Annotated in this window: 56 protein-coding genes and 1 other RNA gene (2 of these 57 running past the window's edge); 33 read left to right on the top strand and 24 right to left on the bottom strand. The window is 68.4% G+C overall.

Annotated features, from left to right (window positions below):
• The 3 genes in view from H0B43_RS30895 to H0B43_RS30885 are tightly spaced (at most 29 nt apart) and all read left to right on the top strand, a layout consistent with a single transcriptional unit that may run on beyond the window.
• A protein-coding gene (locus H0B43_RS30895) for a cytochrome c (RefSeq protein ID WP_185724463.1) crosses the window boundary here: on the top strand, window positions 1–61 show its final stretch. Its footprint begins 788 nt before the window's first position; only the last 61 of its 849 coding nucleotides appear in the window; the start codon falls outside the window, past its left edge; it ends in the stop codon at window positions 59–61.
• The gene (locus H0B43_RS30890) at window positions 58–1,200 is read left to right on the top strand and encodes a ubiquinol-cytochrome c reductase iron-sulfur subunit (protein WP_185724464.1); all 1,143 of its coding nucleotides are present in this window, start codon (window positions 58–60) and stop codon (window positions 1,198–1,200) included. The genes H0B43_RS30895 and H0B43_RS30890 overlap by 4 nt, the downstream gene beginning before the upstream one ends.
• A gap of 29 nt (window positions 1,201–1,229) precedes the next feature.
• Window positions 1,230–2,879 carry a cytochrome bc complex cytochrome b subunit gene (locus tag H0B43_RS30885; protein ID WP_185729741.1) on the top strand — a complete coding sequence of 550 codons (1,650 nt, stop codon included), beginning with the start codon at window positions 1,230–1,232 and terminating at the stop codon, window positions 2,877–2,879.
• A gap of 2 nt (window positions 2,880–2,881) precedes the next feature.
• Here H0B43_RS30885 and H0B43_RS30880 read toward each other — a convergent pair whose 3' ends face one another.
• Complete coding sequence (locus H0B43_RS30880) at window positions 2,882–3,832, bottom strand: DMT family transporter (protein WP_185724465.1); 951 nt, start codon at window positions 3,830–3,832, stop codon at window positions 2,882–2,884.
• A gap of 69 nt (window positions 3,833–3,901) precedes the next feature.
• Here H0B43_RS30880 and H0B43_RS30875 point away from each other — a divergent pair, with 69 nt between their 5' ends.
• Window positions 3,902–4,507, top strand: coding sequence for a TetR/AcrR family transcriptional regulator (locus tag H0B43_RS30875; protein ID WP_185724466.1), 606 nt, complete (start codon window positions 3,902–3,904; stop codon window positions 4,505–4,507).
• A 64-nt stretch (window positions 4,508–4,571) separates the two neighbouring features.
• Here the strand turns inward: H0B43_RS30875 and H0B43_RS30870 are convergent, their stop codons facing one another.
• Together H0B43_RS30870 and H0B43_RS30865 are read right to left on the bottom strand one after the other, a co-directional pair.
• On the bottom strand, window positions 4,572–4,988 hold the full coding sequence (locus H0B43_RS30870; RefSeq protein WP_007297471.1) for a cytochrome c oxidase subunit 4: 417 nt from the start codon (window positions 4,986–4,988) through the stop codon (window positions 4,572–4,574).
• Window positions 4,989–5,029: 41 nt separating this feature from the next.
• Entirely contained in the window at window positions 5,030–6,085 is a 1,056-nt protein-coding gene (locus H0B43_RS30865) for a cytochrome c oxidase subunit II (protein WP_185724467.1), read from the bottom strand.
• 272 nt (window positions 6,086–6,357) lie between these two features.
• Between H0B43_RS30865 and asnB the strand changes: the two genes are divergently transcribed.
• Entirely contained in the window at window positions 6,358–8,313 is a 1,956-nt protein-coding gene (gene asnB, locus H0B43_RS30860; protein WP_185724468.1) for an asparagine synthase (glutamine-hydrolyzing), read from the top strand.
• A 71-nt stretch (window positions 8,314–8,384) separates the two neighbouring features.
• On the opposite strand, the gene H0B43_RS30855 is transcribed toward asnB, so the two are convergent.
• From H0B43_RS30855 to H0B43_RS30845, 3 genes are all read right to left on the bottom strand, one after another.
• Window positions 8,385–9,359 (bottom strand): carbohydrate kinase family protein, encoded by a 975-nt coding sequence (locus H0B43_RS30855; RefSeq protein ID WP_185724469.1) that lies wholly within the window; start codon window positions 9,357–9,359, stop codon window positions 8,385–8,387.
• Between the two features lie 178 nt (window positions 9,360–9,537).
• A complete protein-coding gene (locus tag H0B43_RS30850; protein WP_185724470.1) occupies window positions 9,538–9,888 on the bottom strand; it encodes an iron-sulfur cluster assembly accessory protein in 351 nt (116 codons plus the stop codon).
• 138 nt (window positions 9,889–10,026) lie between these two features.
• Complete coding sequence (locus H0B43_RS30845) at window positions 10,027–11,100, bottom strand: glycerate kinase (protein WP_185950088.1); 1,074 nt, start codon at window positions 11,098–11,100, stop codon at window positions 10,027–10,029.
• Between the two features lie 88 nt (window positions 11,101–11,188).
• Between H0B43_RS30845 and H0B43_RS30840 the strand changes: the two genes are divergently transcribed.
• On the top strand, window positions 11,189–11,845 hold the full coding sequence (locus tag H0B43_RS30840) for a DUF3043 domain-containing protein (protein WP_185724471.1): 657 nt from the start codon (window positions 11,189–11,191) through the stop codon (window positions 11,843–11,845).
• A 3-nt stretch (window positions 11,846–11,848) separates the two neighbouring features.
• On the opposite strand, the gene H0B43_RS30835 is transcribed toward H0B43_RS30840, so the two are convergent.
• Window positions 11,849–12,064: a hypothetical protein gene (locus H0B43_RS30835; RefSeq protein WP_185724472.1), complete on the bottom strand. Its 216-nt coding sequence runs from the start codon at window positions 12,062–12,064 to the stop codon at window positions 11,849–11,851.
• 100 nt (window positions 12,065–12,164) lie between these two features.
• Between H0B43_RS30835 and cobU the strand changes: the two genes are divergently transcribed.
• From cobU to H0B43_RS30820, 3 genes are read left to right on the top strand one after another with little or no spacing between them, the layout of a single operon-like run.
• Entirely contained in the window at window positions 12,165–12,812 is a 648-nt protein-coding gene (gene cobU / locus H0B43_RS30830; protein ID WP_185724473.1) for a bifunctional adenosylcobinamide kinase/adenosylcobinamide-phosphate guanylyltransferase, read from the top strand.
• Entirely contained in the window at window positions 12,809–13,930 is a 1,122-nt protein-coding gene (gene cobT, locus H0B43_RS30825) for a nicotinate-nucleotide--dimethylbenzimidazole phosphoribosyltransferase (RefSeq protein ID WP_185724474.1), read from the top strand. Before cobU ends, cobT begins: the two co-directional genes overlap by 4 nt.
• Window positions 13,931–13,932: 2 nt before the next feature.
• On the top strand, window positions 13,933–14,673 hold the full coding sequence (locus H0B43_RS30820; protein WP_185724475.1) for an adenosylcobinamide-GDP ribazoletransferase: 741 nt from the start codon (window positions 13,933–13,935) through the stop codon (window positions 14,671–14,673).
• Window positions 14,674–14,692: 19 nt separating this feature from the next.
• On the opposite strand, the gene H0B43_RS30815 is transcribed toward H0B43_RS30820, so the two are convergent.
• Together H0B43_RS30815 and gcvT are read right to left on the bottom strand one after the other, a co-directional pair.
• On the bottom strand, window positions 14,693–15,796 hold the full coding sequence (locus H0B43_RS30815; protein ID WP_185724476.1) for a branched-chain amino acid aminotransferase: 1,104 nt from the start codon (window positions 15,794–15,796) through the stop codon (window positions 14,693–14,695).
• Between the two features lie 63 nt (window positions 15,797–15,859).
• Window positions 15,860–16,960 (bottom strand): glycine cleavage system aminomethyltransferase GcvT, encoded by a 1,101-nt coding sequence (gcvT, locus tag H0B43_RS30810; RefSeq protein WP_185724477.1) that lies wholly within the window; start codon window positions 16,958–16,960, stop codon window positions 15,860–15,862.
• A 121-nt stretch (window positions 16,961–17,081) separates the two neighbouring features.
• On the opposite strand from gcvT, the gene H0B43_RS30805 reads away from it, so the two are divergent.
• Window positions 17,082–18,599, top strand: coding sequence for a leucyl aminopeptidase (locus H0B43_RS30805; protein WP_185724478.1), 1,518 nt, complete (start codon window positions 17,082–17,084; stop codon window positions 18,597–18,599).
• A gap of 66 nt (window positions 18,600–18,665) precedes the next feature.
• Here the strand turns inward: H0B43_RS30805 and H0B43_RS30800 are convergent, their stop codons facing one another.
• A complete protein-coding gene (locus tag H0B43_RS30800; RefSeq protein ID WP_185724479.1) occupies window positions 18,666–19,004 on the bottom strand; it encodes an oxidoreductase in 339 nt (112 codons plus the stop codon).
• 330 nt (window positions 19,005–19,334) lie between these two features.
• On the opposite strand from H0B43_RS30800, the gene sucB reads away from it, so the two are divergent.
• The 5 genes from sucB (at window position 19,335) to H0B43_RS30775 (ending at window position 24,783) form a co-directional block, all read left to right on the top strand.
• Window positions 19,335–21,080, top strand: a complete 1,746-nt coding sequence (sucB, locus tag H0B43_RS30795; RefSeq protein ID WP_185724480.1) for a 2-oxoglutarate dehydrogenase, E2 component, dihydrolipoamide succinyltransferase — start codon at window positions 19,335–19,337, stop codon at window positions 21,078–21,080.
• 92 nt (window positions 21,081–21,172) lie between these two features.
• The gene (locus H0B43_RS30790; protein ID WP_185724481.1) at window positions 21,173–22,063 is read left to right on the top strand and encodes a TIGR01777 family oxidoreductase; all 891 of its coding nucleotides are present in this window, start codon (window positions 21,173–21,175) and stop codon (window positions 22,061–22,063) included.
• A 48-nt stretch (window positions 22,064–22,111) separates the two neighbouring features.
• On the top strand, window positions 22,112–22,888 hold the full coding sequence (gene lipB, locus H0B43_RS30785; protein WP_185724482.1) for a lipoyl(octanoyl) transferase LipB: 777 nt from the start codon (window positions 22,112–22,114) through the stop codon (window positions 22,886–22,888).
• Between the two features lie 52 nt (window positions 22,889–22,940).
• On the top strand, window positions 22,941–23,951 hold the full coding sequence (lipA, locus tag H0B43_RS30780; protein WP_185724483.1) for a lipoyl synthase: 1,011 nt from the start codon (window positions 22,941–22,943) through the stop codon (window positions 23,949–23,951).
• 73 nt (window positions 23,952–24,024) lie between these two features.
• Window positions 24,025–24,783, top strand: a complete 759-nt coding sequence (locus H0B43_RS30775; RefSeq protein ID WP_185729742.1) for a DUF4191 domain-containing protein — start codon at window positions 24,025–24,027, stop codon at window positions 24,781–24,783.
• Window positions 24,784–24,848: 65 nt separating this feature from the next.
• Here H0B43_RS30775 and H0B43_RS30770 read toward each other — a convergent pair whose 3' ends face one another.
• Window positions 24,849–25,325: an RDD family protein gene (locus H0B43_RS30770; RefSeq protein WP_185724484.1), complete on the bottom strand. Its 477-nt coding sequence runs from the start codon at window positions 25,323–25,325 to the stop codon at window positions 24,849–24,851.
• A 211-nt stretch (window positions 25,326–25,536) separates the two neighbouring features.
• Between H0B43_RS30770 and glnA (H0B43_RS30765) the strand changes: the two genes are divergently transcribed.
• The 7 genes from glnA (H0B43_RS30765) to H0B43_RS30735 all read left to right on the top strand — a co-directional run bounded on the left by glnA (H0B43_RS30765) (window position 25,537) and on the right by H0B43_RS30735 (window position 33,213).
• Window positions 25,537–26,973 (top strand): type I glutamate--ammonia ligase, encoded by a 1,437-nt coding sequence (gene glnA / locus H0B43_RS30765; protein ID WP_005247755.1) that lies wholly within the window; start codon window positions 25,537–25,539, stop codon window positions 26,971–26,973.
• 267 nt (window positions 26,974–27,240) lie between these two features.
• Window positions 27,241–28,494, top strand: coding sequence for a multidrug effflux MFS transporter (locus H0B43_RS30760; protein ID WP_185724485.1), 1,254 nt, complete (start codon window positions 27,241–27,243; stop codon window positions 28,492–28,494).
• Window positions 28,495–28,500: 6 nt separating this feature from the next.
• Complete coding sequence (locus H0B43_RS30755; protein WP_185724486.1) at window positions 28,501–29,475, top strand: antibiotic biosynthesis monooxygenase; 975 nt, start codon at window positions 28,501–28,503, stop codon at window positions 29,473–29,475.
• 100 nt (window positions 29,476–29,575) lie between these two features.
• A complete protein-coding gene (locus tag H0B43_RS30750; protein WP_185729743.1) occupies window positions 29,576–30,226 on the top strand; it encodes an ABC transporter permease in 651 nt (216 codons plus the stop codon).
• Window positions 30,219–31,460, top strand: coding sequence for an ATP-binding cassette domain-containing protein (locus H0B43_RS30745; RefSeq protein WP_185724487.1), 1,242 nt, complete (start codon window positions 30,219–30,221; stop codon window positions 31,458–31,460). The genes H0B43_RS30750 and H0B43_RS30745 overlap by 8 nt, the downstream gene beginning before the upstream one ends.
• Window positions 31,457–32,230 carry an ABC transporter permease gene (locus tag H0B43_RS30740; protein WP_185724488.1) on the top strand — a complete coding sequence of 258 codons (774 nt, stop codon included), beginning with the start codon at window positions 31,457–31,459 and terminating at the stop codon, window positions 32,228–32,230. Before H0B43_RS30745 ends, H0B43_RS30740 begins: the two co-directional genes overlap by 4 nt.
• Window positions 32,230–33,213 (top strand): glycine betaine ABC transporter substrate-binding protein, encoded by a 984-nt coding sequence (locus H0B43_RS30735; RefSeq protein ID WP_185724489.1) that lies wholly within the window; start codon window positions 32,230–32,232, stop codon window positions 33,211–33,213. The genes H0B43_RS30740 and H0B43_RS30735 overlap by 1 nt, the downstream gene beginning before the upstream one ends.
• 3 nt (window positions 33,214–33,216) lie before the next feature.
• Here H0B43_RS30735 and H0B43_RS30730 read toward each other — a convergent pair whose 3' ends face one another.
• From H0B43_RS30730 to H0B43_RS30715, 4 genes are all read right to left on the bottom strand, one after another.
• Window positions 33,217–34,182, bottom strand: a complete 966-nt coding sequence (locus H0B43_RS30730) for an endonuclease/exonuclease/phosphatase family protein (protein WP_185724490.1) — start codon at window positions 34,180–34,182, stop codon at window positions 33,217–33,219.
• Window positions 34,179–37,193, bottom strand: coding sequence for a bifunctional [glutamine synthetase] adenylyltransferase/[glutamine synthetase]-adenylyl-L-tyrosine phosphorylase (locus H0B43_RS30725; RefSeq protein WP_185724491.1), 3,015 nt, complete (start codon window positions 37,191–37,193; stop codon window positions 34,179–34,181). Before H0B43_RS30725 ends, H0B43_RS30730 begins: the two co-directional genes overlap by 4 nt.
• An 8-nt stretch (window positions 37,194–37,201) precedes the next feature.
• Window positions 37,202–38,542: a type I glutamate--ammonia ligase gene (gene glnA, locus H0B43_RS30720; RefSeq protein ID WP_005247775.1), complete on the bottom strand. Its 1,341-nt coding sequence runs from the start codon at window positions 38,540–38,542 to the stop codon at window positions 37,202–37,204.
• 116 nt (window positions 38,543–38,658) lie between these two features.
• Window positions 38,659–40,227 (bottom strand): alpha/beta hydrolase, encoded by a 1,569-nt coding sequence (locus H0B43_RS30715; protein ID WP_185724492.1) that lies wholly within the window; start codon window positions 40,225–40,227, stop codon window positions 38,659–38,661.
• Between the two features lie 182 nt (window positions 40,228–40,409).
• Here H0B43_RS30715 and panB point away from each other — a divergent pair, with 182 nt between their 5' ends.
• Genes panB through pip form a run of 3 tightly spaced genes read left to right on the top strand, consistent with a single transcriptional unit; the run spans window position 40,410 to window position 42,753 of the window.
• Window positions 40,410–41,279: a 3-methyl-2-oxobutanoate hydroxymethyltransferase gene (panB, locus tag H0B43_RS30710; RefSeq protein WP_185724493.1), complete on the top strand. Its 870-nt coding sequence runs from the start codon at window positions 40,410–40,412 to the stop codon at window positions 41,277–41,279.
• Window positions 41,280–41,318: 39 nt separating this feature from the next.
• The gene (locus H0B43_RS30705; RefSeq protein ID WP_185724494.1) at window positions 41,319–41,780 is read left to right on the top strand and encodes a hypothetical protein; all 462 of its coding nucleotides are present in this window, start codon (window positions 41,319–41,321) and stop codon (window positions 41,778–41,780) included.
• A gap of 7 nt (window positions 41,781–41,787) precedes the next feature.
• Entirely contained in the window at window positions 41,788–42,753 is a 966-nt protein-coding gene (gene pip / locus H0B43_RS30700) for a prolyl aminopeptidase (RefSeq protein WP_185724495.1), read from the top strand.
• A 4-nt stretch (window positions 42,754–42,757) separates the two neighbouring features.
• On the opposite strand, the gene H0B43_RS30695 is transcribed toward pip, so the two are convergent.
• Window positions 42,758–44,158: an RNB domain-containing ribonuclease gene (locus H0B43_RS30695; protein ID WP_185724496.1), complete on the bottom strand. Its 1,401-nt coding sequence runs from the start codon at window positions 44,156–44,158 to the stop codon at window positions 42,758–42,760.
• A gap of 8 nt (window positions 44,159–44,166) precedes the next feature.
• Window positions 44,167–44,352 (bottom strand): hypothetical protein, encoded by a 186-nt coding sequence (locus H0B43_RS30690; protein WP_005247785.1) that lies wholly within the window; start codon window positions 44,350–44,352, stop codon window positions 44,167–44,169.
• A gap of 398 nt (window positions 44,353–44,750) precedes the next feature.
• Between H0B43_RS30690 and H0B43_RS30685 the strand changes: the two genes are divergently transcribed.
• The 3 genes from H0B43_RS30685 to H0B43_RS30675 are packed head-to-tail and all read left to right on the top strand — an operon-like array spanning window position 44,751 to window position 46,259.
• The gene (locus H0B43_RS30685) at window positions 44,751–45,197 is read left to right on the top strand and encodes a MaoC family dehydratase N-terminal domain-containing protein (RefSeq protein WP_185724497.1); all 447 of its coding nucleotides are present in this window, start codon (window positions 44,751–44,753) and stop codon (window positions 45,195–45,197) included.
• Entirely contained in the window at window positions 45,194–45,613 is a 420-nt protein-coding gene (locus tag H0B43_RS30680) for a MaoC/PaaZ C-terminal domain-containing protein (protein WP_185724498.1), read from the top strand. The genes H0B43_RS30685 and H0B43_RS30680 overlap by 4 nt, the downstream gene beginning before the upstream one ends.
• 22 nt (window positions 45,614–45,635) lie before the next feature.
• Window positions 45,636–46,259, top strand: coding sequence for a LysE family translocator (locus tag H0B43_RS30675; RefSeq protein ID WP_185724499.1), 624 nt, complete (start codon window positions 45,636–45,638; stop codon window positions 46,257–46,259).
• An 8-nt stretch (window positions 46,260–46,267) separates the two neighbouring features.
• On the opposite strand, the gene H0B43_RS30670 is transcribed toward H0B43_RS30675, so the two are convergent.
• Together H0B43_RS30670 and rnpB are read right to left on the bottom strand one after the other, a co-directional pair.
• The gene (locus H0B43_RS30670; RefSeq protein ID WP_185724500.1) at window positions 46,268–47,071 is read right to left on the bottom strand and encodes an alpha/beta fold hydrolase; all 804 of its coding nucleotides are present in this window, start codon (window positions 47,069–47,071) and stop codon (window positions 46,268–46,270) included.
• Window positions 47,072–47,261: 190 nt separating this feature from the next.
• An RNA gene (gene rnpB / locus H0B43_RS30665) (RNase P RNA component class A) lies at window positions 47,262–47,699 on the bottom strand.
• Window positions 47,700–47,760: 61 nt separating this feature from the next.
• Between rnpB and H0B43_RS30660 the strand changes: the two genes are divergently transcribed.
• Window positions 47,761–48,288, top strand: a complete 528-nt coding sequence (locus tag H0B43_RS30660) for a DUF1697 domain-containing protein (protein WP_185724501.1) — start codon at window positions 47,761–47,763, stop codon at window positions 48,286–48,288.
• 7 nt (window positions 48,289–48,295) lie between these two features.
• Complete coding sequence (locus tag H0B43_RS30655) at window positions 48,296–49,546, top strand: SLC13 family permease (RefSeq protein WP_185724502.1); 1,251 nt, start codon at window positions 48,296–48,298, stop codon at window positions 49,544–49,546.
• Between the two features lie 5 nt (window positions 49,547–49,551).
• Here the strand turns inward: H0B43_RS30655 and H0B43_RS30650 are convergent, their stop codons facing one another.
• From H0B43_RS30650 to cobC, 4 genes are all read right to left on the bottom strand, one after another.
• Window positions 49,552–50,652 (bottom strand): bifunctional RNase H/acid phosphatase, encoded by a 1,101-nt coding sequence (locus H0B43_RS30650; protein ID WP_185724503.1) that lies wholly within the window; start codon window positions 50,650–50,652, stop codon window positions 49,552–49,554.
• Window positions 50,649–51,386 carry a zinc ribbon domain-containing protein gene (locus H0B43_RS30645; protein WP_185724504.1) on the bottom strand — a complete coding sequence of 246 codons (738 nt, stop codon included), beginning with the start codon at window positions 51,384–51,386 and terminating at the stop codon, window positions 50,649–50,651. Before H0B43_RS30645 ends, H0B43_RS30650 begins: the two co-directional genes overlap by 4 nt.
• Before the next feature lie 99 nt (window positions 51,387–51,485).
• Window positions 51,486–52,625, bottom strand: coding sequence for a Nif3-like dinuclear metal center hexameric protein (locus tag H0B43_RS30640; protein ID WP_185724505.1), 1,140 nt, complete (start codon window positions 52,623–52,625; stop codon window positions 51,486–51,488).
• On the bottom strand, window positions 52,622–53,656 hold the full coding sequence (cobC, locus tag H0B43_RS30635) for an Rv2231c family pyridoxal phosphate-dependent protein CobC (protein WP_397517438.1): 1,035 nt from the start codon (window positions 53,654–53,656) through the stop codon (window positions 52,622–52,624). The genes H0B43_RS30640 and cobC overlap by 4 nt, the downstream gene beginning before the upstream one ends.
• A gap of 29 nt (window positions 53,657–53,685) precedes the next feature.
• Here cobC and H0B43_RS30630 point away from each other — a divergent pair, with 29 nt between their 5' ends.
• Genes H0B43_RS30630 through H0B43_RS30620 form a run of 3 tightly spaced genes read left to right on the top strand, consistent with a single transcriptional unit; the run spans window position 53,686 to window position 55,772 of the window.
• Window positions 53,686–54,387: an HAD-IA family hydrolase gene (locus H0B43_RS30630; protein ID WP_185724507.1), complete on the top strand. Its 702-nt coding sequence runs from the start codon at window positions 53,686–53,688 to the stop codon at window positions 54,385–54,387.
• Window positions 54,374–54,847, top strand: a complete 474-nt coding sequence (locus H0B43_RS30625) for a low molecular weight protein-tyrosine-phosphatase (protein WP_185724508.1) — start codon at window positions 54,374–54,376, stop codon at window positions 54,845–54,847. The genes H0B43_RS30630 and H0B43_RS30625 overlap by 14 nt, the downstream gene beginning before the upstream one ends.
• 43 nt (window positions 54,848–54,890) lie before the next feature.
• Window positions 54,891–55,772 carry an SURF1 family protein gene (locus tag H0B43_RS30620; RefSeq protein ID WP_185724509.1) on the top strand — a complete coding sequence of 294 codons (882 nt, stop codon included), beginning with the start codon at window positions 54,891–54,893 and terminating at the stop codon, window positions 55,770–55,772.
• On the opposite strand, the gene H0B43_RS30615 is transcribed toward H0B43_RS30620, so the two are convergent.
• Window positions 55,713–56,314 carry the 3' portion of a cobalamin biosynthesis protein gene (locus tag H0B43_RS30615; protein WP_185724510.1) on the bottom strand. Its footprint extends 382 nt past the window's final position, so the window shows 602 of its 984 coding nt (coding positions 383–984); its start codon lies beyond the right edge, outside the window; the stop codon is at window positions 55,713–55,715. The genes H0B43_RS30620 and H0B43_RS30615 overlap by 60 nt on opposite strands.

Below are 56,314 nucleotides of genomic sequence, written 5' to 3'. Positions count from 1 at the left end.
GTGGGTCATCGGAATCATCGCTGTCGTCGGTGCAGCACTGTGGATCGGAGCAAGGTCATGAGCGACGCTGGCCAGCCGGGCGGCGCTACGCCAAGGAAGTACACGGACGCAGAACTCGAGAACCTGAGCCGCGACGAACTGGTCGAGCTCGGAACCAACCTCGACCACGTCGACGTCGCGTTCCGCCGCAACCGCTGGGCGGTTCCGGGGACGAAGGCCGAGAAGCGCGCCGAGCGGTCGGTCGCGTTCTGGTTCGCCCTGTCGGGGGTCTCCGCGCTCGCGTTCATCGCGATCTACCTGTTCTGGCCCTGGGAGTACGCCGGCTCCGGTGAAGAGCACTACTCGGCCTACAGCCTGTACACGCCGCTGATCGGCCTCACCATGGGTCTGGCCATCCTCGGCCTCGGTGTCGGCGCGGTGCAGTTCACCAAGAAGTTCATCCCCGAAGAGGTGTCCATCCAGGACCGCCACGACGGTGGATCGTCCGAGGTCGATCGCAAGACCATCGTCGCGGAACTCGGCGACTCGTTCGACACGTCGACGCTCGGACGCCGCAAGCTCCTCACCCGCACCCTCCTCTTCGGTGGTGGCGCGCTCGGCATCATGGCCGTCATGCCCCTCGGCGGCCTGATCAAGAACCCGTGGGCCAAGCGCGACGACTCCCCGCTGTGGGTGTCCGGATGGACTCCCCGCTACGAGGGCGAGACCATCTACCTGCGCCGCGACACCGGTCGCCCCGAGGACGTCGTCCTCGTTCGCCCGGAAGATCTGGACGCCGGCGCCATGGAGACCGTGTTCCCCTTCCGTGAGTCCGATCGTGGCGACCACGAGGCGCTGCTCGAGGCGCTGCGCGGCATCCGTAACGCGACCATGCTCATCCGTCTCCGCACGGAGGACGCAGCGCGGGTCACCAAGCGTCAGGGCCAGGAGAGCTTCAACTACGGCGACTACTTCGCCTTCTCGAAGATCTGCACCCACCTCGGCTGCCCCACGTCCCTGTACGAACAGCAGACCAACCGAATCCTCTGCCCGTGCCACCAGTCGCAGTTCGACGCGCTGACCTACGGAAAGCCGATTTTCGGTCCGGCCGCTCGTGCACTTCCGCAGTTGCCTATTACAGTGAACGAAGAGGGTTTCCTAGTCACAACGGGTGACTACATCGAAGCTCTCGGCCCGGCATTTTGGGAGCGTCGACCGTGACCGACAACACACCGTCCAAACTGAGCGCGATGGCCGCAGGCCAGGCAGAGGCGATGGACTCGCGCTACCACCTCGCAGCGGGAATGCGGCGGCAGATCAACAAGGTCTTCCCCACTCACTGGTCGTTCCTGCTCGGCGAGATCGCGCTGTACAGCTTCGTCATCCTGCTGATCTCCGGTGTCTACCTGACCCTGTTCTTCGATCCGTCGATGGCGCACGTCGTCTACAACGGCGCGTACGAGCCCCTGCGCGGCGTCACGATGTCCCGCGCGTACGAGACCACCCTGAACATCTCGTTCGAGGTCCGTGGCGGCTTGTTCGTCCGTCAGATCCACCACTGGGCTGCGCTGATGTTCGCGGCGTCGATCGTCGTGCACCTGCTGCGCATCTTCTTCACCGGCGCCTTCCGGCGTCCGCGTGAAGCCAACTGGGTCATCGGCTGCCTGCTGCTGATCCTCGCGATGTTCGAGGGATTCTTCGGCTACACCATCCCCGACGACCTGCTGTCCGGCACCGGCCTGCGCGCCGCGTTCTCCGGCATCACCCTGAGCATCCCGATCGCAGGCACCTGGATGCACTGGTTGATCTTCGGTGGCGACTTCCCCGGCGACCTGATCATCCCCCGCCTGTACGTTGCGCACGTCCTGCTGTTCCCGGGCATCATCCTCGCCCTGATCGCCGGTCACCTCGCGCTCGTCTGGTACCAGAAGCACACGCAGTTCCCCGGCCCCGGCCGCACCGAGAGCAACGTGGTGGGCGTGCGAATCCTCCCGGTCTTCGCCGTCAAGTCGGGTGCGTTCTTCGCCATCACCTTCGGTGTTCTCGCCGTGATGGGTGGCGTCCTGCAGATCAACCCGGTCTGGACCATCGGCCCCTACAACCCCGCGCAGGTGTCGGCAGGTTCTCAGCCCGATATCTACATGATGTGGACGGACGGCCTGGCGCGTCTGTGGCCGGCCTGGGATGTGTACCTGTTCAACCGCTACACCATTCCGTCGGTGTTCGCTGTTGCACTGATCATGGGTCTCGTGTTCACCGTCCTGATCGCCTACCCGTGGATCGAGAAGCGTCTGACCAAGGACGATGCTCACCACAACCTGCTGCAGCGTCCTCGGGACGTTCCGGTGCGGACCGCGATCGGTGCGATGGCCCTCTCGTTCTACGCCGTCCTTACGATCTCCTGCATCAACGACATCATCGCGTACCACCTCAGCATCTCCCTGAACGCGATGACGTGGATCGGCCGTATCGGCATGGTGCTCCTGCCGCCGATCGCGTTCTTCGTGGCCTACCGGTTCTGCCTGGGTCTCCAGCGCAGCGACCGTGAGGTCCTCGAGCACGGCATCGAGACCGGCATCATCAAGCGGATGCCGAACGGTCAGTACATCGAGATCCATCAGCCGCTCGGCCCGGTCGACGACCACGGTCACCCGATCCCGCTCGAGTACCAGGGTGCGACCGTCCCGAAGAAGATGAACAAGCTCGGCTCGGCAGGCAAGCCCGGCTCCGGCAGCCTCGTCACGGCCGACCCGGTCGAGGAGAGCCTGGCCCTCGAGCACGCCCTGCACCACGGCGAGCACCAGCAGCTCACGATGCTGCGGGAGTACCAGGACCGCGCCCACGGCAACGGATCGTCGGCCTCCGGCAACGGATCGTCCGGCAACGGCGAGGCGCACTAGCCTCACCTCCGCAACCGAGCAGAGCCCCGAACCATTTCCGGTTCGGGGCTCTGTTCGTCTCTCCGAACCGTGCGCGCTCCCCTCCCCCGCGGCTGTGCACGGAACACGAGCACGATGGCCGCGAGGCCGAGGAGGAGACCGACCGCAGTGAGGATCCCGAGCGGCTCGCCGAACATCACCGCCCCCCAGATCGCCGTCACCGGCGCCATCGGGAACATCAGAGAATTGACCCGCGTGATTCCGCTCCGGCGCATCACGAGCCAGTACAAGCCGTAGCCGCCGACCGTGGACAGGACGATCAGCCACGCCACCGACCACCAGAACGGCGCCGTCGCGGGCGGCGACAGCCTCTCTGAGTACGCGGCGAGGGCGGTGAACAGCACGGCGCTCGTAGCGCAGTGCACCGTGAGGGCCACGGTCGGGTCGGTGTCGTCCGGCGAACGGCCCTCCACGAACGTCGCGGCCACCAGTGACAGCATTCCGGCGAACGGCACGAGGTATGCCCACCACGCCACGCCGGATGCCGCGGTGGCGTCGCCTGCGGTGACGATCACGACGCCCGTCAGTCCGAGCAGCAGCCCCCACCGCTGCCTGGCCGCGACGTTCTGACCGAGCAGTGGGCCTGCGAGCACGGCGACGACCAGGGGCTGGGTGCCGTCGATCAGTGCTGTGGTGCCGGTCGAGACGCCGAGTCCGATCGCCTGGTAGACGGTCAGCAGATACCCGGTCTGCGACAGCGCGCCCACTAACACTCCACGGCGGAGCGCCTGGAATCCGACTCCCCGCCACCGGGCGCGTCCGAACAGCGCCGCGCCCACGGCGAGAGCGACGGTCAGCGGGAGGAACCGCCAGGTGAGCACCGTGAGCGGATCTGCGTCCCCGGCGCCGAGTTTGGCCCCGATGAAACCGGAACTCCAGCACAGGACGAACATCACGGCGAGTAACGCGTTCACAACTGACCACCACCCAAGTAAACAGATCGGTATACAGCCCGAAAGTACACTGATCCGTATACTTTTGTCATGGATTCTGTGCAGTCACCGAAACGCGTCACGCTGACGCCGGGCGCGAGACGAGCGCTGGCCGCGGCGGGCAGGCTGTTCTACGAGCGCGGAATTCACGCGGTCGGCGTCGATCTCATCGCCGCCGAGGCCGGCGTCACGAAGAAGACGCTCTACGACCGTTTCGGTTCGAAGGAACAGATAGTGGTCGAGTACCTCGCCGACCGGGACGCGCGGTGGCGGGCGTTTCTCGCAGACCACCTCGACACCGCCGGCGACTCACCCGGACGGCGGCTGACGGCGATCTTCGACGCGTCCAGGGAATGGGCGGTGGAGAACAGTGCGAAGGGATGCAGCATGGTCAACGCGCACGCGGAGATCAGCGACCCGTCACATCCGGCGTACGCGATCATCATCGGCCAGAAGCGGTGGATGCTCGACCTGTTCACCGACGTGTGCCGCGACGCGTCGGTGCGCGATCCGGAGACACTCGCGCGCACCGTCATGCTCCTCCACGAGGGCGCCCTGGTCTCGCACGGGTTGCAGGTGTTTCCCGATGCGGTGCGACTCGCGTCCGAACAGGCCGCCGAACTCCTCGCCGCGGCGGTGCCGAATCTCGAGCGCTGACGGCAAAAGCGGAGGCGCCGAACCCCAACGGGATTCGGCGCCTCCGCCGTCAGACTGTGCGGAACTAGTGCTTCTCGGGCCCGACGTAGTACTCGAAGACGAGGCCGGCAGCGGCCGCGAGGACGGCGATGACGGCGACCACGAGCATCCACGGCTGGAAGAAGGCCATCGACACGGCCACGAACGCAGCGGCTGCGGCGAGCAGGATCGGCCAGTAGCTGCCCGGGCTGAAGAATCCCAGGTCGCCGGCGCCGTCCGCAATCTCCGCGTCCTCGTAGTCCTCGGGGCGGGTGTCGAGACGACGGGCGACGAACCGGAAGTACGTTCCGATGATCAGCGTCAGCCCCGCCGACAGGCAGATGCCGGTCAGACCTGCCCACTCGATACCGGTCCGTGAAACGGCGGTGAAGACGCCGTAGACGATCGCGACGAGAATGAAGAATACCGTCAGGATCTCGAAGAGCTTGGCTTCGATCTTCATATCAGCACTTGTCCTTGGTCAGTGAGGTATCAGCAGCAGGTTCAGTTACCTTCGACACCGCTCGCCTGCTTGTAGCCGCGATCGGTGGTGAAGGGAGACGTCGACGTCGCGACGGGGGACTCGCCGATGGCCTGCAGAGCTTCCGCCGTCGTCAGATCCCGGCCGCCCTCGCTCGCCGGCTTGCGCAACTCGATGTACTGCGCGAACTTGTCCGGGCTCACGGCGCGAACCTCGAAGTTCATCATCGCGTGGAACGTGCCGCACATCTCGGCGCAGCGTCCGACGAAGGCACCTTCCTTCTCGATCTCACTGATCTGGAAGACGTTGTCGGAGTGGTTCTCCTTGGGGTTCGGGTTCACGTCGCGCTTGAACAGGAACTCCGGAACCCAGAACGCGTGGATGACGTCGGCCGAGGCCAGTTCGAACTGGATCCGCTTGCCGGTCGGCAGGACGAGGATCGGGATCTCGTTGCTCGAACCGACGGTCTCGATCTTGTCGTAATGCAGGTACGACAGGTCCTGGGGGGTCTTGCCGTGGATCGGACCGGGCAGAGCGTGCTCCCCCTCGGACGCCGGTGCGGACGCGACCGCGGCCTGAGCCTCCTGGTCGACGCCGTCGTACATGCCGCCGCCCTCGCCGAGATCGATCGAGCGGTAACCGAACTTCCAGTTCCACTGGTACGCAGTGACATCCACCACTACGTTGGGGTTGTCCTCCTTCTCGAGGACGTGGTTCTGCACGATCACCGTGAAGTAGAACAGCACGGCGATGATGACGAACGGAACTGCCGTGTACGCCAGCTCGAGCGGCACGTTGTATGCCGTCTGTCGCGGGAACTCGGGTGAGTCCTTCTTCTTGCGGTGGAAGATCACCGCCCAGAAGGTGAGTCCCCACACCAGCACGCCCATGACGAGGGCGGCGATGACCGACCAGGTCCACAGTTCACGCATGCGGTGCGCCTGCGGGGTTACGCCCGAAGGCCACCCGAAACGAAGCACCTCGTTGTCGATTGAACAACCCGACAGCAGCAAGGCAGCAATGCCCAAAGATACTGCCAACCCTGCCCGCCGAAGGATCCGACCTTGCGCCACGTTCACGCCTTCCTGATCGCCGCAAATTCCACTAGGGCACACCCGATGGGAAGGCCCAATTACTACGCAGCGTAGACCAAAGGCGGCGGCTCTCCCTCCTCGGGTCGGGCGACGTGTCTCCGGCATGGCGCCGCGGTCGTGTCACTTCCCGGACCTGGCACCCTCCCCGCGGCCCGAACCGGACGCGCGGCGAATCTGCGGCATACTTTCCGGCAGAGATCCATGACCCCTCCACCTCGTGGAGCCTTCCAAGATTCTGAATTGAGGTACCGGACGCTGTGTGCGGACTGCTCGGGCTACTGACCTCTGGAGAAACCAGCGACAACGCCGTCTCACAGGTCGACCAGGCGATGCACTGCCTGCGGCACCGTGGGCCGGACGAGCACGGGACCTGGCACGACGACCATGTGGTCTTCGGGTTCAATCGGCTGTCGATCATCGACATCGAACACTCCCACCAGCCTCTGCGGTGGGGGCCGGAAGAGAATCCGGAGCGGTACGCGCTGACGTTCAACGGTGAGATCTACAACTATCTCGAAGTGCGCGCCGAACTCTCGGAGCAGTTCGGCGCGCAGTTCGCCACCGAGGGCGACAGCGAGGCCATCGTCGCCGCATTCCACTACTGGGGTGAAGACGCGGTCCGTCGTCTGCGGGGCATGTTCGCATTCGCGATCTGGGACACGCAGACGCGAGAATTGTTCCTCGCCCGCGATCCCTTCGGCATCAAGCCGCTCTTTCTGGCGACCGGGACCGGCGGCACCGCCTTCGGCAGCGAGAAGAAGAGCCTGCTGGAATTGGCGAGCCTGATCGGCATCGGCACGGAACTCGATCCGCGCGCCGTCGAGCACTACACCGTCCTGCAGTACGTGCCCGAACCGGAGACCCTGCACAAGCAGATCCGCAGGCTCGAGTCCGGCTGCTTCGCCCGAGTGCGCCCCGGCGAAGAACCCGTGATCACGCGCTATTTCACTCCCACGTTCCCGGTGCGTCCGTTCGCCTCCGGCACGGAGCAGGCGCGGTACCGCGAGATCGCGGAGGCGCTCGAGGATTCGGTCGCCAAGCACATGCGCGCCGACGTCACGGTCGGTTCCTTCCTGTCCGGAGGCATCGACTCGACGGCCATCGCCGCGCTCGCGATGCGCCACAACCCGAACCTGATCACGTTCACCACCGGTTTCGAGCGCGAGGGCTATTCCGAGGTCGACGTCGCGGCCGAGTCGGCCGAAGCGATCGGGGCACGCCACGTGGTGAAGGTGGTGAGCCCGTCCGAGTTCGCGGCCGCCATCCCCGAGATCGTGTGGTACCTCGACGACCCGGTCGCCGATCCCGCGCTGGTTCCGTTGTGGTTCGTCGCGAAGGAAGCGCGCAAGCACGTCAAGGTCGTGCTGTCGGGTGAGGGCGCCGACGAACTGTTCGGCGGTTACACCATCTACCGCGAGCCGATTTCACTGAAGCCGTTCGAGTATCTGCCGAAGGGCCTGCGGAGGGCCGCTGGGAAGCTGTCCGAGCGCATTCCCGAAGGGACCCGCGGAAAGAGCCTGCTCAATCGCGGTTCACTCACCCTGGAGGAGCGTTACTACGGCAACGCGCGCAGCTTCAACGACGCACAGTTGCGTGCCGTCCTGCGCGACTTCCGGCCGGAGTGGACGCACCGCGACGTGACCGACCCGATCTACGCACAGTCGCAGGGATGGGATCCGGTGGCCCGGATGCAGCATCTCGACCTGTTCACGTGGTTGCGCGGCGACATCCTCGTCAAGGCCGACAAGATGACGATGGCCAATTCGCTCGAACTGCGGGTGCCGTTCCTCGATCCCGAGGTCTTCAAGGTGGCGTCGCAGGTGCCGCTGGACCAGAAGATCACGACGAGGCGAACGAAGGGAGGCGCATCAGCGCCGAGCACCACCAAGTACGCGTTACGTCAGGCGCTGGAGGGCATCGTGCCCGGGCACGTGCTGCATCGGGCGAAGCTCGGTTTCCCGGTGCCGCTGCGGCACTGGCTCCGGGGCACCGAACTGTTCGACTGGGCACACGAGCAGATCGCGGCCTCCGGCACCGATCACCTGCTCGACAAGGCCGCGATCGCGAAGATGCTCAACGACCACCGGGACGGTGTGTCCGACCACAGCCGTCGCCTGTGGACCGTGCTGATCTTCATGGTGTGGCACGGCATCTTCGTGGAGAACCGCATCGTTCCGGAGATCGCCGAGCCGGCGTACCCGGTTTCGCTCTAGGCCCTTCGGGCTCGTGCGCCTTTCTGGTTGCTCCAGCTACCGGAAAGGCGCACGAGCGGCGAAGCCGCCTGTTACGGCAGGACGGCCGCGATCTCGTCGGCGGCCACGGCACCGTAGGCGTCCGCGAGCCGCTTGACCGCCTCGTCACGGTCGAATGTCCATTCCTGGGTGCCGACGGTCTCGAGCACGAGCACGGCGACGAGCGAGCCCAGCTGCGCGGAACGTTCGAAGCTGAGGCCCGCGCTGTGTGCGAGGAGGAATCCGGCCCGGAATCCGTCACCGACACCGGTCGGATCGACCTTGGCCTTCTCGGGGACGACGGCGACGCGGGTCAGGGTGCCCTCGGAGTCGACGATCTCGACTCCCTTGGAGCCGAGTGTCGTCACCCGGACCCCGACCTGCGCGCGGATCTCCTCGTCGGACAACCCTGTCTTCTGCTGCAGCAGTCCCCACTCGTACTCGTTGGTGAACAGATATTTGGCGCCGCTGATCAGCACCGACGCCTCCTCGCCGTTGAGGCGGGCGAGCTGTTGCGAGGGGTCGGCTGCGAACGGGATGTCCTGGCGGCGGCATTCCTCGGTGTGCCGGATCATCGCCTCGGGGTCATTGGCCCCGATCAGGACCAGTTCCAGCGGGTCCGCGTCCTGCCCGAGGCCCGACAGCTGGATCTCCCGGGCCTCACTCATCGCCCCGGGGTAGAACGATGCGATCTGCGCCATGTCCTCGTCGGTGGTGCACACGAATCGCGCGGTGTGGGCGGTGGTGGAGATCCGGACGGCGGTGCAGTCGACGCCGTTGCTCTCGAGCCACTGGCGGTAGTCCGCGAAGTCGGCCCCGACAGCCCCGACCAGCAGCGGCGAACCGCCGAGGACGCCCATGGCGTAGGCGATGTTGCCGCCCACTCCCCCGCGCCGGACCACGAGGTCGTCGACCAGGAAGCTCAACGAGATGTGGCTGAGCTGATCGGCGAGCAGTTGCTCGGCGAACCGGCCCGGAAACCGCATCAGGTGGTCGGTGGCGATGGAACCGGTTACCGCAATTGTCACGGGCGGATGCCTTTCGATGAGTTCGGTCGGGATTTTCTCACCGTACCCGCAGTACCACGCCGGTCGGACGGCAGCACGAGGACGTGGATACGGGGAGGTCGGGCACAAAAAAGTCTGACGCGGCAGCCGGTCGGCGCCGCGTCAGACTTGTGGATTCAGTTGTTCGTCGGTCCGGGACTCAGTTGAAGGAGTCGCCGCAGGCGCACGAGCCGGTCGCGTTGGGGTTGTCGATGGTGAACCCCTGCTTCTCGATGGTGTCGACGAAGTCGATCGACGCGCCCTCTACGTACGGCGCGCTCATCCGGTCCACGGCGAGGGACACGCCACCGAAGTCCACGATCAGGTCGCCGTCCAGGTTGCGGTCGTCGAAGAACAGCTGGTAGCGCAGCCCTGCGCAGCCGCCGGGTTGCACGGCGATACGCAGTGCGAGGTCGTCGCGACCTTCCTGATCGAGCAGCGCCTTCGCCTTGGCGGACGCGGCTTCGGTCATCTTGACGCCGTGGACGGCGGTCTCGTTCTGCACAGTCATGGGCTCTCCCTGTAGTTCGTAACAAACCCGTGAACGCTTCAACGGTACTCCGCGCCCGACTTATTCCCGGGTTCCATTCCCTGCGGCGTCCGCAGATCGATCCACATCCATGGTATCCGACGTCGCGAATTCGGGTTACTACCCGGCCGCCGCGCCCTCCCACCCGCGCGCGGCCGCGGCGGCGAGGTCCCGGAGCTGTGCGTATGCATCCGTCATCGCGAGTTCGACGGATCCGGCGTGGTCCACGAGGGACAGGGCACGGTCGATGCCCGCGCGGTCGAGGTCCGCGGTGTCGAGGAGAACCTGCCCGGCCAGGACGAGCGTCGCGATGGACCGTCTGCGCGCGGCCGCGGCGAGCGCGATCACGAGCTTTCCGCGTAGCGACTGCTGGTCGAGACGACCCTCGCCGGTGACGACCAGCTGGGCGGAGGCGAGCTGCCGGTCCTGCCGGGTGCGCTGCGCGACCACGTGGGCGCCGGATTCGCGGGTTGCGCCGAGCGCGAGCAGCGCGGCCCCGATCCCCCCGGCGGCGCCGGCGCCCGGTTCGGCGGCGACCTCCCGGGCCGTGACCCGGCGCAGTTGGGCCGCCCACGCGGTGTTCCGGTCCTCGAGGAACGCGACGGTGTCGGGGTCGGCACCCTTCTGCGGTCCGAACACGCGGGCGGCGCCGTGTTCGCCCAGCAACGGATGTTCGACGTCGGTCGCTGCCACCAGTTCCACGGTGCGCAGGCGGGCGACGGCGGCGTCGGCGCTCCCGAACCCCTCCGCCAGTGCCTCGACGAGGCCTCGGCCTCCGTCGGTGCAGCTGCTCCCGCCGAGACCGACGACGATCCTCCGGGCTCCCGCGTCGAGAGCCGCCACCACGAGTTGTCCGACGCCTCGACTGTGGGACTCGCGGGCGGTGCGGGGCGTCGGCGGCCCGCCGAGAAGTCCGAGCCCGCAGGCCTGCGCCGATTCGAGGTAGGCGTCGGCGCCGTCGAGGAGCCAGCGGGCCGCGACATCGGCGCCGAGGGGCCCTTCCACGACCGCGGTCCGGACGTTGCCTCCCGCCGCGGCGACGACGTCGACGAACCCGGGGCCGCCGTCGGACTGCGGTGCCTCGATCAGCTGGTCGTCGGGACGCACAGCCGACCATCCCGCCGCGATGGCAGCGGTGGCCTCCACGGCGGTCAGCGTGTCACCGAAGGAGTCCGGTGCGATCAACACTCGCATCGGCGAAGTGTAGGGCGGCGGGCACGACCCGGCATTTCGGTGCGAGGGCGGTTTTCCTCCCGGTGCCGTCTTCCCATACTCTGGAAGGGTGAAATTGCTACGCCGCGGTGATTCGGACAATTCAGACAAGCGGGACGTCGAGGTCGCCGAGTCGTCCACGGCCTCGGAGGCGGAGTCCGTCGAGCAGGCAGGCAAGGGCCGCCCCACGCCCAAGCGGCGCGACGCCGAATCGAAGCGTCGCGGCCCGGTCGCGCCCGCACCCCTGACGGCGAAAGAGGCCCGGGCCCGCAAGAAGGCCAACCGCGGCACCAAGGAGGAGCGCAAGGTTGCGGCGGCCGAGCGTCGCACCACCGCCGCCGACCGTCGCGCCCGCATGCTCGCAGGTGAGGACAAGTACCTCCTACCCCGCGACAAGGGTCCCGTCCGCGCCTACGTCCGGGACATCGTCGATGCCCGGCGCAACCTGGTCGGCTTGTTCATGCCCCTGGCCCTGGTCCTGATCATGGCGATGTTCGTCAGCCCGGCGCTGCAGGCCATCGTGACGCTCGCCATGCTCATCATGATGCTGTTCATGGCCATCGAAGGTGTCTGGCTGGGCCGCAAGATCAACAACCAGGTTCGCGAGCGTTTCCCGGACACTCCCGACGGCGGATTCAAGCTCGGGTGGTACGCGTTCGTGCGGGCCTCGCAGATCCGCAAGCTGCGCGCCCCCAAGCCGCGAGTACGTCCCGGCGACGCCATCTGACGATCAGTTGTGGGGCGCGCGGTGCGTCTCGGCCAGCAGCCGGCCCAGTGCGGCGTCCCGATCGTCCGACAGGTCCGTCATGGGATCGGCCGGGCGGAAGAAGTTGTCGCGGAAGCTGTTCCGCAGCCGCGGGTGGAGTGGGCCCAGGTGCCGGCCGGCGTACGTCACAGCCGCTTGCAGCACGAGGAGAAGTGCGACGAGGACGAGGAATTCGGTCATGGCTGAAATTTTCCGCCCATTCACTTCCCGCCAACAGTGGCGGAATTGACGATATTCGTCAAAATACTGCCACGGCGCCGGGTTGGTAGCGTCTCCCTCCGTGCCCACCGCCGACCGCCCGGACAGTACGAGTCGCCCCGATGCGACCTCGCGAACGCTGGTGCTCGGCGGCGCCCGCTCCGGAAAATCCGCTCACGCCGAGGAACTGGCCCAGGCTCTGGCCGGATCGGACCAAGTCCGCTACGTCGCCACCAGTCACCGCGACCCCGCCGATCACGACTGGGAACAGCGGGTCGCACAGCACCGCGACCGGCGTCCCGACAGCTGGCTCACCGTGGAAACCGCACACCGGCTCGACCTCGCCGAACAACTGCGGTCCCCCACCGACGCGGCGGCCACCCTCGTCGACGATCTCGGCACCTGGCTCACCGTCGAACTCGACGGCGCTGCGGCGTGGGAATCGCCCCGCGGCACGATCACCGACCGGACGGACGAACTCGTCGCGGCCGTGCGCGACTACCGCGGCGCACTCGTCCTGGTCTCCCCCGAGGTCGGTCTCGGCGTCATCCCGGAGACTCGGTCCGGCCGCCTGTTCCGCGACGAGATCGGCGCCCTCAACGCCCGGCTCGCACAGGTCTGCGACCGCGTCCTCCTCGTCGTGGCCGGACTGACCGTGACCTTGAAAGATGTTCCCGCACAACACTCGTGCGGCGCAGTAGTACCCACTCGAGCGAGAGGCCAAGCGTGACCAGCGAGTCCGTGAGCACCGACCAGGGTCGGTTCGAACCCGTCACCCCGCCCGACGAGGGGGTGCGCGCGCAGGCCGAGGCCCGCCAGTTGCAGCTCACCAAACCCGCCGGCTCGCTCGGCCGGCTCGAGACACTCGCCTGCTGGGCGGCGTCCTGCCAGGGCGTGTGCCCGCCCGCACCGTTCGCGCGGGCGCGGGTGGTGGTGTTTGCCGGTGACCACGGGATTGCGCGAACCGGCGTCTCCGCCTACCCGCCGGAGGTGACGGCGCAGATGGTCGCCAACTTCGTCGGGGGTGGCGCGGCCGTCAACGCTCTCGCGAACCGGGCCGGTGCGAGCGTCCGGGTCGTCGACCTGTCGGTGGACGGTGACACGGATCCGTCGGTGTCCGCGTTCAAGATTCGCCGCTCGTCGGGGGCGATCGATCGTGAGGACGCGCTCACGCACGAAGAGACGCTGCGGGCCATCGAGGCGGGCCGGTCGATCGCCGATTCCGAAATCGACTCCGGCGCAGACCTGTTGATCGCCGGCGACATGGGTATCGGCAACACCACTCCGGCCACCGTCCTCATTGCCGCACTGACCGATACCGAACCGGTGGCGGCGGTCGGCCGGGGCACGGGGGTCGACGACGCCGGCTGGATCCGGAAGACGGCCGCCATCCGCGACGCGATGCGCCGGGCCCGGCCGGTGGTCCGGGACACGGTGGCCCTGCTGCGGACGGTGTCGGGTGCGGACCTCGCGGCGATGGCCGGATTCCTCGCCCAGGCCTCCGCGCGCAAGACTCCGGTGATCCTCGACGGAGTCGTCGTCACCGCCGCCGCCATGGTCGCGGAGGAACTCGCCCACGGTGCCCGCGCCTGGTGGCTGGCCGGCCACCGCTCCACCGAACCGGCGCACACGATCGCGCTGAAACACCTGCAACTCGAACCGCTCCTCGAACTGGACATGCGTCTCGGCGAGGGGTCGGGCGCCGTGACCGCGCTGCCGATCCTGCAGGGCGCCGTCGCCACGCTCGCGGAGATGGCGACGTTCGCGGAGGCGGGAGTGAGCACCCGCGACGCCGACGCCGACAGCGAGGGCACCGAGACCGACTCCGCCGCCCCCACCGCGGGCTGACCGTGTCGGGCGTGCTGCTCGCGTTCTCCTGGCTGACGGTGTTTCCCCTGCGCGGACCGGATTCCGTGGATCGCGCAGCGGGGGCCCGCGCCATCCGGGCGGCGCCGCTGACCGGGATCGCACTGGGCGGCCTGGCGGCGGGACTGTTGTGGGCACTGGTGTCCGGCGGACTCGACCCCGCCCTTGCCGGCCTGCTGACCGTCGGCGTCCACGCTCTCGCCACGCGCGGCATGCACATCGACGGCCTGTCCGACACCGTCGACGGGCTCGGCTGCTACGGACCGCCGGAGCGGGCGCGGGCGGTGATGCACAGCGGCGGCGCGGGCCCGTTCGGGGTCTGCGCCCTGGTGATCTGCCTGGGCGCGCAGGGTCTGGCGTTCGGATCCCTCGGCGCTGCAGGAGAATTCGCGTGCGTGGCGGTCGCGGTGGCGGCCGGCAGGGTGGCGGTCGTGTTCGCCTGCCGACGCGGAATTCCCGCGTCGTCGACGGAGGGGTTCGGCGCACTGGTCGCCGGAACCCAACCGCTGTGGACGGGTATCGCCTGGACCGCTCCGCTCCTCGCGGCGGCCGCGTGGTGCACCTCGCCGTGGTGGCAGGGACCGGTCGTCGTGGCGGTTGCGCTGACGCTCACCGCGCTGCTGGTGGCCCACTGCGTCCGGCGGTTCGCCGGCCTGAACGGCGATGTGCTCGGCGCCGCACTCGAGATCACGGTCACCGTCGCGGCGGTCGGACTCGCATTCTGAGCGACCGCCGCAACCGCGGTCAGCGCAGTTTCGTCATCCAGCCGTGGGTGTCGGCGAACGTTCCCCGCTGGATCCCGGTCAACGTGTCACGCAGGGCCATCGTGACCTCTCCGGGCTCTCCGTCCGCGATCGTGAATTCACCCTCGGCCGATTTGACCCGGCCGACCGGTGTGATGACCGCCGCCGTTCCGCACGCGAACACCTCGGTGATCTCGCCCGACTTCGTCTTGGTGCGCCATTCCTCGGTGCTGATCCGACGTTCCTCCACCGCGAAACCGGCGTCGGTCGCGAGGGTCAGCAGCGAGTTGCGGGTGATCCCCGGAAGCAGCGAACCGGACAGCGACGGCGTCACGAGGCGGGCGTCGGACCCGGAGCCGAACACGAAGAAGAGGTTCATGCCGCCCATCTCCTCGACGTACGAACGCTCGATGGCGTCGAGCCAGACCACCTGGTCGCATCCCTCGTCGGCAGCCTGCGCCTGGGCGAGAAGCGACGCCGCGTAGTTGCCCGCGAACTTGGCGGCACCGGTGCCGCCGGGGGCGGCGCGCACGTATTCCGTCGACAGCCACACGCTGACCGGCTTCACTCCGCGCGGGAAGTACGCGCCGGCGGGCGAGGCGATCAGCAGGTAGCGGTACTCGTCGGCCGGTCGCACCCCCAGACCGGCCTCGGTGGAGAACATGAACGGGCGGAGGTACAGCGCGTCCTCCCCACCGGCGGCGGGAACCCATTCGTGATCGAGCTCGAGCAGCTCGGTGATCGACTTGACGAACAGCTCCTCCGGCAGCTCGGGCATCGCGAGGCGGCGGGCCGACGTCGCGAGTCGTTCGGCGTTCGCCTCGAGGCGGAACGTCGAGATGCCGCCGTCGGGTTGCCGGTACGCCTTCAACCCCTCGAAGATGGCCTGCCCGTAGTGGAGCACCATCGCCGCCGGGTCGAGCTGGAGCGGACCGTACGGCTCCACCTTGGCGTCGTGCCAGCCGAGCTCCGTGGAGTAGGTGATCGACACCATGTGGTCCGTGAAGTACCGGCCGAATCCGGGCGCCGCCAATATCTCTCGCCGTACCTCGTCCGAGGTGAGGGCGGGATGCGGGACGCGGACGAACTCGGTGACACCTGTCATGCCCGTGATCTTATCGAACACCTTCCACCGCCCCGCCGCCGACAGGTCGTCCCGGACAGGCGCTTACTTGGTGTTGATCTCCACGAACGGCGGAGACACCACCTCGGCGCGTAGCGAACGTCCCCGGACGTCCACCGCGATCTCGTCGCCGGCCGACACCCCGGCACCGGAATCGAGCAGCGCCAACGCGATCCCGACCTTCAGCGTCGGAGAGAAGGTGCCCGACGTGGTCTCGCCGATCGGCTCGCCGTCACGCAGCACGCTCTGGCCGGCGCGCAACACCCCGCGGTCCAGCGCCTTGATGCCCCACAGCCTGCGCAACGGACCGGACGCCTTCTCGTCGGTGAGCGTCTCCTTGCCCCAGAACTTCGGCTTCTTCCATCCGATCGCCCACCCGCAGCGCGCCTCGAGCGGAGAGATCTCCAGCGACAGTTCGTGCCCGTGCAGGGGGTAGCCCATCTCGGTGCGCAGGGTGTCCCGGGCGCCGAGACCGGCGACCTGCCCCCCGTGAGCGCGAACCTGTTCCACCGCCGCCCGGAACAGCTTCTCGCTGTCCTCCCAGCGGGGTAGCAGTTCGAAACCGACCTCGCCGGTGTACCCGCTGCGGCACACGCGGACGGGTACGCCGTCCCAGGTGGCGTCGGCGAAGGCCATGTACTCGATGTCGGTGGGCAGGCCGAGCGCGGTGAGCACCTCCACCGACTTCGGCCCCTGTACCGCGATCACACCGAAGTCCCGGTGCTGGTTCTCGACCGTGACGCCGGCAGGCGCCGCGGCGGCCAGTGCCGCGACCACGTCCGCGGCATTGGCGGCATTGGGGACGAGGAACACCTCGTCGGGACTCACGTAATACGCGATCAGATCGTCGATCACCCCACCCGACGGCGTGCAGCAGAGCGTGTACTGCGCCTTGCCGGGACCGATCTTGTCGAGGTCGTTGGTGAGTGCCGAGTTGACGAAGGCGGCGGCACCATCGCCCCGAACGAGGGCCTTGCCGAGGTGGCTGACGTCGAACACCCCCACCGATTCGCGCACCGCGGTGTGCTCGACCACGGTGCCGGCGTACGACACGGGCATCTCCCAGCCGCCGAAGGGAGCGAACGTGGCCCCGAGTTCGACGTGAACGGCGTGGACGGGCCCCTGCGACAACTGCTCCTCGGTCATGCGCCTCAACCTATCGGACCGTCGGGTGCACCGGGTATACGACGGCGGCGGAGCACTACCATCGGGACGGACGTCGGCCACCCGACACCACCCGCCCCCGAACTGCTGCAGGAGAGACACCGTGAGCACCCACACAGCCCGACCCCTCGGACCACAACTCGCCCTGGCAGGCACCGTCGGCAAGCGCGTGGACGTGCTGGTGATCGGACTGACGTCGACCTCGGACGGACCCGAAATCGCGCTCGGCGACGGCATCGTCGACGAAGCGATACTGACCGATCTGCTCGACACGCTGGTCGCGGTCGGCGCATCGGGAAAGGCCGAGGAGACCACCCGCGTCCCGGGACCCGTCGCGCTCCCGGTCGACAGCGTGCTGGCCGTCGGACTCGGTTCGGCGGAGAAGCTGGACGCCGAGCAGATTCGTAAGTCCGCGGGCGCGGCCGCACGGTCGCTCAGCGGCGTCGGCACAGTCGCAACCACCCTGTCCGTGCTCGATCTCGGCGCGGCGGCAGAAGGTTTCGCCCTCGGCGCGTACCGGTTCACCGAGTTCAAGTCCGCGAAGTCCGCGCCCGGCCCCGACGCGCAGCCCGTCGCCCGGGTGGAGCTTCTCGTGTCGTCCCCGCGCGCGAAGGAGTCGAAAGACGTCCTCGCTCGCTCGGCGGCGGTCGCCGAGGCCGTGGCCACCGCCCGCGAATTCGTCAACACTCCCCCGAGCCACCTCTTTCCCGCCGAATTCGCCGACCGCGCAAAGGCTCTCGGCACGGACGCCGGACTGAAGGTCGAGGTCCTCGACGAGAAGGCGCTCGAGAAGAACGGATACGGCGGCATCCTCGGCGTGGGCAAGGGCTCGTCCCGCCTGCCGCGGCTGGTGCGCCTGAGCTACTCCGCGAAGAAGCGCAACGCACCCAAGGTCGCGCTCGTCGGCAAGGGCATCACCTTCGACACCGGCGGCATCTCCATCAAGCCCGCCGCCGGCATGGAGAACATGACGTCCGATATGGGCGGCGCCGCAGCCGTCGTCGCCACCGTCGTCCTCGCCGCCAAGCTCGGACTGCCCGTCGACGTCACCGCCACCGTCCCGATGGCCGAGAACATGCCGTCGTCCACCGCGCAGCGTCCCGGCGACGTCCTCACCCAGTACGGCGGAACCACGGTCGAGGTCATCAACACCGACGCGGAGGGACGCCTCGTCCTCGCCGACGCCATCGTCCGCGCCTGCGAGGACGAGCCCGACTACCTCATCGACACCGCGACGCTCACCGGCGCGCAGATGGTGGCACTCGGCAACCGAACGCCCGGCGTCATGGGCACCGACGAGTTCCGCGACCGGGTCGCCGCCATCTCCCAGGAGATCGGTGAGAACGCGTGGGCGATGCCGATGCCCGCCGAACTGCGCTCGGACCTCGACTCGAAGATCGCCGACCTCGCGAACGTCACCAACCACCGCTGGGGCGGCATGCTCGCCGCGGCCCTGTACCTGAAGGAGTTCGTCGCCGACGGCGTCCAGTGGGCGCACATCGACGTCGCAGGCCCGGCATACAACTCGTCGGGACCGTGGGGATACACCGGTCGCGGAGGCACCGGCGTGCCCGTGCGCACGATGATCTCGGTGATCGAGGACATCGCCGCCAACGGCTAGGCGCTCCGCGCCTGTGCGCCTTTCTGGTTGTTCCAGCTACCACAAAGGCGCACGGGCCCGAAGGGCCTACAGCTCCCGCTCGCGCTCGCGCTTCCGCTCGATCCGGCGGCGCGCGTCGAAGTCGCGCATCCGCTGCGGGTAGCCGGTCTTGCGGACGTCGTACACGGGGATGCGGAGATCCTCGCCGAGTTTGCGGGCGCCTTGCTCTCCGCCCACCCGGCGCCGGGTCCACTCGCCGTCCGCTGCGACGAGGACGACGGTGACTTCGGTCACCGTCGTCTGCGGTTCCACGTACGCCTCCACTCCGAGGTGCGTGCGAGTCCAGTTCGCGAGGTGGGCGGCATCCTCCGAGGACGCCCGCGATCGGCCGGACCGAGGCCGCGAGAAACGGTCGAACAACCCCACGTCGAGCCTCCTCGAGTACGTGCACGCGGACCGCGCCGCCGACTGTCCTCCAAGTTTGCCAGCGAACGTCCGGTCTCCGCCGCACACGAAAACTACTGGCCGGTAGGCATAACGTCCGGGTGCACCCGAAGTCGCGGCGGGTGCCCCTCGACGGACGCGCCCATCGGATCAATGGAAAGATGTGGAGCGCCGACACAGCGAGTGGGTGACGACGAATCGGAATTACCTGCGAGTAACCCGCAAGACACGTGCATCTCGAGCACAATGGTTCACGACCACAAGTCGACAAAATTCCACAACCCGAACACAACTGTCGAGGAGTCAAAAGACATGGCCTTCTCCGTCCAGATGCCAGCGCTTGGTGAGAGTGTCACCGAGGGAACTGTCACGCGGTGGCTCAAGCAGGAAGGAGACACGGTCGAAGTTGACGAACCCTTGCTCGAAGTCTCCACGGACAAGGTGGACACGGAAATCCCGTCTCCCGTGGCCGGCGTTCTCAGCAAGATCGTTGCTCAGGAAGACGACACCGTGGAAATCGGTGGCGAGCTTGCCGTGATCGGCGACGCCGGTGAGGCTCCCGCCGCCGACTCCGCTCCCGCTCCCGCCGCCGAAGAGCCTGCCGCGGAGCCGGCTCCCGCTGCCGAGGCACCGGCCGCCGAGTCTGAGCCCGCCGCATCCGGCAACGGTTCCGCCGAGGGCACCGCGGTGAACATGCCGGAACTCGGTGAGTCCGTCACCGAGGGCACCGTCACCCGCTGGCTGAAGGCCGTCGGCGACGAGGTCGCCGTGGACGAGCCGCTCGTCGAGGTGTCCACCGACAAGGTCGACACGGAGATCCCGTCGCCGGTCGCCGGTACCCTCCTCGAGATCAGTGCCGAGGAAGACGACACCGTCTCCGTCGGCGGTCAGCTCGCCGTCATCGGTTCCGGCGCACCCGCCGCCAAGCCGGCCGCGGCGCCTAAGCCCGAGCCCACCCCCGAGCCCACCCCCGAGCCCGCGAAGCCCGCACCGGCTCCGGAGCCGGCGAAGCCCGAGCCCGCCAAGAGCGCACCGGCTCCCGCAGCCGCTCCCGCCGCATCCGCACCCGCACCCGCGGCCGCGGCTCCCGCCCCAGCTGCCATCTCCGGGGACAGCACCCCGTACGTCACCCCGCTGGTGCGCAAGCTCGCTGCGGACAACAACGTCGACCTGTCGGCGGTGACGGGCACCGGCGTCGGTGGCCGCATCCGCAAGCAGGACGTCCTGGCCGCCGCGGAGGCGAAGAAGGCACCGGCTGCCGCCGCGCCCGCTGCCGCACCGGCCGCCGCTGCCCCCGCAGCCGCATCCGCCGGGGTCCGCCCCGAGCTGGCGCACCTGCGCGGAACCACGCAGAAGGCCAACCGGATTCGTCAGATCACCGCCACCAAGACGCGGGAGTCGCTGCAGACCACGGCGCAGCTCACCCAGACCTTCGAGGTCGACGTCACCCGGATCGCTGCCCTGCGTGCGCGGGCCAAGAACACCTTCCTCGAGCGAGAGGGCGTCAAGCTGACGTTCCTCCCGTTCTTCGCGAAGGCCGTCGTCGAGGCGCTGAAGTCGCACCCGAACATCAACGCCAGCTACGACGAGGCGAACAAGCAGATCACGTACTACGACGCCGAGCACCTGGGCTTCGCGGTCGACACCGAGCAGGGTCTGCTGTCTCCCGTCGTCCACAACGCCGGCGACCTGTCGCTGGCCGGCCTGGCCCGCGCGATCGCGGACATCGCCAAGCGCGCCCGCTCCGGTGGGCTCAAGCCGGACGAGCTTTCCGGGGGCACGTTCACGATCACGAACATCGGCAGCCAGGGCGCCCTGTTCGACACGCCGATCCTCGTGCCGCCGCAGGCCGCGATGCTCGGAACCGGCGCGATCGTCAAGCGCCCCGTCGTCGTGACCGACGAGTCCGGCAGCGAATCCATCGGCGTCCGCTCGATGTGCTACCTGCCGCTCACCTACGATCACCGTCTCGTCGACGGTGCCGACGCAGGCCGATTCCTGACCACGATCAAGCAGCGTCTGGAGCAGGGAGCGTTCGAGGCCGACCTGGGTCTCTGATTCGTCACCCGACTTCGAGCCGAACGTAGTTTCGCAGGGGCACCATTTCCACCCGGGATGGTGCCCCTGCGCTGTGAAGGAGGCTGTTGCACATGCGAGTGGTCATCGCCGGATCCTCCGGGCTGATCGGCACCGCTCTCGTCTCGTCTCTCCGCGGCGACGGCCACGACGTCGTGCGTCTCGTCCGCCGCTCGGCAGCCGGTCCCGACGAGTCGCGCTGGGATCCTCAGAAGGACCGGCTCGACACGGATATCCTGTCGGATGCCGACGCCGTCGTGAATCTGTGCGGCGTCGGGATCGGTGACAAACGCTGGAACGGGGCGTACAAGCAATTGATCCGGGACAGCCGCATCGCCGCCACCGACGTCCTGGCGGAGGCCGTCGCCGAGGCCACGGTTCCCGTGTTCGTCAACGCGAGCGCCGTCGGCTACTACGGCGACACCGGAAACCGCGTCGTCGACGAGTCCTCCCCGCCGGGTGAGGGTTTCCTCGCGGACACCTGCCGCGACTGGGAGGCCGCGACCACCCCCGCAGGCGACTCGAAGGTCCGGACCGTGCTGTTGCGGAGCGGCATCGTCCTGTCCCCGCGCGGTGGCCTGCTCGGCCGGCTGAAGACCCTGTACTCGGTCGGGCTGGGAGGGCGGCTCGGCAACGGCCGCCAGTACCTGTCGTGGATCTCGTTGGAGGACGAGATCGATGCGATCAAATTCGTCCTCACCCGCGACGACGTCGCCGGACCCGTGAACCTCACCGGCCCGGCGCCGGTCACCAATGCGCAGTTCAATGGCGCGGTCGCGCGCACGCTGCACCGCCCCGCACCGTGGATCGTTCCCGGGTTCGCGCTGACCGCGCTGATGGGCGAGTTCGCGCAGGAAGGCATCCTGGCCGGGCAGCGCGCCATCCCCACGGTGCTCGAGAATGCAGGATTCCGGTTCCGGCACAACACGATCGGTGAGGCCCTCGATGCCGCCCTCGTGCGGTGAACCCAGGTCGCGACGGTGGGGCGGCAGTCCCGGCGTAACCTCTAGCGCATGAGCAGCGCGACACAATCCGCCCGTTTCAGCCCACTACCGATCTCCGTCGAACACCTCGGCCGGATCGGATATGTCGACGCCTGGGACCGACAGCGCGAGCTGGCGGCCGAACGTGCGGATAACGTGGGCACCGACACTCTGCTGCTGCTCGAACACCCGGCTGTCTACACGGCGGGACGACGGACCGAACCCGGCGACCGCCCCACCGACGGCACGCCCGTGATCGACGTCGACCGCGGCGGGAAGATCACCTGGCACGGCCCGGGACAGCTGGTGGGATACCCGATCGTCAAGCTGGCCGAACCGGTCGACGTCGTGCGGTACGTCCGCAGGCTGGAGCAGGCGCTGATCGCCGTGTGCACCGACCTCGGCATCGAGTGTGGCCGGGTCGACGGCCGCTCCGGGGTGTGGCTGCCCGCGTCGCTCGAGAACGGACAGTGGCTGCCCGAGCGCAAGGTGGCGGCCATCGGGGTGCGGGTGCAGCGTGGTGTCGCCCTGCACGGTTTCGCGCTCAACTGCAATTCCGTCCTGACGGGGTTCGACGCCATCATCCCGTGCGGTATCCGCGACGCCGGTGTCACGTCGCTGTCGCGGGAACTGGGCAGGGACGTGACGGTCGACGAGGTCACCCCCGCCGTCACGGCGGCGGTCGTCGCAGCGCTCGACGGCACCCTCCCGGTGACCGAACACGACATCGAGCGAATCACTTTCGACTCCGCCGCGGCCGAGAAGCCGTCCTCCGCCCCCACCTTCACTACCGTTCAGTACGGCTGACGAGCACTCCCCGGCCCGTCGGGCGCGCCGGGCCGGGCGTAGCATCGTTCGCGTGACTGTGGCCCCAGAAGGACGCAAATTGCTCCGCCTCGAGATCCGAAATGCGGAGACCCCGATCGAACGCAAACCGAACTGGATCATGACGAGAGCGAAGATGGGCCCGGAATACTCCGAGCTCAAGGGCCTCGTCAAGCGCGAGGGTTTGCACACCGTCTGCGAAGAAGCCGGCTGCCCCAACATCTACGAATGCTGGGAAGACCGCGAGGCAACCTTCCTCATCGGCGGTGAACAGTGCACCCGCCGCTGCGACTTCTGCCAGATCGACACCGGCAAGCCGGACGACCTCGACCGCGACGAACCCCGCCGCGTCGCCGAGTCCGTCCAGGCGATGGGGCTGCGGTACTCCACCATCACCGGTGTCGCCCGCGACGACCTCCCCGACGGCGGCGCCTGGCTCTACGCCGAAACCGTGCGCCTGATCCACCAGCTCAACCCGGGCACCGGCGTCGAACTGCTCATCCCCGACTTCAACGCCAAACCCGAACAGCTGGCCGAGGTGTTCGCCACCCGCCCCGAGGTGCTCGCGCACAACGTCGAAACCGTTCCCCGCATCTTCAAGCGGATCCGGCCCGCGTTCCGCTACCAGCGCAGCCTCGACGTCATCACCGCCGCCCGCGAGGATGGTCTCGTCACCAAGTCCAACCTCATCCTCGGCATGGGCGAAACCCCCGACGAGGTCACCCAGGCGTTGCACGATCTGCACGACGCGGGCTGCGACATCATCACCATCACCCAGTACTTGCGCCCCTCCCCCCGGCACCACCCCGTCGAACGATGGGTCAAGCCCGAGGAATTCGTCGAGCACTCCCAGACCGCAGAGGAGATCGGGTTCGCCGGCGTCATGGCCGGACCGCTCGTCCGCTCGTCGTACCGTGCCGGCCGCCTCTACGCCCAGGCGATGGCCCACCACGGCCGCGAACTGCCTGCAGGACAGGCGCATCTCGCCGAAAGCGGCGAAGCGTCGCAGGAGGCAAGTTCCCTCATGGCGCGCCTCGCCCGCTGACCGAAGCACGTGCGCGGTGACCGACACCGGACGGGTCATCACCGCGCACGGCCAGGGACGTATCCTGAAGAGCATGGCGAACGGCAGTAAATCCGGTAAAGCGGGCAAACCCAGTAAAGAAGCAAAGGCAGCCGCCAAGGCAGCCCGCAGGCAGGCGTCGAAGGAACGCAGAACCCAGCTCTGGCAGGCGTTCCAGATGCAGCGCAAGGAAGACAAGCTGCTGTTGCCGCTCATGCTCGGCACCCTCATCGGACTCGCGGTGGTGTTCTTCCTCGTAGGCCTGATCTGGGGCCTGCAGTGGTTCCTCCTCCCGATCGGTCTCCTCCTCGGCGTGCTCGGCGCGTTCATCATCTTCGGCCGGCGCGTGCAGAAGACGGTGTACGGCAAGGCGGAGGGCCAGGCGGGCGCGGCGGCGTGGGCACTCGACAACATGCAGGGCGCGTGGCGCGTCACCAGTGCGGTCGCGGGCACCACCCAGCTCGACGCCGTTCACCGCGTGATCGGACGGCCCGGCGTCATCCTCGTCGCCGAGGGGTCGCCGCAGCGCGTGAAGGCGCTGCTCGCCCAGGAGAAGAAGAAGACGGCTCGGCTGGTCGGCGACACCCCGATCTACGACATCGTCATCGGCAACGACGAGGGCCAGGTCCCGTTGTCGCAGCTGCAGAAGCACCTGAACAAGCTCCCCAAGAACATCGACACCAAGCGCATGGATGCCATCGAGTCGCGACTCGCCGCCCTCAGCAGCCGCGGCGGCGGTGCCGCACTACCGAAGGGCCCGATGCCCGGCGGTGCGAAGATGCGCGGAGTGCAGCGCACTATCCGTCGTCGTTAGACGCTGTCGCCGTCCACCCTTCCGCCCGATGTCGCTCCGACGTCGGGCGGAAGTCGTTCGGCAGGTCAGCGCGTGCGGATCAGGGCGGTACCCGTGGCGCGGTCCTGCATGCCGCGACCGTCGATGTCCGTGATGGTGCCCGGTACGACGAACACGAGCAGCGCCTGACGCACCAGCGCCCGGACGAAGCCGACGCGGGCCGGTCCGTCCACGCGTGCCACCTGCATCCCGAGGAACAACTGCCCCGGTGTGAACGAGAACAGTGTCACCGTGACGACACCGACGAGAAACCAGACGAGCAGGGTGAAGGTCGAGAACGGGCCCTCGAAGAAGTTGTCGCCGATGATCAGCGCCGCGACGCCCGCCGACGACACCCAGTCGATCATCAGCGCGGCGAGACGGCGTCCCGTGCTCGCGAGGGAACCGGGACCTTCCGCCTGCAGACCGAGGCGCTCGCCGCGGAAGGACTGCTTCGTCTCGTCCGCACCGTTCGGCAGGGCCGCCGTGGGTCCGGAAAGCCAAGAACCGGTGATACGTGCCATGCTGTCCAGGATAGGCGTCGAATCAACGGGGACCTCACACCGGAGCTGAAGGCTGTGTGCGCAGTCACAGCCGGTGCGAAAGCCCAGGACAATGCGACGCGTAACACGGGCGAAACAAAGGGTTGACCGGCGGGCAACACCAAGTACTTACCGTCTGGCTCGACGAATTCGCCAATATCCACTTGGCTGAAGCGACTTAAGGAGCACAAGCGTGGCGTTCACCACGGCCGAAGAGGTCATCAAGTTCATCAAGGACGAGAACGTCGAATATGTCGACATCCGGTTCAGTGACCTGCCGGGCGTGCAGCAGCACTTCTCGATCCCCGCGTCGGCGTTCAACCAGGATGTCTTCGAGGACGGCCTCGCGTTCGACGGTTCGTCCGTCCGCGGCTTCCAGTCGATCCACGAGTCGGACATGATGCTCCTCCCCGACGTCGCCACCGCCCAGATCGACCCCTTCCGTGCGGCCAAGACGCTGAACATCAACTTCTTCGTCCACGACCCGTTCACGCGGGAGTCCTACAGCCGCGACCCGCGTAACGTCGCGCGCAAGGCCGAGGAGTACCTGAAGTCGACCGGCATCGCCGACACCGCCTTCTTCGGTGCCGAGGCCGAGTTCTACATCTTCGACTCCGTCCGCTACGACTCCGGCATCAACGGCGCGTTCTACGAACTCGACTCCATCTCGGGTTCCTGGAACACCGGTAACGACGTGAACGCCGACGGCAGCCCCAACCTGGGCTACAAGGTCCGCCCCAAGGGCGGTTACTTCCCCGTCGCTCCGTACGACCACTACGTCGACCTGCGCGACGAGATCTCCACCAACCTGCAGAACGCGGGCTTCGAGCTCGAGCGCGGCCACCACGAGGTGGGCACCGGCGGCCAGCAGGAGATCAACTACAAGTTCAACACGCTGCTCGCGGCCGCGGACGACCTGCAGCTGTTCAAGTACATCGTGAAGAACACCGCCTGGCAGCACGGCAAGTCGGCCACCTTCATGCCGAAGCCGCTGTTCGGCGACAACGGCTCGGGCATGCACGTCCACCAGTCGCTGTGGAAGGACGGCAAGCCGCTGTTCCACGACGAGGCCGGCTACGCGGGTCTGTCCGACATGGCGCGTCACTACATCGGCGGCATCCTGCACCACGCGCCGTCGCTGCTGGCGTTCACCAACCCGACGATCAACTCGTACCACCGTCTGGTGCCGGGCTACGAAGCCCCCATCAACCTGGTGTACAGCCAGCGCAACCGCTCGGCGGCGGTCCGCATCCCGATCACCGGCAACAACCCGAAGGCGAAGCGCCTCGAGTTCCGCGCCCCCGACTCCTCGGGTAACCCCTACCTGAACTTCGCGGCGCAGATGATGGCCGGCCTGGACGGGATCAAGAACAAGATCGAGCCGCAGGCTCCGGTCGACAAGGACCTCTACGAGCTTCCGCCGGAGGAGGCCCGCAACATCCCGCAGGCCCCCACCAGCCTGTCGGCCGTCATCGACCGCCTCGAGGCGGATCACGACTACCTCACCGAGGGTGGCGTGTTCACGTCCGACCTGATCGAGACGTGGATCTCGCTCAAGCGTGAGCAGGAGATCGCCCCGGTCAACCTGCGTCCGCACCCCTACGAGTTCCAGCTGTACTACGACGTGTAAGTCGTGACGCCCGCCGAAATGCGGGTCGGTACTCCTTGACGAGCCCATCCGTGGCGCCGACTGCTTCAGCCGGTGACGCGGGTGGGCTCGTTCGCGTCGCGCCCCGGTGCGGTCCGGGCACCGCCGGAACCCGCCCGGCGCGGTCGTTCGCAGCCGTATGATCCAGGGAACCGACCGCACGGACCGTTGCGGGAACGTTCGCTCGAAGGCTTTCGGGATACTTGCTCCGTTCTCCAGCCCCATGGTTCGAGAAGCAGGTGGTGCGGGATGTCAGTGCCCACGACGCCGACCGGCGTCCCGGTGCCGCGCCGTATCGTGGTCATTCTGTTGCTGGTGATCCCGCTCAGCCAGATCCCCCTCGACATCTACACCCCGGCCCTGCCGCAGATGGTGATCGATCTGGACGCGTCCGCCGCGGTCGTGCAGAACACGGTGACGGCGTACATGCTGGGCATGAGCCTGGCGTTCATTCCCGTCGGTCTGATCGCGGATGCGGTGGGCCGCAAACGCACACTGCTGACGTGCCTGGCGATCCTCGTCGTCACCAGCATCGGGTGCGCGCTCGTCCAGAACGTCACCGTCCTGCTCGGTCTCAGGTTCGTGCAGGGAATCGGCGGGTGTGCGTGCCTCGTCCTCGCCTACGCGATCGCCGCCGACTGCTATCGGGGCGCGCGACTCACGTCCGTGTCCGGTCTTCTCGGGGCGGCGTGGGGGCTGGCACCCGTCCTCGCCCCGGCCGTGGGTGGTGTGCTCGTGCAATTCATCTCGTGGCGTCTGGTGTTCGGGTCGATCGCCTTGTTGGCGGCGCTGGCGTTTCCTCTCGTCGTCGCGGGACTGCCGGAGACGCTGCCGCCCGAATCGCGTACCTCGGTCGACGCCGCCGCGGCGGCGCGGGTGCTGCGGGTCGCGCTGCGCCACCGGATCTTCGTCGGCTTCGTGCTCGTGTTCGGGCTGATGGCGTCCGCCCAGATGGTGTTCGGTGTGGTCGCACCGTTCCTCTACCAGGAAATCCTCGGCTTCTCCCCCGCCGCCTACGGTGCGGTGGCGCTCGTCGTGGGCGGCGCGAACCTGCTCGGCGAACTCGCCTGCGGCGCCCTGGCCGTCCGGGTAGGCACCCGCAGACTCGCCTTCGGCGCGTGGTGGGTGTTCGTGCTCGGCGCGCTCGTACTCACCGTCACGGCCGGATTGTCCGTCGTCACCGCGCCGGCCATCACCATCGGCGCCTGCCTCGCGCTCGCCGGATGCGGCGTGCTCTGCCCGCAGATGTACGGACTGGCCCTCGGACTGTTCACCCGCAATCTCGGGCTGATCGGCGGTGTCGTCACCGCGGCCTGCTATCTCGTCGTCAGTGCCGCGATGGCGGTCGCCGGAGTGCTGCCCGAAAACAGCCAGGCACCTCTGGGCTGGCTCTACCTCGTCCTCGGCGCCGGAGCCGGAATCCTGCTGCTGCTCACCACCTCTGCGCGGCGGTCCGAGGGCTCTCCGGTCGCCGCACCCGAACCACGACCCGATCGGAGGTGACGTCACGTGCCGCACCCACCCAGCCCACCCGCATCACCGGTGTCGGTGATCTTCCAGCGCCGGATCGACGACGCGAGCTACGCCGACTACGCACGGTGGCAGAAACGTGCGGCGGACGCGCTCGCGACGGTTCCGGGGTTCATCGATCAGGAGATCGTGCCGCCGTCGCCACCCGTTCAGGACGACTGGGTGGACGTGCTGCGGTTCGCCACCATCGAGGAGGCGCGGGCCTGGCTCGACAGCGACGTGCGCACGGAACTGGTGGCGGAGATCAAGCACGCCTTCATCGGCAACGAGGACGTCCACCTGCTCACCGGCGAGCAGACGCACGCCCAATCGGCGACGTCGGTGGTGATCTCCTGTCACATCGCACCCGAGGACGAGTCGGCCTTCATGGACTGGCAGCGCAAGATCTCCGCCGCCGAGGCCGGGTTCCGGGGTTTCCGGGGACACAAGGTCGAGAGGCCCGTGCAGGGAATCACCGAGGACTGGACGATCGTTCTCAGCTTCGACACCGAGGACAACCTGGCGTCGTGGATGGATTCACCCGAGCGAGCCGCTCTCCTCCAGGAAGGTGAGCAGTTCAACAAGAATCTCCGAATCCGCAAAGCAAGCTACGGCTTCGACTTCTGGTTCCGCGGCGCCGGCGGGGACGAGCCGCCCCCGGTGCCCGTCGCCCGCAGCAATCTGCTGGCGCTGCTGGTGCTGTATCCACTCGTCGTGATCTGGGGGCACTTCGTCAGTGCACCGTTCATCGAGGCGCACGGGGTGCCGATCGCTGTGGCCCTCTTCATCGGGAACCTGGTCACCACCCAGATACTCGGCTGGTGGGCCGTGCCAGCCGCGTTCAAGGCATTCGGGTGGTGGATGGATCCGGGAATCCCCGCCCGGCGGCGAAACCTGGGCTACGCCGTGATGATCGCGCTGTTCGGAATCTCGATCGGCGTGTGCACGCTGCTGTTCATGATCCCGACGACCTAGCACGAGTTTCCCGATTCACCAGCGAGAAGTTCGGGTACGTAGCACTGTGAAGGACCGGGGTCGGTTTTTCACATCTGGAGAAAGGTGTGCGCGGTTGGACATACAGCAACTGTGGGACTTCGTCTCCGCCAGGAAGCAGCAGCTTCTCACCGACTCCTTCCTGCACGTCAGTGCCGTCGTGCAGTCGGTGGTGATCGCCACGGTCGTCGCGGTGGCGATCGGGATCCTGGTGTACCGCAGTCCCGCCGGCTCCGCGATCGCGACCGCGCTGGCCAGCACGATCCTCACCATCCCGTCGTTCGCTCTGCTGGGCCTGCTGATCCCGATTCTGGGGCTCGGTGTGGCCCCGACCGTCACCGCTCTGGTGCTGTACGCCCTGCTGCCGATCATCCGGAACACCATCCTCGGACTCGCGTCCGTCGACCCGGCCGTCACCGACGCCGCCCGGGGTGTGGGGATGAGCCGCACGACCGTGCTGAGCAGAATCGAACTCCCCCTCGCCTGGCCGTCGATCCTGACGGGCATGCGGGTGAGCACCCAGATGCTGATGGGCATCCTCGCGATCGCGGCGTACGCGAAGGGTCCCGGACTCGGCAACCTCATCTTCTCGGGACTGTCCCGCGTCGGCAGCCCGACGGCCATACCGCAGGCACTGACGGGGACCGTTCTGATCGTGATCCTCGCCCTCGTACTCGACGGCATCCTCGCCGTCATCGGCCGACTCACCACCTCCAGGGGGATTCGTGACTGATCTCGATACACCTCGCACCCACGGCAGCACCGTCTCCGGTGTGGACATCGTCCTCGAAGACGTCGTCAAGAGCTACCCGGGTCAGGAGAGCGCGGCCGTCGACAACGTCTCGATGCGCATCCCCGCGGGGGAGATCGTGGTGCTCGTCGGCCCGTCCGGCTGCGGGAAGACCACGACGATGCGCATGATCAACCGGCTCATCGAACCGACGTCGGGGAAGATCACGATCGGCGGCAAGGACGCCCTGTCCATCGACCCGGACAAGTTGCGGCGCGGCATCGGCTATTCGATTCAGCAGGCCGGGCTGTTCCCGCACCTGACCATCGCGAAGAACGTCGGCACCGTTCCCGGCCTGATCGGCTGGGACAAGAAGAAGATCGCCGATCGCACCGACGAGATGCTCGACCTAGTCGGACTCGAGCCCGGCCTCTACCGCGAGCGCTACCCCCGGCAGTTGTCGGGCGGTCAGCAGCAGCGGGTCGGGGTGGCGCGCGCGCTCGCCGCCGATCCCCCGGTCCTGCTGATGGACGAGCCGTTCGGCGCGGTCGACCCGATCACGCGCGCACTGCTGCAGGACGAGCTGATGCGACTGCAGTCCGAACTCGGCAAGACCATCGTCTTCGTGACGCACGATTTCAACGAGGCCGTCAAACTGGGTGATCGCATCGCGGTGCTGGGCAACCAGTCGCACATCATGCAGTACGACACTCCGGAGGCGATCCTCGCCCATCCCGCCAACGACATGGTGGCCGGGTTCGTCGGAGCGGACGCCGCGCTGAAGCAGCTGACGCTCACCCGGGTGGCGGAGGTCGAGCTCCTCGACTGCCCCACCGCGTACGAGGACGGCTCGGTGGACGATCTGCGGGCGGCGATCGCACCCCGGCAGATCAAGTGGGGCATCATTCTCGACGCGCGGGATCGTCCGATCCGCTGGGTGTCCGTCAGGCATCTGGCCAACGCGACCTCGCTGCGCGACGTCGGCGACCCGATCGACGAGGTGATGTCCACCCGGTCGACGCTGCAGGACGCGCTCGAGGCGCTGCTGGCGGAGAGCAGCGCGTCGACGATCGTCACGGGTAAGCGCGGCGAATACCGCGGCCTGATCTCGATCGACACCCTCGTGCAGCACCTGTCCGCGATGCGCGAGGAACACTCGCACGACGAGGACACCGAGGACACCGAGCACACCGAGCCGGGGCGGAACGGGGCGAGTGAGGGCGGGACGCCGTCATGACGGCCGCCGTCGCCACCAAGGCCTCCGCGCCGGCCGCCCGGCGTTCCGAGCGGGCCCGGTTGCTGGTCCAGCCGATCATCGTGGTGATCCTGGTCGTGGGCGTCCTCGTCTGGGCGTTCAGCCGCGACCTCACCGCCACGCAGAAGGGCAGTCTCAACGCCGCAAACATCGCCACCCTGACGTGGCAGCACGTGCTGATCACGGTCGTGGTGGTGGCGATCGTCGTCGTCATCGCCGTCCCACTCGGGGTGCTGCTGACCCGGCCCGGGTTCACCCGCCTCGCACCGATCTTCATCGGTATCGCCAACATCGGGCAGGCCGCGCCCGCCATCGGTCTGCTGGTGCTGCTGTTTCTGGCGACGGGTACCACCGGGTTCTGGATCGGTGTCCTCCCCATCGCGTTCTACTCGCTGTTGCCCGTGCTGCGGAACACGATCCTGGGCCTGCAGGAGGTCAATCCGGCGGTCATCGACGCCGGCCGTGGACAGGGCATGACCGCAGGTCTGGTGCTGCGCAAGGTGGAGTTCCCGCTCGCTGTCCCGTACATCCTCGCGGGGTTGCGCACGTCGCTGGTCCTCGCCGTGGGCACCGCGACCCTCAGTTTCCTCGTCAGCGCCGGTGGCCTGGGCATTCTCATCGACACCGGATACAAGCTGCGGGACAACGTGACCCTGGTCGTGGGGGCCGTCCTCGCGGTCGCGCTCGCGCTGCTCGTCGACTGGTGCGGCGCCCTCGCCGAGGAGTTCCTCGGCCCGAAGGGGCTGCGCTGATGAACCTCGTCCGGAAGGCGATCGCCGCGACGGCAGTGACGCTGTGCGGGGTCCTCGCCGCGTCGTGTGGTCTCGAATCCGGTGGGGCCCTGCCGCTGTCGGTGGAACCGGGCAGCATCCAGCCGGTCCCCGAACTCGAGGGTGTCAAGATCACGGTCGGTTCCAAGGATTTCACCGAGCAGGTCACCCTCGGGTACATCATCGAGTTCGCGCTGAGCGCCGCCGGCGCAGATGTCCGCGACCTCACCAACATCCAGGGGTCCAACAGCACGCGGGACGCGCAACTGGACGGTCAGATCGACGTCACCTACGAGTACACCGGGACCGGGTGGATCAACTACCTCGGCAACGAGATCCCGATCCCGGACCCGACCGCGCAGTTCGAGGCGGTCCGCGACGAGGATCTCGAACGCAACGGCATGGTGTGGGTGGATCCGGCCCCGATGAACAACACCTACGCACTGGCGACGAGCAGGCAGACCGCGGAGGAGACGGGGGTCACCACGTTGTCCCAGTACGCGGACCTCGTCAACCGTGATCCCGCCGCGGCGACGACGTGCGTGGAGACCGAGTTCAACGTCCGCCAGGACGGCTTCCCCGGTATGGCCGAGAAGTACGGTTTCGATCCGGCCCGCGCGAACCGCCAGATCCTGCAGACCGGCATCATCTATCAGGCCACCGCGGACGGGACGCAGTGCAAGTTCGGCGAGGTGTTCACGACTGACGGCCGCATCATCGCGCTCGATCTGGTGCTGCTGGACGACGATCGCCAGTTCTTCCCGAAATACAACCCGGCGATCACCATGCGCAAGGATTTCGCCGAGGCACATCCGCAGGTGGCGGAGGTGATGGCGCCGATCTCCGCGGCGCTGACCAACGAGGAGATCACCGAACTGAACCGCCGGGTCGACGTCGAGGGCGAGGAACCGGCGGACGTGGCCCGGGACTGGCTGGTGGACAAGGGGTTCGTCACCCTCCCGTGACGGTCAGCCGCCGAGGGTGATCCTCGCGATCAGGCCGCGGTGATCCGAACCCGTCACCACCACCGAGTCCACGGACTGCGCCTGCGCACCACTGGTGACGATGTGATCGATGGCGATCATCGGCGGGAACGGTTGCCGGTCGGCGGGATACGTGTTCTGGATTCCGGCGCCCACCTCGTCGGCGGCGTCCCGGTACCGTCCGGTCACGAGATTCCGGTATTTGACGTGGTCGCGGGTGGAGTTGAAGTCGCCGCTGACGATCACCGGACCGGAGTCGGCGGGGACGGCATCGAGAATCGTCTTGATCCGGTCCATCTCGCGTGACCACAGGGACGGATCCGACGGCCACGGCGGGACGGGGTGGAACGCGTACAGCGCCGTGCTCGTACCGTCCGGGAGTTCCATCCGGGCCGACAGAGCGGACAGCACGAATTCGGAGTGGTGGACCTTGTCGGTCAGCGGGTACCGGCTCCAGATCCCCGTTCCCTCGCCGCCGCCGCCCGGCATCAGGAACGAGAACGGCAGGGCTGCATCGATTCCCGCGGCCACCAACCGGTCGACGGCCTCCGGTGTGAGTTCGTCGACCGTGAGCACGTCGACGTCCCGATCCCGGATCTGCCGGACGAGCGCATCGGCGTCCGCGTTGCCGAGCCAGATGTTGGCCTGCATCACCGTCAGTTCCGGCCCGGACGCCGTCACCGAACCGTTCGCCACGTACAGCGGTGCCTGCGACAGCGTGGCGACCGCGGCCACCGCCAGCGCCGCGCCGAAACCGATCCAGTGCCGGGTGATTCCGAGCAACAACACCCCGATCGCGGCCGCCGCCATGAGGTAGGGCGCCGCGGATGCCAGGACGAGCAGACGCTGGTTCTGGACGTCGAGGAATCGCAGCGCCACGCCGAACACGCCGACGAGCACCGCGAGCCACCCGAGGGCGGTCAGCGCGCGCACCCCCCAGGTGACGATCACTCCCCGAAGACTCTCTCCACCACAGCCTTGGCCCGCCGGGTCACCCGCAGGTAATGGTCCAGGAACTCGCCGGCGTCGCCGCCGCCCCAGCCGGCGATCTGCGCGACCGCGGACAGGACGCGCCCCGAACCGGGAAGCTGATCGGTGGCCTTGCCGCGGACGAGCACGAGGCAATTACGGGCCTTCGTCGCGGTGATCCACGCGTCGCGCAGCAGTTCTACGTCGGACTCGCTGAGCAATTCGGCCGCGCCGATCGCGTCGAGCGTTTCGAGTGTCGACGTGTTGTGCAGCGACTCGATCTCGTGCGCATGGCGGAGCTGGATCAGCTGCACCGTCCATTCGATGTCGGCGAGACCTCCGCGACCGAGCTTGGTGTGGGTCGCGGGATCGGCGCCCCGCGGCAGTCGCTCGGAATCCACCCGGGCCTTGATGCGCCGGATCTCGCGAACCGCCTGCTCCGACACCCCGCCCTCCGGGTAGCGCGTCTTGTCGATCATGTGCAGGAATCGCAGTCCCAGATCGGCGTCGCCCGCGACGTGGTGCGCGCGCAGCAGCGCCTGGATCTCCCAGGCCTGCGCCCACTGCGCGTAGTACGCCTCGTAGGACGCCAGCGTGCGCACCATGGGGCCGCTCCGCCCCTCCGGTCGCAGTCCCGTGTCGACCTCGAGCGGCGGATCGGTGCTGGGCGCACCGAGCAGGGCGCGGACCTTGTCACCGATGCTGTTGGCCCACTTGACGGCGACGGTCTCGTCGATTCCCTCGCGCGGCTCGCACACGAACAGCACGTCCGCGTCCGATCCGTAGCCGAGTTCGCCGCCGCCGAGCCTGCCCATTCCGATCACCGTGAAGGTCGCGGGAGCGGGCGTGCCGAGTTCTTTCTCGCTCGCCTTGATCACGGCCGCCAGGGCGGCGTTGAGCACGGCCGCCCACACGGACGACAGGGCCTGGCAGACGCCGGGTACGTCGAGCATGCCGAGGATGTCCGCGGACGCGATGCGGGCGAGCTCGTACCGCCGCAGCGACCGAGCCGCGGCGATCGCACGGGTCGGGTCGTCGTGACGTGCCGACGCCGTGAGGATGCCGCGCGCGACGTCCTCGGGCTTCGACTCCAGAAGTCGGGGCCCGGCCGGCGAATCCGCGAACAACCGCACCACGTCAGGTGCCTTGATCAGCAGATCCGGGACGTACGCGGACGATCCCAGCACCGTCATCAGCCGCTCGGCGACCGACGCCTCGTCGCGCAGCAGGCGAAGGAACCACGTCTGATCGGTCATCGCGTCGGACAGCCGCCGGTAGGCGAGCAGTCCGGCATCGGGATCCGGTGTGTCGGCGAGCGATTCGAGCAGCGTCGGCAGCAGCAGCGCCTGGATGCGGCCCTTGCGGGACGCACCGCTGGTGAGTGCGGTGAGGTGTCCGAGCGCGTTCTCCGGGGCGATGTAGCCCAGCGCCGCCAGCTGGCGGATGGCCGCATCCGGGCTCAGCCGCAGGGCTTCCTTGTCGATGCGCGCCACCGACTCGAGCAGCGGACGGTAGAACAGCTTGGCGTGCAGCCGGCGGACCCGGTGCGCGTTGCGTTTGATCTCCGCGTTGAGAACGCCGAGTGCGTCCTTGCTGCCGTCGGGCCGCATGTGAGCGGCCCGCGCCAGCCAGCGCAGCGCTTCCTCGTCGTCGGCAGGTGGCAGGGTGTGCGTGCGACGCAGTTTCTGCAACTGCAGCCGGTGCTCGAGCAATCGCAGGAACTCGTAGGACGCAGCGAGATTCGCGGCGTCGTCGCGGCCCACGTAGCCACGGGCGGCGAGTGCGGTGAGGGCGTCGATGGTGCTCTGGACGTGCAGAGCCTCGTCAGCGCGGCCGTGCACGAGTTGCAGGAGCTGGACGGCGAACTCGACGTCGCGCAGACTACCCCGGCCGAGTTTCAGTTCGCGTTCGCGGAGTTCGGGCGGAACCATCTCCTCCACCCGGCGACGCATCGCCTGCACCTCGGGCACGAAGTCCTCGCGTTCCGATGCGGTCCACACCATGGGGTTGAGTGCGTCGAAGTACTGCTGCCCCAGCGCGCGATCGCCGATCATCGGACGGGCCTTGAGGAGTGCCTGGAATTCCCAGGTCTTGGCCCAGCGCTTGTAATACGTGACGTGGGATTCGAGCGTGCGGACGAGTTCGCCGCGCTTGCCCTCGGGCCGCAGCGCGGCGTCCACGTCGAAGAACGCCGACGACCCGACGCGCATCATCTCGCCCGCGATCCGGCTGGCGACCGCGTCGGCGGGTTCGGCGACGAAGACAACGTCCACGTCGCTCACGTAATTGAGTTCGCGCGCACCGCACTTGCCCATGGCGATGACGGCCAGACGCACGGGGCACGGGGCGTCCGGACAGACGGCCGCCACGGCCACCGCGAGGGCGGCGTTCAATGCGGCGTCCGCCAGATCGGACAGCTGGTGCCCGACCGTCTGGTACGGCAGTACCGGTTCATTCTCGACGGTCGCCGCGAGGTCGACGGCGGCGAGCAGCATCAGCTCGTCGCGGTACGCCTTGCGCAGCGCCGCGACGGCCTCGGGTCCGGTCACCGACGCACGCGAGAGGTTGGCGTCCGGGTGGGTACCCTTCTCGGGCTCGGCACCGACCGCGGCCAGCATCGTGGCGATCGCCTCGTCCTTCGACGGCAGGCGGACGTCGCCGGCGAGGATCTTCCACGACGCAGGATCCGCGACCAGGTGATCGCCGAAGGCGCTGGACGCGCCGAACAGTCCGAACAACCGGCCGCGCAGACCCTTGTCGGCCCGCAGCGCCGCATCGAGTTCAGCCCACTCGTCGCCGAGACCGTCCTTCAGGCGCACCAGGGTGCGGAGTGCGAGATCGGCGTTCGCCGCCCGCGACAACGACCAGAGCAGTTCGATGCTGTCTTCGCCGACCCACCCCAGATCGCGGAGTTCGGACGGAGCGGTCGGCTCGACGAGACCCAGACGACCCGGACCGGGAACGGCAGAACGCGCTGCCGGAGGCTTCACCATGCTCTTGCTCACAACCCCAGATACGTCTTGAGTTCGAACGGTGTCACGTGGCTCCGGTACTCCTCCCACTCACGACGCTTGTTGCGCAGGAAGAAGTCGAACACGTGCTCACCGAGCGCCTCGGCCACCAGTTCCGACTTCTCCATCTCGCGCAGCGCGCCGTCGAGGTTGCCGGGCAGTTCCCGGTAGCCCATGGCGCGGCGCTCGGCAGACGTCAGCGCCCACACGTCGTCCTCGGCCTCGGGCGGAAGCTCGTAGCCCTTCTCGATGCCCCGCAGACCCGCAGCGAGCAGCACCGCGAACGTCAGATAGGGGTTGCAGGCCGAGTCGGGGCTGCGGATCTCGACACGCCGCGACGACGCCTTGTTCGGCGTGTACATCGGGACGCGGACCAGCGCCGACCGGTTGGACGGACCCCAGGACGCCGCGGTCGGGGCCTCGCCGCCGTGGATCAGGCGCTTGTAGGAGTTCACCCACTGGTTGGTGACCGCGCTGATCTCGTTGGCGTGCTCGAGGATGCCGGCGATGAACGCCTTCCCGGTCTCCGACAGCTGCATCGGATCGTCCGGGTTGTGGAATGCGTTGGTGTCGCCTTCGAACAGGCTCATGTGCGTGTGCATCGCCGATCCGGCCTGATCGCTGAACGGCTTCGGCATGAAGGTCGCGCGCACGCCCTCGGCGATCGCGACCTCCTTGACGACGTAACGGAACGTCATCACGTTGTCGGCCATCGACAGCGCGTCCGCGTACCGCAGGTCGATCTCCTGCTGGCCGGGCGCGGCCTCGTGATGGCTGAACTCGACGGAGATGCCCATCGACTCGAGCGCGTCGATGGCGTGCCGGCGGAAGTTGGGCGCGGAGTCGTGGACGGCCTGGTCGAAATAGCCGCCGGAGTCTGCGGGCTTCGGCGGAGTGCCGTCGATCGGCCCGTTCTCCAGGAGGAAGAACTCGATCTCGGGATGCACGTAGCAGCTGAATCCGAGGTCGCTCGCCTTGTTCAGCTGACGACGCAGCACGTGCCGCGAGTCCGCCCAGGAGGGGGATCCGTCGGGCATGGCGATGTCGCAGAACATGCGGGCGGAGTGCTGATGCCCCTTGCTCGAACTCCACGGCAGCACCTGGAACGTGGAGGCGTCCGGCTTCGCGACCGTGTCCGCCTCGGAGACCCGGGAGAAGCCCTCGATCGCGGAACCGTCGAAGCCGATGCCCTCCTCGAAGGCGCCCTCGAGTTCCGCGGGGGCGATCGCCACCGATTTCAGGTATCCGAGAACGTCCGTGAACCACAATCGGACGAACCGAATGTCGCGCTCTTCGAGGGTGCGAAGCACGAATTCCTTTTGGCGATCCATGTCCGCGAGAGTAAGCAAAGTTCGTTAAATCTGTGTTACTTCGTTGATTCGACTATTCCGGATTCCGCATCGGGCCAGCGTGCGGGCACGCCGGTCGATCCGGTCACATGCGCGCGTCAGCACGTCAGATCCGCGGGCGGCACCGCGAGGTTCACCAGATAGTTCGTGACGGCGTCGTCGACGCACGGCTCACCGTCGAGAACCACGGTGTGCTGGGTGCCCCGGTAGCTGACCAGTGTGCCGTTCATCTGCTTCGCCAGATCCACGCCCGCCTGATACGGCGTCGCCGGATCCTCCGTCGTCGACACGACGACGACCGGCGGGATGCCGGGGGCGGAGACCGTGTGCGGCGCCCCCGTATTCGGCGCGTGCCAGAACGCACAGACGTCCAGCGGTGCGTTGCCGGTGCCGTGTCCGTCGTCGAGGAACGGTGCCGCCTGCCGGTACCGCACATCCGCTGCCCCGACGACCGCGCGGTCGGTGACGGGCGGATCGTCCATGCAGCGGACGGCATTGAAGGCGTCGTTCAGGTTCGAGTACGTTCCGTCGTCGGCGCGGCCCTCGTAGAGATCGGCCAGCATCAGCAGCGAGTCACCCGTCCCCGTCTGCAGGCTCGCCAGCCCCCCGCGGAGCGGACCCCAGAGATTCGGCGAGTACAACGCCTGCTGTACACCGGTGATCGCGTCGGTGTAGCTGAGCCCGCGCGGGTCGGTGGTCGCGGCGGGCTTGCCGATCAGCGGATCGACCAGCGCCCGGAACCTCGCATTCGCCCGCGCCGGGTCGGTCCCGAGCGGGCAGTCCGGCTGCTGCATGCATTCGGCGGCGAACGCGGTGAACGCGTCCTGGAATCCGGCCGCCTGCAGGATCACTTCCTCGGTCGGATCCTGCTCGGGGTCGAGGGCGCCGTCGAGCACCATGGCGCGCACGTTGCCCGGGAACGTCTCCGCGTACCTCGAGCCGAGCCGGGTGCCGTAGGAGTAGCCGAGGTAGTTCAGCTTCTCGTCACCGAGCACCGAACGAAGGACGTCCATGTCACGCACGACGTCGTACGTACCGACGTGCGCCAGCACGTCGACGCCGCTCCGTTCGGCGCACTTGTCGGCGTAGTCGCGGTTCTCGGACTCCGTCTTCGCGATCCCGGCGGGACTCATGTCGACGTCGTCGTCCTTGCGCTTCGCGTCCACCTCCGGCGCGGTCAGGCACCTCACCTGCGGCGTGGACGCGCCGACACCGCGCGGATCGAACCCGATGACGTCGAACCGCTCGGCGAGATCGGTGCCGTCGGCCACGGATGCCAGTCCGAGTCCCGACGCCCCCGGACCGCCGGGGTTGACGAGGAGCGACCCGACCTTGTCGCCGGTCGCCTTCGACCGGGAGACGGCGATCTGCGCGGTGGCGCCCGCCGGATTCGCGTAGTCGTTGGGCACGGTCACCTTCGCGCAGTCGAGATCGTCACCGAGCGGAGACCCGTCGGTGCTGTAGCCCTCGCACGAGCCCCACTGCACCTGCTGCGTGTAGAACTGCTCGAGCCCCGGGGGGATCGGGCCCGCGGGAGCCGCCTCGGACGCCGGTGGCTCGGCGACGGCCTCCCCGACGTCCCGTCCGCCTCCCGCACAGCCTGCGGCGACAAGGACAACGGCGATGCACCCCGCGAACGCGGCCGGTACCCGAGCACTCTTCGACATAGGACGATCGTGCCAGGGTTCCGGGCGAGACAGCCTTCGCGCAGGTCAGAGGCCAGGCAGCGGGTGTGACCTATTGCACGCGTGCGACCCCTTCGCTCCCCCGCGGGCCGGTGGCAGACTGTAGGCGTCATCACCCGCACCCGGGGACCCGTCAAGGGCCTCGAGGCCAGAAAGGGACAACGATGTCCGATAGCAAGTCGTCCGCGAGCACGTCAGAAGATCGGCTCTACGGATCAGCACCTTCGCACGACGTTCCCAAGCGCAAGACCCGGATCCATCACCTGCAGACCATGAAGGCCGAGGGTGAACGCTGGTCGATGCTCACCGCCTACGACTATTCGAGCGCCCGCATCTTCGAGGAAGCCGGCATCCCCGTCCTCCTCGTCGGCGATTCGGCCGCCAACGTCGTCTACGGCTACGAGACCACCGTTCCCGTCACGATCGACGAACTGCTCCCCCTCGTTCGCGGCGTCGTCCGCGGTGCACCGCACGCCCTGGTGGTTGCGGATCTGCCGTTCGGCAGCTACGAAAGCTCCCCCGAACAGGCCCTCGCGTCCGCGACCCGATTCCTGAAGGAAGGGCTGGCCCACGCGGTCAAGCTCGAGGGCGGTGAGCGCGTCGCACCGCAGATCGCCGCCATCACCGCAGCGGGCATTCCGGTCATGGCCCACGTCGGGTTCACCCCGCAGAGCGTCAACTCGCTCGGCGGTTTCCGCGTGCAGGGCCGCGGCGACGCCGCCGAGCAGTTGGTCGCCGACGCGATCGCGGTGCAGGAAGCCGGCGCGTTCTCCGTCGTCATGGAGATGGTGCCCGCCGACATCGCAGGCCAGGTCACCCGCAAGCTCACCATCCCCACCGTCGGCATCGGCGCGGGCGTCGAATGCGACGCCCAGGTCCTGGTGTGGCAGGACATGGCCGGCTACACCAGCGGCAAGACGGCGAAGTTCGTGAAGCGCTTCGGTAACGTCGGTGACGAGTTGCGCACCGCGGCTGCCGCCTACGCGTCGGAGGTGCGCGCCGGAACGTTCCCGGCGGAAGAGCACAGCTTCTAGGCCGCCTTCGACTTCCGGGCCGGCACACACTCGAGGGGGATGTTCATGGGACAGCGACGCGTGCAGGGCACCGGACGTCGACGCCGCCTGGCCGTGGTCGCGGCAGGGGCGGCGGCGGCGGCGACCTTGGTCGCGGGGTGTGCCGGACAGGGCACCTCGTCCGCGCCCGGCACCACCGCACCCCCGGCACCGGTCACCGCCGCCCCTCTCGGCCCCGCCCTGGTGCCGGGAGGGGTCACCCAGGCGCAGGCCGTCCAGCTGTGCACCGACCTCGAAGGCCAGTTGCAGAGTTGGCGCACTTACACGCCGACCATCGGCAAGACCGGGCTGAACGGCCTGGTCGGCACATGGATCGCGAAGAACAACCTCAACGCGATCGACTTCCTGCAGGACCGGGGCCGGATCGACGTGATCACCACGGCGGCCTGCCCCGACATCCGGCAGCAGGCGATCACCGCACTCGAAATTCCCGATCTCGCCTCCGGCCTGATCGGGTTCTGAGGCAGACGTGACCCCACTGCGCACCCTGTATCCGCCGATCGAGCCGTACCAGTTCGGGCACCTCGCCGTCGGCGACGGTCAGCAGATGTACTGGGAGCAGAGCGGCAATCCCGACGGAAAGCCGGTCGTGTTCCTGCACGGCGGGCCCGGGGGCGGCACCGACCCCGCGCAACGACAGTTCTTCGACCCACAGGTGTACCGGATCGTGCTGCTCGACCAGCGCGGATGCGGGCGTTCCACTCCCCACGTCGCCGACGGCGCGGATTTGTCGGTCAACACCACCGACCGGCTGATCGACGACGTGGAGCTTCTGCGCGACCATCTCCGCATCGACCGCTGGCAGGTCTTCGGCGGGTCGTGGGGTTCCACACTGGCACTCGCCTACGCGCAGCAGCACCCGCACCGGGTCACCGAACTGGTGCTGCGCGGCATCTTCCTGCTGCGGCGCAGCGAGATCGACTGGTACTACAACGGCGGAGCCGGTCATCTGTTCCCCGAATTGTGGGAGAAGTTCCTGGCCCCGGTGCCGGAACCGGAGCGCGGCGGCGATCTCGTCGAGGCCTACCACCGGCTCCTCCACTCCGGCGACGCCGAGGTTGCGACGCGTGCCGCGATCGCGTGGTCGACGTGGGAGGGTGCCACGAGTTCCCTGCTCCCCAAGCCGGACCGGGTGGCGGAGACCTCGCAGCCGAGGTTCGCGCTGGCGTTCGCCCGCATCGAGAATCACTATTTCCATCACCGCGGATTCCTGGAAGAGGGCCAGCTGCTCCGCGACGCGGCCGCCCTGGAGGGCATTCCGGGTGTGATCGTGCAGGGGCGGTACGACGTGGTGTGCCCGGCGACCAGCGCCTGGGCCCTGCACCGGGCTTGGCCCGGTTCCCGGCTCGAGATCGTCGACGACGCAGGACACTCCGCCGTCGAGCCCGGCATCGTCCATCACCTGGTCGAGGCCACCGACCGATTCCGCGACTGACGCGTTACGCGGGATACCCGAACTCGACGGACCGCTTCGCGACGTCGGCGGAGACGAGCCGGACCTTCACCTGCTCGCCCTCGGTGGGATCACCCACGCATTTCGCCATCACGGACACGGACGGGACGAACACGTCCGCGGTGCGCTTGCCGTTCCGCGACCGCAGCACGGTCGCGTCGAACGTCTCCCCCACCCGGTCCGCGAGCAGGGTCGCCTCGGTGAGATCGATGCAGGCCCGGTCGATCTTGCCTGCCAGGGAATCCGAGCCGCCCATGATCTCCGGCATCGAGCCCAGGGCCTCGCGTGCCCACGCCGGCACCGCCCGTCCGGCCGACACCGCAAGGCATACCTCGGTGGAGTACCGATCCGAGAGCCGGCGCAGCGGCGCGGTCACGTGCGCGTACGGGGCGCCGATGGCTGAGTGCACGGTCAGTTCCGGCACCGTGCCATCGAACGCTGCGTAGTCGGCGCCCCGCAGCAGCGACGGCGCCTCCGTCATCAGCACCAGCGTGGACGACGAGTTCGGGTCGAGCCGAGCCAGGAGTTCACCGACACCGACGCTGTCGGGCCAGTCGATCCCCAGCGCCGCAGCGGTGCGTCGCAGCGCCTCGACGGCATCGGGCCCGGCAGGCGGCAAAGTGCGGAGCAACCCGACCTTCGCGTCGAGCATCATGGTCGCAGCACACATCCCGGTGAGGAGTGAGACCTCGGCATTCCAGTCGTCCGCATCAGTGCGGGGCGCGAGGTCGACCCGCCAGCCGTCCCCGTCCGACACCACTTCCTGCTCCGGCAGCCGGAGTTCGATCGCACCGCGCGCCGCCGCCGCCGCGATGCGGAGCCTGCCGAACTCCGGGAGTGCCGCGATGGACGGATGCAACCGCCCCGCCTCGGAATCGGCCTGCACCCCGGCGTAGTCGAGCCGCGCGACCGAGCGGACGGCGGCACGGGACACGGTGCAGGACAGCGGTTCGGCGGCGCCGTCGAGTTCGATCCGCCACACCACCGCCGGACGGTCCACGTCCGGGAGCAGACTCGCGGATCCCTCCGACAACTCCTTCGGGTGGAGTGGCACCTTGCCGTCGGGGAGGTAGAACGTCTGTCCCCGTTTCCGGGTCTCGACGTCGAGCGCCCCGCCCGGCTCGACGACGGCGCCGACGTCCGCGATCGCGTAGTGCAGAACGAAGCCGTCGCGCGTGCGCTCCAGGTGCAGCGCCTGATCGAGATCCATCGAGTCGGGCGGATCGACGGTGACGAACGCCAGATCGGTGCGGTCCTCCCGCTCAGACGCGCAACGGTCGGACGCCGCCCGCGCCTGCGCGACCGCCGCGGGCGGATAGCCCGCCGGCAGGTGGAATTCGGTGCGTACGGTGCCGAAATCGATTCCGCGCGCGACGAAACGGCTCATCGGCACCGCTACTTGTTCCACTCCTCGTCGGCCCGGTCCGCCGCCTTGTTCCGCTCCGCGGCGATCTGCAGCGCCTTCTCGGCCGACGCCCTGTCGGGATAGGGGCCCATCCGGGACATGGACGATGCCGCCTTCCCTTGTGTGACGGTGCCGTCCTCGACGTTGTAGTACCAGAGATGATCTTCGTCAGTCATGTCCTCAGTGTGGCACCGGTGGGACGGATGGAGTTGTGGATCGCGCTCAGACTGTTACCCTCGGAGGCCTGTCCGGTGATACGTTCCCCGGCGCCGGTCAGTGCGGTGCCGATGGCCCGTCTATCCGTGCGCAGTGCCCGAACAGAGAATGGAGCGAGCATGTCGACGATCATTTTTGATCAGCTACTTCCCTACCTCGGTGCCGAAGGCGCCACGTACTGGGCCCAACTGCTGATGGTCGATCCCGTCTAGGCTGTCGACCAGTCGATACCTCGAAGCCCCCGCCGGCACCTGACGGCGGGGGCTTCGTCGTGTTCGCGGCCGTGCGCGACACATTCGTGACGAATCATCGAACGCTTCGCCCTGCCCCGGGGACGGAACGTCTCTAGGCTCACCTGATGGCAGTGAATCCAGAGATCGAGGGTCGTGTCTACCCACCGACCGAGCCCTACCTCGTCGGCCGCGAGAAGGTCCGGGAATTCGCCCGCGCCGTCTTCGCCACCAATCCCACCTCCTTCGACGTCGACAGCGCGCGCGCCGCCGGTCACGCCGATCTCGTTGCCCCGCCGACATTTCCCGTCATCGTGCAGGAACGCGCACTCGCCCAGCTGGTCGCCGATCCGACGTCCGGAATCGAGCCGATCAACCTGGTGCACAGCACGGAACACGCCTCGTCGATCCGCCCCGTCGTCGCGGGCGACGAACTCTCCGCCGTCCTCACCGTGACGGACGTGACGTCCCGCGGTCCGCACACGCTGATCGTCGCGGACATCGACATCGTCGACGGCACAGGCGATCACGTCAGCACGATGACGTCATCCCTGTTCGTCAGGGGTGAGGAATGACGTCTGCGCAGCGAATTCTGCTCGGCGACACCGTCGCCAAAGCCCGATACCACGTCACCCGGGAGTCCCTCGTCCGCTACGCCGGTGCGTCCGGCGATTTCAATTCCATCCACTACCGGGACGACGTCGCGGAAGCCGTCGGCCTGCCCGGCGTCCTGGCACACGGCATGCTCACGCTCGGGCTGGCCACCCAGTGCGTCGTCGACTGGCTCGGCGACCCGGCGAAGGTCACCGGTTACCGGGCCCGCTTCACCAAGCCCGTGATCGTCCACCCGGAGGCGGGAGCGGACGTCGACGTCGTCGCGAAGGCCGCCCAGGTCGACGAGGACGCGGGCACCGCACGGATCGACCTGACGGTGACGTTCGACGGCCACTCCGTCCTCGGGAAGTCGCAGGTCTGGATTTCGCTGCGCTGACCACACTCGACATACTGGATCCATGATCGGACTGGTCGTCACCGCTGTTGCCGTCCTCGGACTCCTGACCGTCATGCCGGGCCCGGACATGGCGGTCGTGACGCGTGCCGGACTGTCGGGAGGACGCGGCGCCGCACTGCGGGCCACATTCGGGGTGGTCGCCGGGTTGCTGGTGTGGGGCGCGCTGACCGTCGTCGGACTGGGTGCCGTCCTCGCCGCGTCGGCGGACGCGTACACCGTCGTAAAGATCGTCGGCGGACTGTATCTGGTGTATCTGGGACTCTCCACCCTCTGGCGCAGCCGGTCGCGGACGCGCACCGCAGAGCCGACACCGGCACCAGTTCCGTCGCCCGGGTCGAGCTGGCGGGCCGGTTTCCTGACCAACCTCCTGAACCCCAAGATCGCGGTGTTCTACACGGGCCTGCTCCCCCAACTCGTTCCGCCCGGCTGGCCGACCGCGCCGACGCTGGCACTGCTCGTATTCGTCCACGGACTCCTCGGGATCATCTGGCTCGGCGGATACAGCATCCTGCTCACCCGCGCGCGGAACACGATGGGCAAGCCGTCCGTCCGGCGGGTGCTGGATCGGATCACCGGAACCGTCCTTTTCGGCTTCGGCGCCGCGGTCGTCGCCGAAGCGCGGTAGCCGCGGGCTCAGCTCGGGGTATCGGCGACACCGGACGAGCTGCCGCCCAGCAGTATCGTGCCGATCAGATTCGGGTCGTCGGTCATCGGCACGTGCCCGATGCCCGGGAGGACGAGTATCCGCGCCTGCGGGAAGGACCTGCGCACCCGTCGCGCCTGATAGACCGGCAGAATCAGGTCTCGCCGCCCCCACGCCACCGTGACCGGCACCGTCGCGTCGACGACACGCGGAAGGTCGAACGTGGCCGTCATCCCCTTGTCGACGAGCGTGTTGGTGGCGAGCGAGTGCGCGTCGACCACGGCGTCCTCGTACCGCACCCGGCTGGGCCGCGCGAAGAAGGCGGCCAGCGACGGATAGCGGACCGCTCTGTACCCGAGCGCCCTCGGAGCGTTCGAGCCCAGTGCCCGGGTGACCCCGCGCAGGGCCCGGAACGTGTAGATCGTGCGGGCCTGATCGGCGCGGTTGACGAAGAACCCGGCCGGCGAGAGCGCGGTGGCCGAGGCGACCTCGCCACGCGCAGCCAGGGCGAGGGCGAGCCAGCCACCGAGCGAGTTCCCCGCGACGTGCGCTCGTTCACCGGCGGGGGTCACGGAACGGACGAATGCGCTCACCTCGTCGAGCAGGTGATCCATCGTGTCCGCACCGTCGTCGAGCGCTGCCGATTCGCCGTGCCCCGGAAGGTCGACGGTGACGACCCGGCGATACGGCGTCAGCTGGTCCAGCAATACGTTCCAGGCCTGGCGCCGATGCACGATTCCGTGCACGAGCACCAGGGTGGGGCCGGAACCGGCGATGTCATGAGGCAAGTCCATGGACAGATGTTACCGCTATCGCCGGTAACACCTACCGCCTTTTGCCTCCGGCTCCGAGTGGGGCCCCGCCGCCCACGGACGTGTGCGACGGGCCCCGGACATCGACCCCGATTCGGGTCGGTCGGACCGATGCGGGAAAGATACTAACCGGACTGTTTGTTACTTGCCAGTCACCGTCGATCTCTCGGGGCGGACGAGTTGGCGTGTAAGCCGGATCCTGTCCCCGGCGCCGAAGCGCCGGGTGGCGACCATCCATCTGGATACACCGTCGCCGGGTACCTCGAGCGGTTCACCCGCAGGCTCGGGCGAGCAGCCCTCGAACACCTGCGCAGCCGCACCGGGATCCCGGAGGATCCGATGCGGCCTTCAACCTTGCTCCGGGCGGGGTTTACCTAGCCACCCCGGTCACCCGGGGTGCTGGTGCGCTCTTACCGCACCGTTTCACCCTGACCGACACCGCACCCCGGAGGGTGTGGCGCCGGCGGTCTGTTTTCTGTGGCACTGTCCCGCGAGTCACCTCGGGTTGCCGTTAACAACCGCCCTGCTCTGTGGAGTCCGGACTTTCCTCGACTCAGGGCCTGTGCACCCGTGTGCTGGTTCCCTGTGCCGCGGCCGCCCGGCCAACTCGTCCGCCCGATCAGACTACAGTTCGCGCGAACGTGTCCTACCGCCGCACTAGGGTTCAGAGCATGACCCGATACGCCGCCCTCCTGCGCGGTATCAACGTGGGCGGCATCAACATCAAGATGGCCGACCTCCGCAGCACCTTCGCCGATCTGGGATTCGAGAACGTGAAGACCGTCCTCGCATCGGGCAATGTGCTGTTCGATTCCGACCGCGACGACGTCCCCGCCCTCGAGCGCGAGATCGAGGCCGGGCTTCGCGCCGAATTCCGATACGAGGCCTGGGTTTTCATCCTCGATCTCGACACGGTCCGACAGATCGTCGACGACTATCCGTTCGATCCCGAGCGGGAAGGGTGGCATCCGTACGTGCTGGTGACACCCGAGCCCGAGGTCCTGGACACGCTCCTGAGCATCCGGGACGAACTCGATCCGGAGGTCGAACGAATCCAGGCCGGTGACGGTGTCCTGTACTGGGAGGTCGAGCGAGGCATGACGTTGAAGAGCAGGTTCGGCAGGAGCACCGGCTCCGCCAAGCTGAAGGCGTCCACCACCACCCGGAATCTGCGCACCCTCCTCAAGCTCCTGAAGTGAGTCGCCGGTGACCGTTCTCGCGGTGGCGCTCGTCGCCGCGGTCCTCGTCTTCGCGGTCGTGCGTCCTCGCCGGCTACCCGAGATCGTCGCGGCCGCCCCGGCCGCGGTCGTCGTTCTGGCCACGGGGCTGGTGACACCGTCCGAGGCCTGGGACGAAGTGTCGGAGATGGCCCCCACCGTCGGATTCCTCGCGGCGATCCTCGTCCTCGCGCATCTCGCCGACGCCATGGGTGTATTCACCTGGATCGCCGGCCGACTGCGACGCGGGGCGCGTGGCGAACCGACGAGGTTGCTGACACTCGTGTTCGGGGCCGCGGCCCTCACCACGGCGGTGCTGAGTCTCGATGCAACCGTGGTGCTGCTGACCCCGGCGGTGATCGCGACGGCCCGCTCGCTGCGGATGGATCCGCGGCCGCACTCGTACGCCACCGCGCACCTGTCGAACACGGCGTCGACCCTGCTGCCCGTCTCCAACCTCACGAACCTCATCGCGTTCTCCGCGACCGGGTTGACCTTCCTGCATTTCACCGCCGTCATGGCGTTGCCCTGGGCGGTGGCGATAGTGGTCGAACTGATCCTGTTCCGGATCTTCTTCCGCCGTCACCTCGTTCGGCCCGACGCCGACCCGGAGCCGAGGCACGACCCACCCGCGCCGGTCACCGCGCTGTCCATCATCGCGGTCACCCTTCTCGGGTTCGGGGTGTCCGGCTTCGTGGGGATCGCGCCGGGATGGGTCGCGGCGGCGGGGGCAATCGTGCTGGGCGTCGTCGCGCTGCGGGAGGGCCGAACCGATTTCGGACGCATCGTGTACTCGGTCGACGTGTGGTTCTGCGCGTTCGTCCTGGTCCTCGGCGTCGTCGTCGCAGGTGTCGCGAACGGTCCCATCGGCGACTGGATCGCTGCGCGGCTGCCGACCGGTACCTCGTTCGCGGCGCTGCTGGCGATGGCCGTCGTCGCGGCGGTCGCCGCGAATCTGGTGAACAACTTGCCCGCCACCCTGCTTCTGCTCGCGGCGCTCGGACCCCATCCACCGACAGCGCTCGTCCTGGCGATGCTGCTCGGCGTGAACCTCGGCCCCAACCTCACCTACGTGGGATCGCTCGCGATCATGCTGTGGCGACGGGTTGCCGCACGAGCCGGATCGCCCGCGGATCTGCGCACGTTCACCGTTCTCGCAGCGGTCACCACGCCGTTGACTCTGCTCGCCGCGGTGACTGCCCTCTGGGCCTGTGAGTACTTGTCAATCGCCCGCGGTTGAAGTACTCACAGGTGGGAGGTGTCGTTGACCAGGCGGACGGACGAGCCGCCGTCGGGATAGAACTCGGCGATACTCAGCGACGCCAGATCCAGGTGCAGCCGGTAGAGCAGCGACGGGCCCGCGTCGAGCGCCAGCTGCAACAGCGTCTTGATAGGGGTCACGTGCGTGACCACCAGAACGGTGGAACCACCGTACGTCGCGGTGAGGTCGTCGCGGACCTTCAGGATCCGCTCGCGCACCTCATCGAAGCTCTCCCCCGACGGCGGGCACACCGAGGTATCCGACAACCATTTGCGGTGCAATTCGGGGTCGCGCTCGGCAGCTTCCCGGAACGTGAGACCCTCCCATTCGCCGAAGTCGGTTTCGGTGAGGCCCTCGTGCACGGTGACGGGGAGTCCGAGCAGCTTCGCGGCAGCCGCCGCGGTCTGCTGGGCGCGGCCGAGCGGCGAGGACACGACGGCGGCGACTCCGTTCGTATCGGCGATGCGGCGGGCTGCGCCGTTCGCCTGCGCCAGCCCGATCTCGGTGAGCGCCGGGTTCCCGCGACCCGAGTACCGCCGGTCGACGGACAGCGGGGTCTGCCCGTGCCGGAGGAGCAGCATCCGGGTCGGGGCGCCCGTCGTGTCCATCCAGCCCGGCGCCGCCGGGGTGGTCTCGTCCGACCGGACGGCGGCCGGTTCCGGTTCTGCGTCGGACGTGCCGGCGGCACCGTCCATGGCCTCGTTGGCCAGGCGGTCGGCGTGCGAGTTCTCCGCTCGCGGGATCCAGGTGTACGTGACGCGGTCGAACTGCCGGGCGAGCCCGGACGCCTGCCGGTGCAGCGGAATCATGTCCGGGTGCTTGACCTTCCAGCGCCCGGACATCTGCTCGACGACCAGTTTGGAATCCATCCGCACATCCGCCTCGGACGCGCCGAGTTCCGCGGCCGCCTCGAGACCGGCGATCAGTCCCCGGTACTCGGCGACGTTGTTCGTGGCGATCCCGAGGCTTTCCTTGCGCTCGGCGAGGACGGTCCCTCGGGTCGCGTCGAACACCACGGCGCCGTAGCCCGCGGGTCCGGGGTTGCCGCGCGAGCCACCGTCGGCCTCGACGACGACGCGACTCACAGACCCGACTCCTTGGTGCGCACCAGGATCGCGCCGCACTCGGAGCACCGCACGACGACGTCGGGTGCGGTTCCGGTGATGCGGGAGATCTCGCCGCGGTCCAGTTCGATGCGGCACGCTCCGCAGCGCCGCGCCTGCAGCAGTGCAGCGCCGACCCCGTTCTGGGTGCGCTGCTTCTCGTAGACGGCAATCAGGTCGGCCGGGAACTGGTCGGCGAGTGCGGCCCGGTCCCGGATGCAGCGCTGCTCGGCGGCGTCCAGATCGGCGACGGCGTCGTCGCGGCGGCGGGAGGCGTCGATGAGGTCTTCCTCGATCTGCGACAGCTGCGCACCGGCGTGGTCGTGGTCGGACTGCGACGCCTCGCGCCGTTCCATCACCTCGAGCAATTCGTCCTCGAGCAGTCCCTGGCGGCGCACGAGGCTGCCGAGTTCGTGTTCGAGTTCGGTGAGTTGCTTCGACCCGACCGTTCCGCTCTCCAGCAGCTTGCGGTCGCGGTCCTCGCGCTGACGTACCGCGTCGACCTCGCCTTCGAGCTTGCGGATGTCGCGGTCGAGGTCGTCGAGGATGATCTCCACCGCCACGGCCGCGTCCTTACGTGTGACGCGCTCCGCCTCGAGCCGCTCGACTTCCTGACGCTCCGGAAGCGCGGTGCGTCGGTGGGCGATCCTCGACAGCTCCGCATCGACGCCGGCGAGGTCGAGAAGCTTGGACTGCACCTGTGGTTCGACGTTCACGCGTGGTAACTCCTGCTGTCTTCTGTGAAGGTTTCTTCAGCGGCCGATAACTGAGTGTCAACCGTACCCCGGCGAATCATGCGTTTCGGCCGGACGGCGCTACGACGACGACGCGCTGACCGACCACGGATCGGTCCGCACGGCCGACACCGACACCTGCCATTCGGGGGTCTGCGCGAAAGCGGTGTCCAGCACCCCCTTCGCCTGTGCACACCACGGCTGTTCGCTCGCCCAGTGTGCGACGTCGATCAGCGCCGGACCCCCGGCGCGCAGGTGCTCGTCCGCGGGGTGGTGCCGCAGGTCGGCGGTCACGTAGGCGTCCACGCCGAGCCGGGACACGACGTCGAGGAACGAGTCGCCGGAGCCGCCGCACACGGCGACGGTGCGGATCGTGGCGTCGGGGTCGCCTGCAGCCCGCACACCCCAGGTCGTGGCGGGCAGCGCGTCCGCGACCCGGTCGGTGAAGTCGCGCAGCGACAGCGGTTCGGGTAGCTCGCCGACGCGTCCGAGTCCGCGGGGACCGGGGAAGGTGGCCGTCTCGAAGACATCGAACGCGACCTCCTCGTACGGGTGTGCGGCGCGCATCGCGGCGAGGACCCGCTGCCGGATGCGGCGCGGGGCGATCACCTCGACCCGGCTCTCCTCGACACGTTCGAGCGCCCCGACCGCGCCGAGTGTGGGGTTCGCGCCGTCGATCGGCAGGAACTGGCCGTGCCCGGTGACGGACCAGCTGCAGTCGCGGTAGTTGCCGATCTGTCCGGCGCCGGCGTCGAACAGGGCGCGGCGCACCGTGTCGGCGTCGCCGGCGGGGACAAGAACCACCCACTTGTCCAGGTCCTCGGTGGGTTGCGCCTCGATCGGCCCGGTGACGGTGAGACCGAGCGCTTCCGCCAGTGCGTCGGAGACGCCCGGGTCCGCGGAGTCGGCGTTGGTGTGCGCGGTGAACAGGGCGCAACCGGCCTTGATCAGCTTGTGGACGAGCGCACCCTTCGGGGTGTGTGCGCCGACGGTGTCGACGCCGCGGAGCAGCAGCGGGTGGTGGACGAGGAGAAGGTCGGCGCCGGCGCCGATCGCCTCGTCGACGACGGCGGCGGTGGGATCGACCGCGACCATCACCGTCGACACCACGTCGCCGGGGTCGCCGCACACGAGGCCGACGGAGTCCCACGCTTCCGCGAGAGCCGGCGGGTAGGCCGCATCCAGGGCCGCGATCACCTCGGCGAGACGAACCGGATTCACAAGATCTCCTTCATTGCGCCGATCAGCACATCGGTCTGCTCCGGCGGGCGCACCGCGACGCGGAGGAAGTCCGGTGCGAGTCCGGGGAACGTGTCGCAGCGCCGCACGGCGATGCCCCGCTCACGCAGGTGCTTCCGCATCAGCTCTCCGTCCGGAAGGCGAAGCAGGAGGAACGGCGCGACGGCGGGTCGGTGCACGGCGACGCCGATCCCGGTCAGCCGCCGGATCATGTCGTCTCGCCACCCACCCAGCACCACGGCGTGCTCGCGGGCGGCGGCGACGGCGTGCGGTTCGCTGCACGCGGCGATCGCTTCCACCTGCAGGCTGCCAAGCGGCCAGTGCGCCCGCCCCACCTGCAGGCGTTCGAGGATCTCGGGGGACCCGAGCGCGTACCCGCAGCGCAGTCCCGCCAGCGCCCACGTCTTGGTGAGGCTGCGGAGCACGAGCACATCGGGCAGCGAATCACCAGCCAGTGACTCGTCCTCGTCCGGCACCGCGTCCGCGAACGCCTCGTCGACCACGAGGATGCGGCCTGGGCGGCGCAACCGCAGGATCGCCTCGGCGGGGTGCAGCACCGACGTCGGGTTGGTCGGGTTGCCGATCACCACCAGATCGGCGGACTCGGGGACCGCGGCGGCGTCGAGGACATACGGGTCGTCGAGCAGCACCTGTGTGACGGGCACCTGCGCCTCCCGCAACGACCACTCGGGCTCGGTGAACGACGGATGGATCAGTGCCGCTTCCCGGACCCCGAGCCGCGGAAGCAGGGAGAAACCCTCCGCTCCCCCGGCGAGGAGCAGCACCTCGCCGGGTGTGCGGCCGTGCCGGGACGCCACCGCGGTCCGGGCCGCGCGATCGGCCGCGACCGTCGGGTAGGAGCCCAGGTGCGGCAACGCGCCGGCGAGGCGGAGTCGCAGCCAGTCCGGTGGTCCGTCGCCCTGCACGTTGACGGCGAAATCGAGGAGTCCGGGCCCCGCGTCCACGTCCCCGTGGTGACGCAGGCTCTCCCGGCTACCGGCACGAATGTCCACAGCTGTCGAGCCTAAGGGACAATGGTCCGGTGACATCTCTCTCCACCTCCGCGTCCTCCGCCCCTTCCGCCCTCTCGGCTCCGATCGTGCTGTTCGACCTCGACGGCACCCTCACCGACTCCGCGCCCGGCATTCACGCCGGGTTCCGCCATGCGCTCGCGACGATCGGGCAGCCGGAACCGACCGACGAGATGATCGACGCCGTCATCGGCCCGCCGATGATCGACACGTTCCGCTCGATGGGGCTGGACGAGGACCTCGTGCAGCAGGCTGTCGCGGCCTACTTCGAGCGTTACGACAGCGTCGGGTGGGCGGAGAACGCCGTCTTCGACGGCATCGAGAAGGTGCTCGTCGCCGCCCGGGACAGCGGCCGAAGGCTCGGTGTCGCCACGTCGAAGTCCGAGCGGTTCGCGATCCGCATCCTCGAGCACTTCGAACTGGCCCATTACTTCGAGTTCATCGGCGGCGCCAGCGACGACGGCAGTCGCCGCGCCAAGTCGGACGTGATCGCCCACTCCCTCCGGAACCTGGGGGTCACCGCCACCGAGGGCGCCACCCCCGACGTCCTGATGGTCGGCGACCGGGACCACGACGTCCTCGGCGCCGCGCACTGGGGCATTCCCGCGGTGTTCGTCGAGTGGGGTTACGGGTTCCCCGCGGAGGCGGAGCGCGCGCACGCCACGGCGGGGACCGTCGCCGACCTCGGGAAGATGCTCGATGACGCGGCCTGACACCCCGCTGCACGTGACGTTCGTGTGCACCGGAAACATCTGCCGCTCGCCGATGGCAGAGAAGATCTTCGCCGAGCATCTGCGCCGGGAAGCCCTCGACGACCGGGTCGTGGTGAGCAGCGCCGGGACCCACGGCTGGCACGTCGGGCGCGAGGCGGACATCCGCACCAACGAGACCCTGAAACTGAACGGATACCCGACGGGCCACACGGCCGCCGAGGTCGGGCCGTTCCATCTGGGCGCGGATCTGGTGGTCGCCCTCGCCGCGAACCATGACCGTGAGCTTGCCCACATGGGTGTGCCGGACGAGCGCCGCCGGCTGTTGCGCAGTTTCGACCCGGATGCGGACACGTCGTCCGTCCCCGACCCGTTCTACGGGGACCACGAGGACTTCGAGCGGGTCCGCCTCCAGATCGAGGCCGCGGTGCCGGGGCTGCTCGACTGGGTGCGCAGCCGGTAACCCACGATCAGGCCCGCCACCTGCGAGCGGCTACCGTGGAGGCGTGCGAAGGCTGAGATTTTTGTTGCGACCCGGCTGGTTGGTGTTGGCCTTGGTGGTCGCCGGATTCGCATTCATGTGTTTCTACGTGCTCGCGCCGTGGCAGCTGGGCAAGAACACGTCAACGGAGCACCGTAACCAACTGATTGCCGACTCGGTCGACGCCGACCCCGTGCCGCTCGAGAACCTGCTGTCGGGCGCGGCCCCGAATCCGGACGACGAGTGGCGGCGCGTCACCGCGACCGGCTCCTACGTCCAGAACAGCGATCTGCTGGTCCGCCTGCGGTCCATTGACTCGCAGCCCGCGTACGAGGTCCTGACCCCGCTGCAGCTGACCGACGGTCGCACGATCCTGGTCAACCGCGGCTACGTCCGGCCGATTCAGGGAACCGAGCCGCCGCCGGTGGATCCGCCGCCGACCGGGCAGGTGACGCTCGACGGTCGCGTCCGCAAGTCCGAGGGCACCATCCCCGGCAAGGAGCCGATCGACGAGAACGGGCTCCGGCAGGTCTACTACATCGATGCGGGGCAGATCGGCGGCTTCATCGGCACCGCCCTCGTCGACGCCTACGTGCAGCTCGAACCCGATCAGCCCGGTGGCCTCGGCACCATTCCGCTCCCCCAGCTCGACGCGGGCCCGTACCTGTCGTATGGCCTGCAGTGGCTGGCGTTCGGCATCATGGCACCGCTCGGGCTCGCCTACTTCGTCCGGGCGGAGTGGCAGGAACGCCGCAAGGAGAAGTCCGCGAAATCCCCCGGGGACTCCACGCCGGCCCCCGCACCCGCGGCCCGGAAGAAGCCGTTCGCTCGCAGCAAGCCGGTGGAATCAGCGCCCAGAACGGCGGCGGAAGTGAAACTCGCCGACCGCTACGGCAAGGGCCGCTGACACCAGAGCCGCGCCGCCCTGCACGGCGACGGACAGCCGCACCGCGCGTTCGAGGTCGACGGGTTGCGGTGAGGGGCCGGTCCCGAGAGACGGTCGCATCTCGACGCCGTGCGCGTACTCGGTGCGCCCACCGAGCGAGATCCCGAGGGCGCCGGCCGCGCTGGCCTCCGCGACACCGGCGTTGGGGCTGGGGTGCGCGGACGCATCGCGCCGCCACGCCTCCCACGCCCCCCGCGGCGACCCCCCGACCGTCGGCGCGGCGAGCACGGACAGTGCTCCGGTCAGCCGGGCCGGTAGCAGGTTGAGAACGTCGTCCCACCGCGCCGCCGCCCAGCCGAAATTGCGGTATTTCGGCGAGCGGTAGCCGACCATCGCGTCGAGGGTGTTGGAGGCCCGGTAGACGAACAGTCCAGGGATTCCGGCGACCGCGCCCCACACGACGGCCCCGACAGCCGAGTCGGACGTGTTCTCGGCCACCGACTCCAGCGTCGCCCGTGTGAGCCCGTCGGCGCCGAGCACGCTGGGATCGCGACCGCACAGGG

The organism is Rhodococcus sp. 4CII (genome assembly GCF_014256275.1).
Classification (GTDB): domain Bacteria; phylum Actinomycetota; class Actinomycetes; order Mycobacteriales; family Mycobacteriaceae; genus Rhodococcus_F; species Rhodococcus_F wratislaviensis_A.
The sequence above is the reverse complement of the archived record's forward strand: the minus strand, read 5'-3'. Positions and strand labels throughout refer to the sequence as shown.

Bases quoted from the DNA above. Each gene is read 5' to 3' on its own strand.
- H0B43_RS30890 (WP_185724464.1), top strand. From the start codon at position 58: ATGAGCGACGCTGGCCAGCCGGGCGGCGCTACGCCAAGGAAGTACACG.
- H0B43_RS30885 (WP_185729741.1), top strand. From the start codon at position 1,230: ATGGCCGCAGGCCAGGCAGAGGCGATGGACTCGCGCTACCACCTCGCA.
- H0B43_RS30875 (WP_185724466.1), top strand. From the start codon at position 3,902: ATGGATTCTGTGCAGTCACCGAAACGCGTCACGCTGACGCCGGGCGCG.
- H0B43_RS30870 (WP_007297471.1), bottom strand. From the start codon at position 4,988: ATGAAGATCGAAGCCAAGCTCTTCGAGATCCTGACGGTATTCTTCATT.
- H0B43_RS30850 (WP_185724470.1), bottom strand. From the start codon at position 9,888: ATGACTGTGCAGAACGAGACCGCCGTCCACGGCGTCAAGATGACCGAA.
- H0B43_RS30845 (WP_185950088.1), bottom strand. From the start codon at position 11,100: ATGCGAGTGTTGATCGCACCGGACTCCTTCGGTGACACGCTGACCGCC.
- H0B43_RS30835 (WP_185724472.1), bottom strand. From the start codon at position 12,064: ATGACCGAATTCCTCGTCCTCGTCGCACTTCTCCTCGTGCTGCAAGCG.
- H0B43_RS30815 (WP_185724476.1), bottom strand. From the start codon at position 15,796: ATGACAGGTGTCACCGAGTTCGTCCGCGTCCCGCATCCCGCCCTCACC.
- gcvT (WP_185724477.1), bottom strand. From the start codon at position 16,960: ATGACCGAGGAGCAGTTGTCGCAGGGGCCCGTCCACGCCGTTCACGTC.
- sucB (WP_185724480.1), top strand. From the start codon at position 19,335: ATGGCCTTCTCCGTCCAGATGCCAGCGCTTGGTGAGAGTGTCACCGAG.
- H0B43_RS30790 (WP_185724481.1), top strand. From the start codon at position 21,173: ATGCGAGTGGTCATCGCCGGATCCTCCGGGCTGATCGGCACCGCTCTC.
- lipB (WP_185724482.1), top strand. From the start codon at position 22,112: ATGAGCAGCGCGACACAATCCGCCCGTTTCAGCCCACTACCGATCTCC.
- H0B43_RS30775 (WP_185729742.1), top strand. From the start codon at position 24,025: ATGGCGAACGGCAGTAAATCCGGTAAAGCGGGCAAACCCAGTAAAGAA.
- H0B43_RS30770 (WP_185724484.1), bottom strand. From the start codon at position 25,325: ATGGCACGTATCACCGGTTCTTGGCTTTCCGGACCCACGGCGGCCCTG.
- H0B43_RS30760 (WP_185724485.1), top strand. From the start codon at position 27,241: ATGTCAGTGCCCACGACGCCGACCGGCGTCCCGGTGCCGCGCCGTATC.
- H0B43_RS30740 (WP_185724488.1), top strand. From the start codon at position 31,457: ATGACGGCCGCCGTCGCCACCAAGGCCTCCGCGCCGGCCGCCCGGCGT.
- H0B43_RS30735 (WP_185724489.1), top strand. From the start codon at position 32,230: ATGAACCTCGTCCGGAAGGCGATCGCCGCGACGGCAGTGACGCTGTGC.
- H0B43_RS30725 (WP_185724491.1), bottom strand. From the start codon at position 37,193: ATGGTGAAGCCTCCGGCAGCGCGTTCTGCCGTTCCCGGTCCGGGTCGT.
- glnA (WP_005247775.1), bottom strand. From the start codon at position 38,542: ATGGATCGCCAAAAGGAATTCGTGCTTCGCACCCTCGAAGAGCGCGAC.
- H0B43_RS30715 (WP_185724492.1), bottom strand. From the start codon at position 40,227: ATGTCGAAGAGTGCTCGGGTACCGGCCGCGTTCGCGGGGTGCATCGCC.
- panB (WP_185724493.1), top strand. From the start codon at position 40,410: ATGTCCGATAGCAAGTCGTCCGCGAGCACGTCAGAAGATCGGCTCTAC.
- H0B43_RS30705 (WP_185724494.1), top strand. From the start codon at position 41,319: ATGTTCATGGGACAGCGACGCGTGCAGGGCACCGGACGTCGACGCCGC.
- H0B43_RS30695 (WP_185724496.1), bottom strand. From the start codon at position 44,158: ATGAGCCGTTTCGTCGCGCGCGGAATCGATTTCGGCACCGTACGCACC.
- H0B43_RS30690 (WP_005247785.1), bottom strand. From the start codon at position 44,352: ATGACTGACGAAGATCATCTCTGGTACTACAACGTCGAGGACGGCACC.
- H0B43_RS30685 (WP_185724497.1), top strand. From the start codon at position 44,751: ATGGCAGTGAATCCAGAGATCGAGGGTCGTGTCTACCCACCGACCGAG.
- H0B43_RS30680 (WP_185724498.1), top strand. From the start codon at position 45,194: ATGACGTCTGCGCAGCGAATTCTGCTCGGCGACACCGTCGCCAAAGCC.
- H0B43_RS30675 (WP_185724499.1), top strand. From the start codon at position 45,636: ATGATCGGACTGGTCGTCACCGCTGTTGCCGTCCTCGGACTCCTGACC.
- H0B43_RS30670 (WP_185724500.1), bottom strand. From the start codon at position 47,071: ATGGACTTGCCTCATGACATCGCCGGTTCCGGCCCCACCCTGGTGCTC.
- H0B43_RS30660 (WP_185724501.1), top strand. From the start codon at position 47,761: ATGACCCGATACGCCGCCCTCCTGCGCGGTATCAACGTGGGCGGCATC.
- H0B43_RS30625 (WP_185724508.1), top strand. From the start codon at position 54,374: ATGACGCGGCCTGACACCCCGCTGCACGTGACGTTCGTGTGCACCGGA.